Annotated in this window: 46 protein-coding genes and 1 tRNA gene (1 of these 47 running past the window's edge); 23 read left to right on the top strand and 24 right to left on the bottom strand. The window is 59.4% G+C overall.

Annotated features, from left to right (window positions below; all coding sequences use genetic code 11):
• Positions 1–727: the 5' portion of a methyl-accepting chemotaxis protein gene (locus Q2T52_RS00235; protein WP_302074678.1), read on the bottom strand. 1013 nt of this gene lie to the left of the window's left edge; the window shows 727 of its 1740 coding nt (coding positions 1–727); its start codon is at positions 725–727; its stop codon lies beyond the left edge, outside the window.
• Between the two features lie 281 nt (positions 728–1008).
• Here Q2T52_RS00235 and Q2T52_RS00230 point away from each other — a divergent pair, with 281 nt between their 5' ends.
• From Q2T52_RS00230 to Q2T52_RS00175, 12 genes are all read left to right on the top strand, one after another.
• Positions 1009–1371 (top strand): STAS domain-containing protein, encoded by a 363-nt coding sequence (locus Q2T52_RS00230; RefSeq protein ID WP_302074677.1) that lies wholly within the window; start codon positions 1009–1011, stop codon positions 1369–1371.
• A complete protein-coding gene (locus Q2T52_RS00225; RefSeq protein ID WP_302074676.1) occupies positions 1368–1736 on the top strand; it encodes a response regulator in 369 nt (122 codons plus the stop codon). Before Q2T52_RS00230 ends, Q2T52_RS00225 begins: the two co-directional genes overlap by 4 nt.
• A complete protein-coding gene (locus Q2T52_RS00220; protein ID WP_302074675.1) occupies positions 1733–3793 on the top strand; it encodes a chemotaxis protein CheA in 2061 nt (686 codons plus the stop codon). Before Q2T52_RS00225 ends, Q2T52_RS00220 begins: the two co-directional genes overlap by 4 nt.
• Positions 3790–4299, top strand: a complete 510-nt coding sequence (locus tag Q2T52_RS00215) for a chemotaxis protein CheW (protein WP_302074674.1) — start codon at positions 3790–3792, stop codon at positions 4297–4299. Before Q2T52_RS00220 ends, Q2T52_RS00215 begins: the two co-directional genes overlap by 4 nt.
• Positions 4300–4322: 23 nt before the next feature.
• Positions 4323–6017: a methyl-accepting chemotaxis protein gene (locus Q2T52_RS00210; protein WP_302074673.1), complete on the top strand. Its 1695-nt coding sequence runs from the start codon at positions 4323–4325 to the stop codon at positions 6015–6017.
• 144 nt (positions 6018–6161) lie between these two features.
• On the top strand, positions 6162–7979 hold the full coding sequence (locus Q2T52_RS00205; protein WP_302074672.1) for a methyl-accepting chemotaxis protein: 1818 nt from the start codon (positions 6162–6164) through the stop codon (positions 7977–7979).
• Between the two features lie 146 nt (positions 7980–8125).
• The gene (locus Q2T52_RS00200) at positions 8126–10168 is read left to right on the top strand and encodes a HAMP domain-containing methyl-accepting chemotaxis protein (RefSeq protein ID WP_302074671.1); all 2043 of its coding nucleotides are present in this window, start codon (positions 8126–8128) and stop codon (positions 10166–10168) included.
• A gap of 71 nt (positions 10169–10239) precedes the next feature.
• A complete protein-coding gene (locus Q2T52_RS00195; RefSeq protein WP_302074670.1) occupies positions 10240–12162 on the top strand; it encodes a methyl-accepting chemotaxis protein in 1923 nt (640 codons plus the stop codon).
• Entirely contained in the window at positions 12162–12653 is a 492-nt protein-coding gene (locus Q2T52_RS00190) for a chemotaxis protein CheW (protein ID WP_302074669.1), read from the top strand. The genes Q2T52_RS00195 and Q2T52_RS00190 overlap by 1 nt, the downstream gene beginning before the upstream one ends.
• A gap of 13 nt (positions 12654–12666) precedes the next feature.
• Positions 12667–13530 carry a CheR family methyltransferase gene (locus tag Q2T52_RS00185; RefSeq protein WP_302074668.1) on the top strand — a complete coding sequence of 288 codons (864 nt, stop codon included), beginning with the start codon at positions 12667–12669 and terminating at the stop codon, positions 13528–13530.
• A gap of 4 nt (positions 13531–13534) precedes the next feature.
• The gene (locus Q2T52_RS00180) at positions 13535–14614 is read left to right on the top strand and encodes a protein-glutamate methylesterase/protein-glutamine glutaminase (protein ID WP_302074667.1); all 1080 of its coding nucleotides are present in this window, start codon (positions 13535–13537) and stop codon (positions 14612–14614) included.
• 167 nt (positions 14615–14781) lie between these two features.
• Positions 14782–15498: an AAA family ATPase gene (locus tag Q2T52_RS00175; RefSeq protein ID WP_302074666.1), complete on the top strand. Its 717-nt coding sequence runs from the start codon at positions 14782–14784 to the stop codon at positions 15496–15498.
• Positions 15499–15556: 58 nt separating this feature from the next.
• Here the strand turns inward: Q2T52_RS00175 and ccoS are convergent, their stop codons facing one another.
• The 8 genes from ccoS to ccoN all read right to left on the bottom strand — a co-directional run bounded on the left by ccoS (position 15557) and on the right by ccoN (position 23725).
• Positions 15557–15751, bottom strand: coding sequence for a cbb3-type cytochrome oxidase assembly protein CcoS (gene ccoS, locus Q2T52_RS00170; protein ID WP_302074665.1), 195 nt, complete (start codon positions 15749–15751; stop codon positions 15557–15559).
• The gene (locus Q2T52_RS00165) at positions 15748–18051 is read right to left on the bottom strand and encodes a cation-translocating P-type ATPase (RefSeq protein WP_302074664.1); all 2304 of its coding nucleotides are present in this window, start codon (positions 18049–18051) and stop codon (positions 15748–15750) included. The genes ccoS and Q2T52_RS00165 overlap by 4 nt, the downstream gene beginning before the upstream one ends.
• On the bottom strand, positions 18048–18545 hold the full coding sequence (locus tag Q2T52_RS00160; RefSeq protein WP_302075984.1) for a FixH family protein: 498 nt from the start codon (positions 18543–18545) through the stop codon (positions 18048–18050). Before Q2T52_RS00160 ends, Q2T52_RS00165 begins: the two co-directional genes overlap by 4 nt.
• Positions 18546–18550: 5 nt before the next feature.
• Positions 18551–20116: a cytochrome c oxidase accessory protein CcoG gene (gene ccoG / locus Q2T52_RS00155; RefSeq protein ID WP_302074663.1), complete on the bottom strand. Its 1566-nt coding sequence runs from the start codon at positions 20114–20116 to the stop codon at positions 18551–18553.
• Positions 20117–20320: 204 nt separating this feature from the next.
• Positions 20321–21184 (bottom strand): cytochrome-c oxidase, cbb3-type subunit III, encoded by an 864-nt coding sequence (gene ccoP, locus Q2T52_RS00150; RefSeq protein ID WP_302074662.1) that lies wholly within the window; start codon positions 21182–21184, stop codon positions 20321–20323.
• A gap of 2 nt (positions 21185–21186) precedes the next feature.
• The gene (locus tag Q2T52_RS00145) at positions 21187–21348 is read right to left on the bottom strand and encodes a cbb3-type cytochrome c oxidase subunit 3 (protein WP_302074661.1); all 162 of its coding nucleotides are present in this window, start codon (positions 21346–21348) and stop codon (positions 21187–21189) included.
• A gap of 10 nt (positions 21349–21358) precedes the next feature.
• Positions 21359–22090: a cytochrome-c oxidase, cbb3-type subunit II gene (gene ccoO / locus Q2T52_RS00140; protein WP_302074660.1), complete on the bottom strand. Its 732-nt coding sequence runs from the start codon at positions 22088–22090 to the stop codon at positions 21359–21361.
• A 12-nt stretch (positions 22091–22102) separates the two neighbouring features.
• The gene (ccoN, locus tag Q2T52_RS00135; RefSeq protein ID WP_302074659.1) at positions 22103–23725 is read right to left on the bottom strand and encodes a cytochrome-c oxidase, cbb3-type subunit I; all 1623 of its coding nucleotides are present in this window, start codon (positions 23723–23725) and stop codon (positions 22103–22105) included.
• A 278-nt stretch (positions 23726–24003) separates the two neighbouring features.
• Between ccoN and Q2T52_RS00130 the strand changes: the two genes are divergently transcribed.
• The gene (locus Q2T52_RS00130; protein WP_302074658.1) at positions 24004–25548 is read left to right on the top strand and encodes a putative bifunctional diguanylate cyclase/phosphodiesterase; all 1545 of its coding nucleotides are present in this window, start codon (positions 24004–24006) and stop codon (positions 25546–25548) included.
• A 49-nt stretch (positions 25549–25597) separates the two neighbouring features.
• Here Q2T52_RS00130 and Q2T52_RS00125 read toward each other — a convergent pair.
• Positions 25598–25674 (bottom strand) — tRNA-Pro (locus Q2T52_RS00125).
• Positions 25675–26057: 383 nt separating this feature from the next.
• On the opposite strand from Q2T52_RS00125, the gene Q2T52_RS00120 reads away from it, so the two are divergent.
• The 3 genes from Q2T52_RS00120 to Q2T52_RS00110 all read left to right on the top strand — a co-directional run bounded on the left by Q2T52_RS00120 (position 26058) and on the right by Q2T52_RS00110 (position 30636).
• Positions 26058–27188: a PAS domain-containing protein gene (locus Q2T52_RS00120; RefSeq protein WP_302074657.1), complete on the top strand. Its 1131-nt coding sequence runs from the start codon at positions 26058–26060 to the stop codon at positions 27186–27188.
• Complete coding sequence (locus Q2T52_RS00115; RefSeq protein ID WP_302074656.1) at positions 27185–27619, top strand: response regulator; 435 nt, start codon at positions 27185–27187, stop codon at positions 27617–27619. The genes Q2T52_RS00120 and Q2T52_RS00115 overlap by 4 nt, the downstream gene beginning before the upstream one ends.
• A 95-nt stretch (positions 27620–27714) precedes the next feature.
• Positions 27715–30636, top strand: coding sequence for a PAS domain S-box protein (locus Q2T52_RS00110; RefSeq protein WP_302074655.1), 2922 nt, complete (start codon positions 27715–27717; stop codon positions 30634–30636).
• 11 nt (positions 30637–30647) lie between these two features.
• Here Q2T52_RS00110 and Q2T52_RS00105 read toward each other — a convergent pair whose 3' ends face one another.
• The gene (locus Q2T52_RS00105; RefSeq protein WP_302074654.1) at positions 30648–31964 is read right to left on the bottom strand and encodes a UDP-glucose dehydrogenase family protein; all 1317 of its coding nucleotides are present in this window, start codon (positions 31962–31964) and stop codon (positions 30648–30650) included.
• Positions 31965–32246: 282 nt separating this feature from the next.
• Between Q2T52_RS00105 and Q2T52_RS00100 the strand changes: the two genes are divergently transcribed.
• From Q2T52_RS00100 to Q2T52_RS00090, 3 genes are read left to right on the top strand one after another with little or no spacing between them, the layout of a single operon-like run.
• Positions 32247–33251, top strand: coding sequence for an HlyD family secretion protein (locus Q2T52_RS00100; protein WP_302074653.1), 1005 nt, complete (start codon positions 32247–32249; stop codon positions 33249–33251).
• A 2-nt stretch (positions 33252–33253) separates the two neighbouring features.
• On the top strand, positions 33254–35992 hold the full coding sequence (gene rbbA, locus Q2T52_RS00095; protein ID WP_367187260.1) for a ribosome-associated ATPase/putative transporter RbbA: 2739 nt from the start codon (positions 33254–33256) through the stop codon (positions 35990–35992).
• A 2-nt stretch (positions 35993–35994) separates the two neighbouring features.
• On the top strand, positions 35995–37119 hold the full coding sequence (locus Q2T52_RS00090; protein WP_302074651.1) for an ABC transporter permease: 1125 nt from the start codon (positions 35995–35997) through the stop codon (positions 37117–37119).
• 17 nt (positions 37120–37136) lie between these two features.
• Here the strand turns inward: Q2T52_RS00090 and Q2T52_RS00085 are convergent, their stop codons facing one another.
• Together Q2T52_RS00085 and Q2T52_RS00080 are read right to left on the bottom strand one after the other, a co-directional pair.
• On the bottom strand, positions 37137–38492 hold the full coding sequence (locus tag Q2T52_RS00085; RefSeq protein ID WP_302074650.1) for a sigma-54-dependent transcriptional regulator: 1356 nt from the start codon (positions 38490–38492) through the stop codon (positions 37137–37139).
• Positions 38489–40333 carry a sensor histidine kinase gene (locus Q2T52_RS00080; RefSeq protein ID WP_302074649.1) on the bottom strand — a complete coding sequence of 615 codons (1845 nt, stop codon included), beginning with the start codon at positions 40331–40333 and terminating at the stop codon, positions 38489–38491. Before Q2T52_RS00080 ends, Q2T52_RS00085 begins: the two co-directional genes overlap by 4 nt.
• A 217-nt stretch (positions 40334–40550) precedes the next feature.
• On the opposite strand from Q2T52_RS00080, the gene Q2T52_RS00075 reads away from it, so the two are divergent.
• The gene (locus Q2T52_RS00075) at positions 40551–41876 is read left to right on the top strand and encodes a dicarboxylate/amino acid:cation symporter (protein WP_302074648.1); all 1326 of its coding nucleotides are present in this window, start codon (positions 40551–40553) and stop codon (positions 41874–41876) included.
• Positions 41877–41960: 84 nt separating this feature from the next.
• Here the strand turns inward: Q2T52_RS00075 and Q2T52_RS00070 are convergent, their stop codons facing one another.
• Both Q2T52_RS00070 and putA read right to left on the bottom strand, forming a co-directional pair.
• Positions 41961–42581, bottom strand: coding sequence for a DUF922 domain-containing Zn-dependent protease (locus Q2T52_RS00070; protein ID WP_302074647.1), 621 nt, complete (start codon positions 42579–42581; stop codon positions 41961–41963).
• A 63-nt stretch (positions 42582–42644) separates the two neighbouring features.
• Positions 42645–46346 carry a trifunctional transcriptional regulator/proline dehydrogenase/L-glutamate gamma-semialdehyde dehydrogenase gene (putA, locus tag Q2T52_RS00065; protein WP_302074646.1) on the bottom strand — a complete coding sequence of 1234 codons (3702 nt, stop codon included), beginning with the start codon at positions 46344–46346 and terminating at the stop codon, positions 42645–42647.
• A gap of 127 nt (positions 46347–46473) precedes the next feature.
• Here putA and Q2T52_RS00060 point away from each other — a divergent pair, with 127 nt between their 5' ends.
• The gene (locus Q2T52_RS00060) at positions 46474–46935 is read left to right on the top strand and encodes an Lrp/AsnC family transcriptional regulator (protein WP_302074645.1); all 462 of its coding nucleotides are present in this window, start codon (positions 46474–46476) and stop codon (positions 46933–46935) included.
• A gap of 196 nt (positions 46936–47131) precedes the next feature.
• On the opposite strand, the gene Q2T52_RS00055 is transcribed toward Q2T52_RS00060, so the two are convergent.
• Positions 47132–47305, bottom strand: a complete 174-nt coding sequence (locus tag Q2T52_RS00055) for a DUF1328 domain-containing protein (RefSeq protein WP_302074644.1) — start codon at positions 47303–47305, stop codon at positions 47132–47134.
• A 228-nt stretch (positions 47306–47533) separates the two neighbouring features.
• Between Q2T52_RS00055 and Q2T52_RS00050 the strand changes: the two genes are divergently transcribed.
• Positions 47534–48391, top strand: a complete 858-nt coding sequence (locus Q2T52_RS00050) for a DMT family transporter (protein ID WP_302075983.1) — start codon at positions 47534–47536, stop codon at positions 48389–48391.
• A gap of 1 nt (position 48392) precedes the next feature.
• On the opposite strand, the gene Q2T52_RS00045 is transcribed toward Q2T52_RS00050, so the two are convergent.
• The 7 genes from Q2T52_RS00045 to Q2T52_RS00015 are packed head-to-tail and all read right to left on the bottom strand — an operon-like array spanning position 48393 to position 55568.
• Positions 48393–49547: a fumarylacetoacetate hydrolase family protein gene (locus Q2T52_RS00045; RefSeq protein WP_302074643.1), complete on the bottom strand. Its 1155-nt coding sequence runs from the start codon at positions 49545–49547 to the stop codon at positions 48393–48395.
• Positions 49548–49576: 29 nt separating this feature from the next.
• Positions 49577–49933: a monovalent cation/H(+) antiporter subunit G gene (mnhG, locus tag Q2T52_RS00040; protein WP_302074642.1), complete on the bottom strand. Its 357-nt coding sequence runs from the start codon at positions 49931–49933 to the stop codon at positions 49577–49579.
• On the bottom strand, positions 49930–50211 hold the full coding sequence (locus Q2T52_RS00035; RefSeq protein WP_302074641.1) for a K+/H+ antiporter subunit F: 282 nt from the start codon (positions 50209–50211) through the stop codon (positions 49930–49932). The genes mnhG and Q2T52_RS00035 overlap by 4 nt, the downstream gene beginning before the upstream one ends.
• Complete coding sequence (locus Q2T52_RS00030; RefSeq protein WP_302074640.1) at positions 50208–50684, bottom strand: Na+/H+ antiporter subunit E; 477 nt, start codon at positions 50682–50684, stop codon at positions 50208–50210. The genes Q2T52_RS00035 and Q2T52_RS00030 overlap by 4 nt, the downstream gene beginning before the upstream one ends.
• Positions 50684–52300 (bottom strand): monovalent cation/H+ antiporter subunit D, encoded by a 1617-nt coding sequence (locus tag Q2T52_RS00025; protein WP_302074639.1) that lies wholly within the window; start codon positions 52298–52300, stop codon positions 50684–50686. Before Q2T52_RS00025 ends, Q2T52_RS00030 begins: the two co-directional genes overlap by 1 nt.
• Positions 52297–52635, bottom strand: coding sequence for a Na+/H+ antiporter subunit C (locus tag Q2T52_RS00020; protein ID WP_302074638.1), 339 nt, complete (start codon positions 52633–52635; stop codon positions 52297–52299). Before Q2T52_RS00020 ends, Q2T52_RS00025 begins: the two co-directional genes overlap by 4 nt.
• Positions 52626–55568 (bottom strand): monovalent cation/H+ antiporter subunit A, encoded by a 2943-nt coding sequence (locus Q2T52_RS00015; protein ID WP_302075982.1) that lies wholly within the window; start codon positions 55566–55568, stop codon positions 52626–52628. The genes Q2T52_RS00020 and Q2T52_RS00015 overlap by 10 nt, the downstream gene beginning before the upstream one ends.
• 87 nt (positions 55569–55655) lie before the next feature.
• Here Q2T52_RS00015 and Q2T52_RS00010 point away from each other — a divergent pair, with 87 nt between their 5' ends.
• On the top strand, positions 55656–55940 hold the full coding sequence (locus tag Q2T52_RS00010) for a helix-turn-helix transcriptional regulator (RefSeq protein ID WP_302074637.1): 285 nt from the start codon (positions 55656–55658) through the stop codon (positions 55938–55940).
• Positions 55941–55979: 39 nt separating this feature from the next.
• Here the strand turns inward: Q2T52_RS00010 and Q2T52_RS00005 are convergent, their stop codons facing one another.
• Positions 55980–57080, bottom strand: a complete 1101-nt coding sequence (locus Q2T52_RS00005; protein WP_302074636.1) for an acyltransferase family protein — start codon at positions 57078–57080, stop codon at positions 55980–55982.
• Positions 57081–57671: the final 591 nt, after the last annotated feature.

Raw genomic sequence — 57671 nt, 5'->3', positions numbered from 1 at the left:
GCTGGCGCGTGATATCGCCGATCTGCATGGCCGATAGCGTCGAAGACAACTTGTTCTGGATGCCGCGGGCAATCGCCTTCACCTCGTCTGCGCGCTGCGCCAACTGCCGGCGCTCGCCCTTGATGCGATCGACACCGGTGGACAGATTCTGGACGATATGCGGGATGGTTTCCTTATAACGAGCAACAGTCGCCTCGCCCTTGATCATCACAGGGCCGAGATCGGTGCTCAGCTTCTTGAGCTTATCGGAAAACGCATTGACCTGGTTGGCGCCTTCCTGAATGCGCTGCAGGATCTCTTCGGCAAAACCGGCAAAGTCAGCAATGCCAGCGCCCGTAATTTTTGCGGTGACGGCGAAGGTCCGCAGGTAGCGGAGCGTCTCCTGCATGCGACCAACATTCGGGCGGACCAGCTTTTCTGTCTCGGCTACGCCGCGAAAACCCGTTTGCCGCGCCGTCTCGCGTGCAGCCAGATCGGAGAGCGCAGTGACGGTGCGGTTCAGCTCAGCCATGGTCGCTGCAGCCGTCTCTTCGTCCAGAGATTGGGTGAGCGTATCGAGGGAGCCGATCATCCGGTTCAGGATGTCCAGTACGGACAGAAGAACAGCTCCCCCATCCAGAAAGCGCTGCTCAATGCGCGAGCGAGCCTCTTCGAGACGGGCGCCTGCCTGAACGCCGCCAATCGACGCCGAGTATGCCTGACTGACCTGGGCTGATGCTAGTGCCATCCGTTCCGCTCTCGCTAAGTTTCGTAAAGGAATTCTGTCCGGAAACGAAACACATTCCCTATATCTAAAATATCGCATGAGTTGTGTGCGATGACGAGAGTTTTCGCCGAATCATCTTAAAGAGTCGCCAACAAGGCCAATGAATTCATGCGTTTTCCCACCATTGGTTAATTTTCTTTTTCGGGACTGCATTCAATTCAACCGTGATTCTTACTACATCAGAAGTAGTCTCTTTTGATTAGGTAATTGTTAATCATACCTGCCCAGAATTCCGTGCAATCATGCGGCCGACGCCATTTTGCTTGGGGGTTCCATTGCCGTCGAATACACCAGTTTCATTACCACTTTCGCTGCCCGGCCAGCTGACGATCCGGACGATCGCAGCAATTCAGGAAGAACTCCTGTCTGCCCTTGCCGGTAACGGCTCCATCATCCTTGACATCCCGGAGGATGCCCAGGCCGACCTCAGCTTCGTGCAGCTCATCGAGGCTGCACGCATCTATGCCGGCACTGCCGGCAAGCAACTCTCCCTTAAGCAACCAGCGTCCGGCCAGGTGCTTGAGGTCCTCGACCGCGGCGGCTTCCTGCAAGATATGGCCGCCGAGGACCAGAGGTTCTGGCTTCATGAAAGGACAGTTCAATGACCGCAAGCATTCTCACCGTTGACGATTCTGCCAGCATTCGTCTGACAACCCGCGTGGCGCTGTCGAACGCGGGCTACACCGTAACGGAGGCCGTGGATGGCCAGGATGGCCTGTCCAAGATCAAGAGCGGCAATTTCGATATCATCGTTACCGACCTGAACATGCCGAACATGGACGGTCTGACGATGATCCGGGAACTCCGGAAGCTGCCGGCTCATACGGGCGTTCCGGTGATCTTCCTCACGACGGAATCTGACAACGAGTTGAAGCAACAGGCAAAGGCTGCCGGTGCGACGGGGTGGCTGACCAAGCCCTTCGATCCCGAGAGCCTTGTCAAAATCGTCAAGAAGGTCCTGGGCAGATGAGCTTTCCTGATCCGATCGCAGTCTTCAGAACGGAAGCGGCAGAACTGCTGGAGCAGGTGGAAACCGGCTTGCTCGACCTCAACCACGATCTGACCGACAAGGAACAGGTCGATGCAGTTTTCCGCGGGTTGCATACTCTCAAGGGCTCCGGAGCCATGTTTGGCTTCGAGGCCCTTGCTGCTTTTACCCATCATTGTGAAACTGCGTTCGATCAGGTGCGCAAGGGCATTGTCCCGGCTACGCATGATCTTGTGACCGCAGTTCTCAGCGCCACCGACCATATGCGGGCGCTGATCGAGGTGCCCAATGGGGACCATGACGCCGTGAGCGAAACGCTGCTCGCAAAGCTTCGTGCAGCCGTTACGGCGGCAGGTGGTGGCGGTGCGGTGGCGGCTCCCGCTGCGATAGCCGCCTCTGCAGCGCCGAACACGCCCGCGGCACCGGCTGCACCTGCCACAACCACTTACAAGATGCGGTTTAGCCTGCCCGCCAATTCCATGGCGAACGGCACAAACCCCCTTGGCCTGCTGGATGAATTGCGTGATCTCGGAGAATGCCGGATCAAGGCGGACCAGTCGTCCATTCCTTCCCTCGACATGCTGATGCCGACGGATCTTTATCTAACATGGGACATCGTGCTGACGACCGAGCAGCCACGCTCGGCCATTGATGATGTCTTCATTTTCGTCATGGACGAGATGCAGCTGGACCTCGAGGTGGTAGATGTGCCCTCGGCGCCCGCCGCAGCACAGCCAGCGCCCGCCGCAGCACCTGCGACCCCGGTCGCGACGGCAGACCCCCCGGCTGCGCCTGCCGTCTCCTCGGAACATGCCCCTGCGGCGGCAAAAGCCAATCCCGTTGCCGATGCGAAGCAAGCCAAGTCTGCGGAAAACGTCCGTGTTCCCGCCGAACGTCTGGACGAGCTGATGGACCGCGTCGGCGAGCTTGTGATTGCCCAGTCGCGCCTCAGCCAGCTGGCAGGCGTTAGTGGCGATCTGCAATTGCGAGCGGTTTCCGAAGACGTGGAACGTCTGTCCGGCGAATTGCGCGATACCATGATGGTGCTTCGCATGGTGCCCGTGACGCATCTCTTCGGCCGCTTCCGTCGCCTCGTCCACGACCTTGCCATCGAGACCGGCAAATCCATCGAGCTGATTACCGAAGGTGAAACGACCGAGGTGGACAAGAGCGTGATCGAACGGCTTGCCGATCCTCTGGTGCATCTGGTTCGCAACTCTTGCGATCATGGCTTGGAATCTGCACAGGAACGCGTTGCCGCTGGCAAGTCTGAAACAGGACGGATCTATCTGACCGCTCGTCAGCAGGCCGGTGAAGTCATCATCACCATCAAGGATGACGGTCGCGGCATCAACCGCGATCGGGTGCGCGCAAAGGCGGAATCTTCCGGTCTGATCACGCCGAATGCCAACCTGACCGACCAGGAACTGCTGCAGCTGATCTTCCAGCCCGGGTTCTCCACCGCACAACAGGTCACCAATCTGTCCGGTCGCGGCGTCGGCATGGATGTGGTCAAGCGGACGATCGATGCGCTCCGCGGCACGATCAATGTTGTCAGCCATAACGGTCAGGGATCCGAGATCTCGCTGGCCATTCCGCTGACGCTCGCCATCATCGATGGGCTTCTGGTCCGCGTCGGCAACGGGCGTTACGTCATTCCGCTTTCGGCTGTCGAGGAATGCCTGGAGCTTTCCGTCGACGAAGACATGCGTTCACGCGGTCGCAGCTTCATTTCGCTGCGCGACAGTTTGGTGCCGTTCATTAGGCTCCGCGAACTTTTCCATACCGGCACTGCACCCGATCCATTCCAGAAGGTGGTTGTCATTTCCACCGGATCCGAACGTGTGGGCCTGGTTGTGGACCAGATCATCGGTGACCACCAGACGGTCATCAAGGGTATGTCGAAACTGCATCATGACGTGGCGACCTTCTCCGGCGCAACAATTCTGGGTGACGGCGGCGTCGCCCTCATTCTCGACGTCGGACATCTGGTCGCCGAAGGGCAACATCAGGAGGCGCATCTGCGGGCTGCGGGATGAGTGAAGCACTGAGAAAAATACCCGACCACCTGTGGGACGGACGCGAAGAACTGGAAGTTCTGGTTTTTGACATTGCCGGGGAGATGTTTGCCCTGGAAGCAGTCAAGGTTCAGGAAATTCTGGATCTTCTCCCAGAAACGACGGTTCCTGGCGCAAAGCGCTTCGTCGGCAGCGTCATCAACTTCCGTGGCAAAGTCATTCCGCTTGCGGATATCCGCCTCGCCTTCGGCATGCAGGCGTCGCAAGCAACAATAGACAGCCGGATCATCGTTATCGAACTCGATATCGACGGCGAACCTACCCTGACGGGCATCCGTACCGACAAGGTCTACGAAGTCACGACCCTGCTGAAGGCTGCGGGAGAACCGCCACCCAGCGTTGGCATGCAATGGCGGCCGGATTTCATCGATTGCCTCGTTCGTCGTGGTGGCGAATTCATCATCATGCCTAACCTTCACAGGATCTTCTCGGTACACCACGAACATTCAGCGACAGGATCGCAATAATTCTTCCACGAGGGAAAATATAGATGCGCGCAACGATCAAACTGAAGCTGTTTTCAGCTTTTGGATTCGTCCTTTTGATGCTTCTGGGCACGGCGGCTCTGGGAGTAATCAGCCTTGGTAGCCTCAACGCGACGCTCGAAAAGGTCGTGGAAGGTCCGGCCACCCGCCTGCGTATTGCGCAGGATATGAACAACACGCAGCTGCAGGAATTGCGGCAGCAGAAAAACCTGCTCCTGACGGACGACAAGGCCGCGATGCAGGGTTATTCCAAGAAAATCGATGACTATCGTCGCGAATACGACGCAGCGATGGCGCAGATTCTCGCCCTGGCGACAGAACAGGGCAAGGTGACGTGGAACAAGCTGGGCGTTCTCGTTGCTGATTATCGCAAGCAGGAAGATCAGATCCGTGATCTCATGCTGGCCGGTAACCGCGACCAGGCGCTGCGTATCTCCGTTACCGACAACCGTGTCACCATGACAGAGATCGACAAGCTCTTTGACGAGATTGTTGCGCTTGAAACCAAACGTCTTGCCGAAGCCAAGGCCAATGCGAGTGCCGATTACGCACAGACCAGTTCTATTTTGATGACTGTTGCTGGCGTTGCGCTTCTGGTCGCCATCATTGCCGCAGTATGGATCGCCACTTCGATCAACCGAGGCTTGCGCAATGCGGTCAATGCCGTCCAGGCCGTCTCCGAAGGTGACCTGACCCGCATGGTCGAGATCAAGACGAAGGACGAGATCGGTGATCTCCTGGGCTTCGTCAACACGATGATCGAGCGCCTGCGTGGCGTGGTTGGTGATGCGCTCTCGGCATCCGACAACGTGTCTTCGGGCAGCCAGGAACTGTCGGCAAGCTCCGAACAGCTCTCTCAGGGTGCAACCGAGCAGGCATCTGCCGCTGAAGAAGCTTCCGCTTCGATGGAAGAAATGGCGGCCAATATCAAGCAGAATGCCGATAACGCTGCTCAGACCGAAAAGATCGCCCGTCAGTCCTCTCGTGATGCGGAAGCGTCAGGCCAGGCCGTTACCCGTGCTGTCGGTGCAATGCGCACGATTGCCGAAAAGATCTCGATCGTTCAGGAAATCGCCCGCCAGACCGACCTTCTCGCTCTCAACGCGGCTGTCGAAGCAGCGCGCGCCGGCGAACACGGCAAGGGGTTCGCAGTGGTGGCGTCGGAAGTGCGCAAGCTGGCGGAACGCAGCCAGGCGGCTGCCGCCGAAATCTCCACGCTCTCAGGCGAAACCGTGCAGGTGGCAACCGACGCTGGCGAGATGCTGAACCGATTGGTACCCGACATCCAGAAGACCGCGGAACTGATTTCGGAAATCTCGGCAGCCTGCCGCGAGCAGGATATCGGGGCCTCCCAGATCAACGAGGCGATCCAGCAGCTCGACAAGGTGACCCAGCAGAATGCCGGTGCATCCGAGCAGATGTCCGCCACATCGGAAGAGCTGGCCGCTCAGGCTGAAGAACTCCAGGCCTCCATTGCCTTCTTCCGCGTCGATCGGACCGATCACCCGCAGGCCGCCCGGAGCGTGAAGAAGCAGGTCGTGCGCATGAGCCACCAGGCCCGTCCGCAGGCCGCAGCACAGGCTCCTCGCCGCCCGGAAAATTCCGTCGCTGCGCAACAGGCACGCGCCAAGGGCTTTGCTTTGGATATGTCGATGGGCGGACCGGATGCGGATGATCATGATTTCAGGCAGAGCGCCTGATTGAACAGGATCCCGACGTGACCGTCGGGATCACCCCGCTCTGATGATTAGGGCGTGTCCACCGGTGCCCGGTGCGCAGAAGATTGAATGTCATCGATCGTGTTGCGGACAGTCGAATTGCATCGTTTCAAGGGGATATCGAGGATGCGCTTTACGATCAAACTCAAACTGGCATTAGCTTTCTGCCTGATGATCGTCATGCTGGTCGGCATGGCCATCTATGCCACGGTTAGTCTTGCCACGCTCAATCAGTCTACCGGCGACATGGTCGAAGGACCCGCAAAGCGCCTAGAATATGCACTGACGATTTCCGGAAAAATGTCCGAGGCCATTCGCGCGCAGAAGAACGCTCTCCTGGAGCGCGACAACGCGCTGGCCGAGAACTACTTCAAAGGCTACGAAAAACAGATGTCCGATCTGCTGGACACAGCTAGAGCCGGGCTTGCGATCGCCAGTGCGGAAGGCAAACCCTATTGGGAGTCTGTGATTGCGACAGGAAACGCGGTCAAAGAAGCTTCTACTCCGCTATCGGCGCTGCGCTCAGGCGGTCAACTCGACGCCGCTATCACGCTCTCCAACGGTCCCATTCGGCAGCTCGCGGCCAAAATGACCGAGGATCTGGCCAAACTCGTCGACATCCAGAAAAAGGGGATGGCGAAAGCCGATGCGGCCAATGATGAACTCTACGTCACGACCCGCCTGACAATGCTTTCCGTTGCAGGGGCTGCAACTGCCATCGCCGTGGTCGCAGCGATTTGGATTGCTGTCGGCATCAGCAGAGGTCTCGGCAAGATTAGCATTGTCGCCGACGCCGTTTCGGTTGGCGACCTCGATCAGTCCGTCGAAATCAAGACCAATGACGAGATCAAGGATCTGATCGAAAAGATCAACGTCATGACCGGCAATCTCCGGGAAACCGCAAGGGTTGCGGATCAAATCGCCAATGGCGAGCTGACCGTCAACGTCAAGCCACTCTCCGACAAGGATACGCTCGGTCTCTCGCTAAAGAGCATGGTCGAACGCCTGCGCGGCGTGGTCGGCGATGCGATGGCCGCTGGCGACAACGTGTCCTCGGGTAGCCAGGAACTGTCGGCAAGCTCCGAACAGCTCTCTCAGGGTGCAACCGAGCAGGCATCTGCCGCTGAAGAAGCTTCCGCTTCGATGGAGCAGATGGCAGCCAACATCAAGCAGAATGCCGACAACGCTGCTCAGACCGAAAAGATCGCCCGTCAGTCCTCTCGTGATGCGGAAGCGTCAGGCCAGGCCGTTACCCGTGCTGTCGGTGCAATGCGCACGATTGCCGAAAAGATCTCGATCGTTCAGGAAATCGCCCGCCAGACCGACCTTCTCGCTCTCAACGCGGCTGTCGAAGCAGCGCGCGCCGGCGAGCACGGCAAGGGTTTTGCAGTGGTGGCGTCGGAAGTGCGCAAGCTGGCGGAGCGAAGCCAGGCGGCTGCCGCCGAAATCTCCACGCTGTCGGGTGAAACCGTACAGGTGGCGACGGAAGCGGGCGAAATGCTGAGCAAGCTCGTACCGGACATCCAGAAGACCGCCGAGCTGATCTCGGAAATCTCGGCAGCCTGCCGCGAGCAGGATATCGGTGCGGCCCAGATCAACGAGGCGATCCAGCAGCTCGACAAGGTGACCCAGCAAAATGCCGGTGCATCCGAGCAGATGTCTGCGACGTCAGAAGAGCTGGCAGCTCAGGCCGAAGAACTCCAGGCCTCCATCGCCTTCTTCCGTGTCGACCAGTCGGGTAGCCGCTCCGCACAGACTACAGGACGTTCGGCACAGGCACGTGCTCCGCAGCGACCCGCCGCCAAAGCAAGTACGGCGAACAAGCCAAAGCCGGCACAAGGACACTCGGTCGCTGCCCAGCAGGCGCGTGCGAAGGGCTTTGCCCTCGACATGTCCACAGGCGGCTCTGACGACGAGGATGACGATTTCCGTCACAGCGCGTGACACAACTCGGGTTCCGGCGTTTGCCGGAACCCTATACACAACCGATGAAGGTTGTGTCCAACGCCGACTATGGGGCGCGCAGAAGGGTGAATGTCATCGGTCTTCCTGCGGAAATGATTGAAAACAGTTTCTCAAGGATCACCAGGATGCGGTTCACCATCAAGGCCAAATTGGCCCTCGCTTTCACTTTGATGATTTTCATCATGATAGCATTGTCAGTCTTCAGCCTTTTCAATCTCAGCCATGTCAGCGACAAACTGACGGAGGTCATCGACGGCCCGACCAGGCAGCAGGAACTCGCTTTGACAGCATCAGGCATGATGTCTGAAGCTGTTCGCGCCCAAAAGAATGGACTGCTGGCCTCTGACGGCAACGAGGCAAAGAAGTATTTCCAGAAGGGCGACGACATCACGGATGCGCTTGTAAAGACCATAACCGATGGTCTTGCCATCAGTGGCCCGGAGGAGCGCCCATTCTGGGAGAAGGTCAAGGAGAACGTCACCAAGTTTGATCGCCTGAGCGACGAGCTGAAGGCAATCTACGCCAAGGGTGATAAGGACGGGGCCACCGCTTTCTCCAACGGCGACATGCGTGCCGTCACCGGCGAGGTAACGGTAGCCGTTGGCAAGCTTCTCGACATTCAGAAGCGCAACATGAGCGCAACACGCATGGACGCCGCGGAAATCTATGCCAGCACCCGCTTCTCGCTGATTGGTCTGGCCAGTGCGGCAATTCTGATCGGTTCTGTTACCGCAATCTGGATTGCGCTTGGCATTACCTCTGGCCTTAAGAAGATCGGGACGGTCGCCGACGCGGTTGCCATTGGTGACTTGAACCAGAATGTTGACGTCAAGACCAACGACGAGATCAAGGATCTTGTCACCACAATCAACGTCATGACCAGCAATCTGCGCAACACCGCAGCTCTGGCCGACAAGATCGCCGCCGGTGATCTCTCCGTGGAGGTCAAGCCGCTGTCGACCAAGGACGTTCTGGGCCTTTCGATGGAAGGCATGGTTGCAAATCTTCGCTTGACGGCTGAGGCCGCAAACAAGGTTGCCATCGGTGATCTTTCTACCGACGTCAATCCGCTGTCCGACAAGGACACCCTCGGTCTTGCGATGCGCAGCATGGTCATCAACCTGCGCGAGACTGCGCGCGTCGCGGATCAGATCGCTAACGGCAATCTGACGGTTACGCCAAAGCCGATGTCCGAACAGGACACGCTCGGTCTTTCGCTTCAGAGCATGGTGGAACGTCTGCGTGGCGTGGTGAGCGATGCGCTTTCTGCCGGCGACAACGTGTCGTCTGGTAGCCAGGAACTTTCGGCAAGCTCCGAACAGCTGTCACAGGGGGCAACCGAACAGGCCTCGGCTGCCGAAGAAGCCTCCGCTTCGATGGAACAAATGGCAGCCAACATCAAGCAGAACGCCGACAATGCTGCCCAGACTGAAAAGATCGCCCGTCAGTCGTCGCGCGATGCGGAAGTCTCCGGTAAAGCCGTCCTGCGTGCTGTCGGCGCGATGCGCACGATCGCCGACAAGATCTCGATCGTGCAGGAAATCGCACGCCAGACCGACCTTCTCGCTCTGAACGCTGCCGTGGAAGCAGCGCGCGCCGGCGAACATGGTAAGGGTTTTGCAGTGGTGGCGTCGGAAGTGCGCAAGCTGGCGGAACGCAGCCAGGCGGCGGCCGCCGAAATCTCCACGCTGTCTGGTGAAACGGTGCAGGTCGCAACGGAAGCGGGCGAAATGCTGAACCGCCTGGTACCCGACATTCAGAAGACCGCGGAGCTGATCTCGGAAATCTCGGCAGCCTGCCGCGAGCAGGATATCGGTGCGGCCCAGATCAACGAGGCAATCCAGCAGCTCGACAAGGTGACCCAGCAGAATGCCGGCGCCTCCGAGCAGATGTCAGCGACATCGGAAGAACTGGCCTCCCAGGCAGAAGAGCTGCAGGCGTCGATCGCATTTTTCCGTGTCGACCAGGCGGGCGTCCGCGCCAATCAGATCTCAAGACCCGCTCAAAACGTTGCACCGCAGCGTTCTGCTGCGCGGTTTTCTACTCCAGCAAAGTCCGCGCCCAATCACTCTGTTGCCACTCAGCAGGCCCGCGCAAAGGGCTTCGCTCTTAATATGTCCACTGGCGGATCCGACGAAGAAGACGATGATTTCAAGCAGATTGCATAACGGTTTCAGTAAGAAAGCATCAACCACAAAGTGCTAATTTACAAGCCAAACAACCAAAGTCGGTGATCCCTATGCGCTTTACCATAAAACTCAAGTTGGGCCTGGCTTTCGGCCTCATGATCATGATGCTGATTGGACTGACAGTTTACAGCAGTTCCAGCTTGTCGGACCTCAATGACTCGTCCAAGAGCATGGTGACAGGCCCTGTTCGACGTCTCGAATATGCGCTGACCATTTCCGGCAAAATGTCCGAGGCCATTCGCGCGCAGAAAAACGGTCTGCTTGAGCGTGATGACAAGGCCTCCGCTGCTTACTTCGCGTCTTCCGAGAAGCAGATCGACGAACTGCTCGATTTGGCACGTTCTGGCTTGGCGATCGCAAGTGTCGAAGGCAAGCCCTACTGGGAGGCGGTCATTTCCGCAGCACTTTCTGTAAAGGAGGCATCGGTTCCGCTTCCAGCCCTGAGGGCCAAAGGCGACATTGACGGCGCCGTCGCACTCTCCAACGGGGCGGTTCGGCAGCTTGCCGCCAAGGTCACGGATGCCGTTGGCAAGCTGGTCAGTATCCAGAAGAAAGGCATGGAAAATGCCGATGCGGCCAATGATGCTCTCTATCTGTCAACGCGGCAGACGATGTCCATCATATCAGGTTGTGCGACCGTTATCGCTTTGTTTGCAGCCGTTTGGATTGCTCTCGGCGTAGCGAGAGGGTTGCGTAAGGTGGCAACAGCGGCGGAAGCCGTTGCGATCGGTGACCTCAATCAATCAATCGAGGTCAAGACCAACGACGAGATCAAGGATCTCATCGAGACCGTCAATAAGATGACCGTCAACCTGCGTGCAACGGCCGCCATAGCTGATCGGATCGCGCTGGGCGATCTTGCCGAAGAACCGAAACCCCTGTCCGACAAGGACACGCTCGGCATTGCCATGCGCAGCATGGTCATCAACCTGCGCGAAACAGCAAGGGTTGCCGACGAAATTGCCAATGGCGACTTGACGGTCAATGTGAAGCCGATGTCTGACAAGGATACGCTTGGTACGGCGCTGAGGAGCATGGTCGAACGCCTGCGGGGCGTCGTGGCTGATGCCCTTTCTGCCGGCGACAACGTTTCGTCGGGTAGCCAGGAATTGTCGGCGAGCTCCGAACAGCTCTCGCAAGGCGCGACCGAGCAGGCATCTGCCGCTGAAGAAGCTTCCGCTTCGATGGAGCAGATGGCAGCCAACATCAAGCAGAACGCCGATAACGCCGCTCAGACGGAAAAGATCGCCCGCCAGTCCTCGCGCGATGCAGAAGCCTCCGGCCAGGCGGTCACGCGTGCAGTTGGCGCCATGCGCACCATTGCCGAGAAGATCTCGATCGTGCAGGAAATCGCTCGCCAAACCGACCTTCTCGCTCTCAACGCAGCCGTGGAAGCAGCGCGCGCCGGCGAACACGGCAAGGGCTTTGCGGTCGTCGCCTCTGAAGTGCGCAAGCTTGCCGAGCGAAGCCAGGCGGCCGCCGCCGAAATCTCCACACTCTCAGGCGAAACCGTACAGGTCGCCACCGAGGCTGGCGAAATGCTGAGCAAGCTCGTACCCGATATCCAGAAAACCGCGGAATTGATTTCAGAAATCTCGGCAGCCTGCCGCGAGCAGGATATCGGAGCGGCTCAAATCAACGAGGCGATCCAGCAGCTCGACAAGGTGACCCAGCAGAATGCCGGTGCGTCGGAGCAGATGTCGGCGACATCCGAAGAGCTCGCAGCACAGGCCGAAGAACTCCAGGCCTCCATCGCCTTCTTCCGCGTCGACCAGTCGGGTAGCCGTGCAAACCAGGGCCGTCCGGTTCAAAGCCGTGCTCCACAGCGCCCTGTGACCCGACCGGCTGCCCCGGCAAAGGCTACACCAAACCACCCTGTTGCAGCCCAGCAGGCCCGCGCAAGAGGTTTTGCGCTGGACATGTCGATGGGCGGACCCGACTCTGACGACCACGATTTTAGGGAGACAGCATAATGGCCACGCCATCCACCGAAGCCCAGTTTGTGACGTTCAGTCTGGGTGATGAGATCTTCGCAGTGCCTGTCGAGGTGGTCCGGGAAATCCTGGACCACGAAGAACCCTTCAAGATTCCTCATGGTCCGGATTATCTTCTGGGCCTTCGGGATGTGCGAGGCCAAGGCGTACCGGTCATCGATCTTCGCATCCGCCTTGGTATGACGCGAACAGAGAAGACCCCCCATACCCGTATTCTCGTCCTCGACGTACCCGTCGAAAGCCGGATGCTGGCGCTCGGTCTCGTTGCGGACCGTGTCTACGAGGTGGTGCCTTTCATGAAAACACAGATCGAAACCGCACCGGATATCGGTGTTCGCTGGCGTTCCGATTACATCGCGGGCGTTGTCCGCCGTGAAAGCGGATTCGTCGTCATTATCGATCTAGCCCGTCTCTTTTCGGATTCGGGGAGCGCCTTGGTCGGAGTGGGACAGGAAGCCCGCGTCGCCTAAGCAGGAGAATGCCGTGAGTTCGAGTAACGCTGCCAGCCTAACCGCACAGCCCCTGGATGATCGCTTGAGCAAGCGAAGCTTCGAGAAGCTGTCAAAGTACATCTACAATTACAGCGGCATCAAGATGCCGCACAGCAAGGTGACGATGCTGGAAGGCCGCTTGCGCCGCAGGCTGCGGGTGACCGGTATCGCTACCTTTGACGCGTATGTGGACTATCTTTTCGAGCATGACGGGCTCAAGACGGAATCGATCTACCTGATCGACGCAGTCACCACCAACAAGACCGACTTCTTTCGCGAACCGAAGCACTTCGAGTTTCTGACGGAAAAAGCCTTGCCGGACATGCTTTCCCGGAAGGACCGCACATTGCGCATCTGGAGTTCGGCCTGCTCTATCGGTGCCGAGCCCTATACGATTGCGATGGTACTGGACGAGGCGATCGGTTCACGCTCGGACGTTGAATATCGTATCCTGGCGACAGATCTTTCAACCGACGTGTTGCGCGCAGCGCGGCGCGGCATCTATCCCAACGACATGATCTCACCCGTGCCGAAGCACCTGCAACGCAAATACGTGATGCAGGCGATCGATCCGCAGAGAGGCGAAGCTCGCATTGTACCGCAGTTGCGTCAGAAGGTGGGGTTTGCCCGACTGAACCTCATGGACGACGCCTATCCGATCCGCGACCAGCAGCATATGATCTTCTGCCGAAACGTGCTGATCTACTTCGACAAGCCGACGCAGCAGCACGTCCTAACGCGGCTGTGCGACAACCTTGTTCCCGGTGGCTATCTCTTCATCGGCCATTCGGAGACGACCGGTGGGCTGGATCTTCCGATCAAGCAGGTGGCCAACACAATTTTCAAGCGGATTTAACGCCATGGCAGACAAAGTACGCGTCCTGATCGTCGACGACTCCGCCAGCATTCGCCAGACCCTGACGTCGCTTCTGAGCGCCGATCCCGAGATCGAAGTGATCGGTGCGGCATCCGATCCCTTCATGGCAGCACGCAAGATCCGCGACGAAATTCCGGACGTGATCACGCTCGATGTGGAAATGCCGCAAATGGACGGCATCACCTTTCTGCGCAAGTTGATGAGCCAGCATCCGATCCCGGTCGTGATGTGTTCTTCGCTGACGGAAGAAGGGTCGGAGACGCTGTTGCAGGCGCTGGAGGCCGGTGCTGTCGACGTCATTCTGAAACCCAAGATCGGCGCTGCAGATCATCTGGCGGAATCGGCGGAGCGGGTGCGCCATGCGGTAAAAGCTGCCGCAAAAGCACGACTTGGCAAACTCCGGCGTTTCCGACCGGGGGACCCTCCGGCTGCGAAGTTGACCGCCGATGCTGTCCTGCCGCCACCCCGGATCACCGCCATGGCCAAGACCACCGAGATGGTGGTGTGCATCGGTGCATCCACGGGCGGTACCGAAGCACTTCGTGAACTTCTGGAAGCACTTCCGGCCAATGCGCCTGGCATCGTTATCGTGCAGCACATGCCTGAAAAGTTCACGGCCGCCTTTGCCAAGCGGTTGAATGGCCTATGCGAAGTGGAGGTTAAGGAAGCAGAGGATGGCGATCCGGTTCTGCGGGGGCATGTGCTGATCGCGCCCGGCGACAAGCATATGCTGCTGGAGCGTCGCGGCGCACGCTACGAGGTTTCAATTCGTACCGGGCCTCTGGTCAGTCGCCACCGCCCATCCGTTGATGTGCTGTTCCGTTCTGCGGCTCGCTCTGCTGGCGCCAACGCCATGGGCGTCATCATGACCGGCATGGGAGATGATGGTGCGCGCGGCATGCTGGAAATGCACCAGGCCGGCGCCTTCACCGTGGCGCAGGACGAGGCCTCCTCCGTCGTGTTCGGCATGCCGAAGGAAGCGATTGCTCACGGCGGGGTCGACCGTATCGTGAGCCTGGACCAGATCGCTCGCGAGATTCTCGGCGCTGACAAGCGTCGTTGAATTCTGCAACTTTTCGGGGTGGCAATTCGCCACCCCTGATACTTACCCGTGAAAGCAAGCAGCCTTTCCTTCGATCTTTATTAACTATGTTTCGCAACAATCGATCCCGCACATGAACGTGCCGAGACGAGCGATTCTGGCTCAAGAACTTCCTGCAAGGATCGAAGATGCCCGTCATTACCTTCGCCAACACCAAAGGCGGAGCCGGCAAGACGACTGCCGTGCTGCTGCTGGCCACAGAACTCGTCCGCATGGGCAATCGCGTGACCATTCTGGATGCTGATCCGCAAAACTGGATCTCCCGATGGCACGATATCTCGGCTCCCATGGCCAACCTCAAGGTCATTTCCTACGTCACGCAAGCCTCGCTGGAGCGGCATCTGGACGATCACCGCGCGACGACCGACTATTTCGTGATTGATCTGCCGGGCGCGCGCAGCCCGCTGCTGTCAAAGGCGATCGGTCTTTCGGACCATGTGCTCATTCCTATCCAGGGATGCGCGATGGACGCCCAGGGCGGCGCCCATGTCATCGAACTGCTCCAGTATCTGGAAACGAAGGTCGGGATCAAAATCCCGCATTCTGTCGTCCTCACACGCGTCAACTCCATGGTCACGACGCGCGCGCTCCTTGCCGTCAAAGGCCTGCTGGCCCAACGCAACGTGGATGTACTGGAAACCCCGATTATCGAACGCTCTGCCTTCCGCGATCTCTTCGATTGTGGTGGCACGCTTTACACCATGGATGCAAACCGCATCAGCAACCTCGACAAGGCGCGTGAGAATGCACGCTTCTATGCGGAAGAAGTGGTGAAACGGATTGTGAAAAATCAGACTGCCTTGTCAGCTGCCCATCCTGCCGCTTCGCGGTTTGTTGCCGCCTGAGGCTGTTTCAACCGCGTGATATAAAGCCCCGGAGGTTATTCGACCTCCGGGGCTTTTCTCATTTACCGCTTTGTGGAGAATTCAAGCTTCTGGCCTCGACCGGGGCGACTGGCGTTTCGTCGTCATCGAGGACACGCCAGGCAGCGCCATCCAGATCCTCGTACTGTCCATTCTTCAGCGACCAGAGAAAGGCGCCAAGCCCGAGCCCCCCAAGCGCAAGCGCCACCGGAATGAGATAGATCAGCATGTTCATGCCAGACGCACCTCCGCTGCAGCGGGCTTGGCCTGCGGAGCGTCCTTACTCGCCGCAATCTCCGACACCTTGACGATTCGGTTAAGCCTCAACGCATTCACGACGACGATGATGGATGACGTGGACATGGCCACGGCAGCAATCAACGGGGTGGCGAAGCCTGCCAGTGCGATCGGTACGGCAATGATGTTGTAACCGATTGCCAAGGCAAAGTTCTCGCGGATCAAACGCGCTGCCCGTCGCGACACGTCAACGGCGGTCGGCACGGCAGCGAGGCTTTCATGCATGAAGACGAAATCGGCAGCCTGTCGACCGATATCGGCGGCCGACGCGGGCGCCATGGACACGTAGGCCGTGGAGAGCGCAGGCGCGTCGTTGATGCCATCCCCCACCATGAGAACCTTGTGCTCCTCACTTGCCAGAGCAGCCACCGCCTCTGCCTTTTCCTTGGGCGTCAGTTCCGCCCGCCAGCTGGCGATACCGAGCTTGCGGCCCACCGACGAGACCACGGATTCCCGGTCGCCCGAGAGAATGCCCGCAACAAGGCCCATATCATGGACCCGGTCGATGGCGGCTTCCGCGGCAGGGCGCAATTCGTCTTCGAAGAGGAAGCAAGCAAGCTCCTCCCCATCCAGCGACAGGACCACTTCTGAGACTGCGCCCGAGATGCGACTGCCGAACTGTGCAGAGCAGGCGAAGGTGCGTTTGCCGAGGCGATACTCACCCTGCGCCGTTTCCACCGAGACCCCTTCGCCAGGACGCTCCTGAACAGCATCGATGGCTGGTACAGGTCCGGCATGCGCTGCGCGAAGTGCCTCGGACAGGGGATGGCGTGAATGCGCCGCAATCGCCGCCGCCATGGCCTGATGGGCCGGCTTGCCACGAGCCTCGACCAATTGGGGACGACCGAGGGTCAGCGTGCCGGTTTTGTCGAAGACAACCGTGTCGATTTCGGCGAGACGCTCCATGGCGGATCCATCCTTGACCATGATGCCGCTGCGGAACAGCCTGCCTGCCGCCACCACCTGCACGACCGGAACCGCAAGGCCAAGCGCGCAGGGGCAGGTAATGATCAGCACGGAGATCGCGATCAGCATGGCCTGCTTCCAATCTCCCCCGAAGATACCCCAGCAGACGAAGCTGGTCAGCGCCAGCAGGTGCACAGCCGGCGAGTAGATCTGCGCCGCACGATCGGCAATGCGCCGATAGCGGGCACGACCGCCCTCAGCCGCCTCCATAAGAGAAATGATCTCGGCCAGGAAGGAATTGCGCGCGCTGGCGGTGGCTTTGAGGACCAAGGAGCCAGTAAGGTTGACGGTACCGGCCCGCACCACGCTGCCAGGCTTCACCGCCTGCGGCACGCTTTCACCATTGACGATCGAGACATCCAGCTCGCTTTCGCCGATCTCGACAATGCCGTCCACGGCAATCCGGTCGCCTGCCGCCACCGCAACGCGGTCGCCGGGCGTGATTTCCTCGACGCTTCGATATTCCCGGCTGCCATCGGCCGTCAAAAGCACGGCGCCCCTCGGCGAAAGGCGGGCCAGACCGGTGATGGCGGCGCGTGCACGGTCGCGCATCAGATGATCAAGCGTGCGGCCGATCAGCAGGAAAAACAGCAGCGATGCCGTTGCGTCGAACCAGGCGTGCTCGCCGTGATGCATAGTTTCCCAGAGCGAAACCGCATAGGAGAGCGTGATCGCCAGCGCGATCGGCACATCCATATTCGTGCGGCCCTGGCGCAGCGCGTTCCAGGCGGAGGCGTAGAAGAAGCGCCCCCCGTAAATCAGCGCTGGAGCCGCGATCATTGCCGATATCCAGTGAAAGAGATCGCGCGTGGCCGCCTCCGCACCGGACCATACCGAGACCGACAGCAGCATGATATTGGCAGCTGCAAAACCAGTGACGGCAACGCCGCGCAAAAGCTGAGTGCGCAGCCGGTCGGCGGCTTCTTCCTCATTCATGAAAAGATGCGCATCGTAGCCGCTGGCGGATTTAATCACCCGCAGCAGTTCCTGCGGATCGGTTCGGCCGGCTGCCGTTTCCTCTGCCCAGGTGATTGAGACGCGCCGCGTCGACAGGTTGACGCGCGCATGCTGCACGGAAGGTTCGGCCTGAAGTGCCTTTTCGATTGTGGTGATGCAGGTTCCGCAATGGACGCCTGGAACACTGAGATCGGTTTGCCGGACGCCTGGGGTCAGCGACCGGCTGGCCAACATCAGCTCCTCGGAAGAGGGCATGATGAGGCTCGCGCGGGAAAACTCCAGCGATCCTTCGGTTCCAGGCGCGCAGCAGCTCATTGTTGCACGCTCCCGATCACGGCAATACGCTGGGCATGATGCATGATGCGCTTGCCCTGACGAAAGGCGCTGGCCTCAATGATCCAGTGACCGGGAAGCGCATTATGGTCCGCTTCGAACAGGCCAGGTGCCACTTGGCGCGGCGTGACGGTGAAATCCTGGTGATCACCGACCGGACGTTTGAACTGCAGCTTCACCTCATCCGCCGGGATCGGCTGCCCCTGTCCGTCGGTCAGCTTGTAGCGGATGATGTTGCCGTCGATCTTGATGTCGCCTTTCACGCCCGCGTCATTCAGGGCCTTGGCCTCGGCCGTCTTGGCGTTGAACTCCTGGCTGGCGACATAGGTGTTTTCGACAACGATGCCGCTCCAGCTGTGGACAGCCTGGTAGGCCATGTAGAAATTCACCGTGATGATGGTGCCGAAGAACAGGCAGACCACGCCCAGCATGTGCCAACCGGTGAAAACGAAGGACTTCGTATTGGCGGTGTTCATGGCTTTCATTTCGCTCCGGGAGAGTTGAAGGTTGCGCGATAGACGCTGCGCTCGCCGCTGGCGCGGTCTTCCGCAATGAAGGTGAAGCCTTCCGTGGGCGCGACGATTGCGTTCTTCGGCAGGGTCACGAAGACTTTGAGAGTGGTTGCCTGGTCGGGGTCCACGGGGATGGCGAAGACGCGATCAGGCCGTTCGGACACCGGAGACACCTTCATGGAAGCTTCCGGCAGATCTTCCATCGACAGCATGATCGTGCGGCGTTCCGGGATCATGTTGAGTAGGCGAATGGTGTAGCCGTTGCGGATGGACCCGTCCGACTCCAGCACGAATTGCGGATTGCGATCATGCAGGACGTTCATTTCCAGCCGGTCGCGACCTAGAAGGGCAAACAGCAGGCCGAGCCCGACCGCGGTCCAGACGCTCATGTAGAGGATCGTGCGGGGGCGAAGAATGATCGTCCAGTCGAAGTGGCGTACCGCATCAATGAAGGAGCCATCGGCCTTACGGACCCGCGCCGGATCGATTGCCGAGCGGCCGTTGTCAGTCGCAAGTGCCATGTTGGACTGGTATTCGTTCAGTGTGCCATAGGCAATCAGGCCACGCGGCTTACCGAGCTTGTCCATCACATTGTCGCAGGCATCGATGCAGAGCGCGCAGGTGATGCAGGCCATCTGCTGCCCATCCCTGATATCGATGCCCATGGGACAGACGGCCACGCAGGCATTGCAATCGACGCAATCGCCAACACTGACCTCGGCGGCTGCCGACTTCTTGACATGCTTACCGCGCGGCTCGCCACGCCAGTCGTTGTAGGTGACGACGAGCGAATTGTCGTCCAGCATGGCGCCTTGGATACGCGGCCACGGGCACATGTAGATGCAGACCTGCTCGCGCATTAGCCCGCCTAACACGTAGGTTGTGGCAGTCAGGGTCGCGACGGTCGAATAGGCCACGTAATTGGCCTGCCCCGTCACGAAATCGAAGGCAAGCGAGGGCGCATCCGCGAAATAGAAGATCCAGGCGCCGCCCGTCGCCACGGCAATGGCCAGCCATGTCGCGTGCTTGGAAACCCGTTTCCAGACCTTCTCTCCGCTCCAGGGGGCGGCATCGAGCTTCATCTGCGCATTGCGATCGCCCTCGATGAAGCGCTCGACGGCCATGAAGAGATCGACCCACACCGTCTGGGGACAGGTATAGCCGCACCAGGCGCGCCCCACGGCTGAGGTCACCAGAAACAGGCCGAAGCCCGCCATGACCAGAAGACCGGCGACGAAGAAGAATTCCTGCGGCCAGATTTCGATGAAGAAGAAATAAAAGCGGCGATGCGCCAGATCGATCAGCACCGCCTGATCCGGCGCGAAGGGGCCGCGATCCCAGCGAATCCAGGGTGTCAGATAATAGATCGCCAAAGTCACGGCCATCACCAGCCACTTGAAGCGACGAAACCTGCCCTCCACCCGTTTCGGGAAGATCTTCTTACGCGCCGAATACAGCGGTTCCGGCGGCGGGGCTGCCGGAGCAGGTTCCTTTGCAGGCTCGTTTCCGATGCCCTTTGCAGTGTAGAGGTTCATGGCAGGGGTCCACTTCAGTTGCCCTCCCTTTTCCCACTGATACGGTCAACTCTCCTTGACATAGGTCAAGAAAGGACGACCCGCGCCCGCATGTCGCAGGAACGTAAAAAGCCACGCCCGGAAGTCGAACGACTCCAAGGGCGTGGCTGGCAAAAGGGAGCGGATGGACCGGCGAACCGAAGGGCAGGTTCGCCGATCTTCTTGTTATTCGCCCCCGCCGAGCGAGTGGACGTAAACAGCCAGTTCCTTGACTGTCGTTTCGCCCAGACGCGCCTGCCATGCAGGCATCACACCGTGTTTGGGTGCCTGCACCTGCTTGGCAATCTCGTCTTCGCCGTGCACGCGAAGCCAGATCGCATCTGCCAGGTTGGGTGCACCAAATTCGCGGTTGCCCTGGGCATTTTCGCCATGGCAGGATGCGCAATTGTCAGCAAAGACCTGCTTGCCTGGCTCCACCAGAGCCGGATTGTGCGGCTTGTCGGTAAGGCTGATGACATAGGCGGCAACCTGACGGATCTGGTCCGGCTTCAGGATTTCCGCAAATGCCGGCATTTCCGACAGCCGAGTTTCCGGGTCATCGCTTGAGCGAATGCCGTGGGCAATCGTCTGGTGGATGGCTTCGGCACTGCCACCCCACAGCCAGTCATTGTCGTTGAGGTTCGGGTAACCCGCACCGCCAGCGGCGCCGGAACCATGGCATGGCACACAGTTGACCTTGAAGGCTGCGGCACCAGCCGCGGTGGCAAACTGGGTCAGCTGCGGATCAGCTAGGATCTGATCCATGGACGAGGCTGCAATCTTCTGCGCGAGGGCCCCTTGCGCGGCCTTTGCGCTTGCAACTTCCTTGGTCAATTCAGCGCGGCTGGAATAGTTTATCACGCCGCGCGTGGCATCCTTCAGCATGGGGATCGCCGGATAGACAATCACGTAGCCGATGGCCCAGACGATCGTGGCATAGAAGGTCCAAAGCCACCAGCGCGGCAGCGGGTTGTTCAGTTCGCGAATACCATCCCACTCATGGCCCGTGGTTTCGACGCCACTGATGTCATCGATATGTTTGTCCGCCATGATCAATCCTCCTTCAGAGGGATTAGCTTGGCTTCGTTTGCGGAAGCCTTTGCGCCGGGACGCAAGGTGAAGAGCAGCGCGCCGACAAAGAACAGCGTCATCGCCAGGAGGCCCCAGCTATCGGCGAAGTGGCGCATTGCGGTGTAGATCTCGGTTTCGTCCATCACACCCTCCTCAGCGATAACCGGTGGCGTCGTCATATGTCGAGAAATCGACCAGCGTGCCGAGCATCTGCAGATAGGCGATGAGAGCGTCCATCTCGGTCAGCTTGGTCGGATCGCCGTCGAAATCGCCCACCTTTGCCTTGGGGTAGCGAGCCAGAAGCCCCTTCGTGTCGGCGTTCGGATCAGCCTGGGCGGCAAGGTCGGCCTTTGCGTTGGCGATCATGTCATCCGTGTAGGGAACGCCAACCGCGCGGTTGGCCTTCAGGTCCATGGAGACATCGGTCACCTTCAGCGGCGTTTCCTTGAGGAAGGCGTAGCTCGGCATGATGGATTCCGGCACCACGTCGCGCGGGCGTGTTAGGTGCTGGACGTGCCATTCGTTGGAATAGCGATCACCCACACGGGCAAGGTCCGGTCCGGTACGCTTGGAACCCCACTGGAAGGGGTGGTCGTACATGCTTTCCGCTGCCAGCGAGTAGTGACCGTAGCGCTCCACCTCATCGCGGAACGGACGGATCATCTGGCTATGGCAGAGATAGCAGCCTTCCCGGATGTAGATGTTGCGGCCCGCCAGCTCCAGCGGCGAGTAGGGTCGCATGCCTTCAACCTTTTCGATGGTGTTCTCGAGGTAGAAGAGCGGTGCGATTTCCACGATGCCGCCGATGGAGACCACCAGAAGCGAGCCGACCAGAAGCAACGTGGCATTACGTTCGATGAACTGATGTTTTTCGAGAAGTGACATGGTGCCCGCTCCTTATTCTGCCGGCTGCAGGGCGGCAGGTGCAGATCCCGGGAGGGTTTCCTGACGCTCATAGCCAAGGATGGTCATGGTGATGTTGTAGGCCATGATCAGCGAGCCCAGCAGGTACATGCCACCGCCGACGGCGCGCAGTACGTAGTAGGGGAACATGGCAGCCACGGCTTCGGCGAAGGAGTAGACGAGGAAGCCCTGGTTATCGTATTCGCGCCACATCAGGCCCTGCTGGATACCGGCAACCCACATGACGGCCGCGTAGACGACGATGCCGAGCGTTGCGAGCCAGAAGTGCCAGTTGACCATGGCGAGGCTGTAGAGGCGGTTGCGGTGCCACAGCTTGGGAACCAGGAAGTAGACGGCGCCGAAGGAAATCATGCCGACCCAGCCAAGCGCACCGGAATGCACGTGACCAATGGTCCAGTCCGTGTAGTGGCTGAGCGAGTTGACGGCCTTGACCGACATCATCGGGCCTTCGAAGGTCGACATGCCGTAGAAGGCAATCGCAATCACCATCATGCGAATGATCGGATCGGTGCGGATTTTGTCCCAGGCGCCCGAGAGCGTCATCAGGCCGTTGATCATGCCGCCCCAGGAAGGCATCCACAGCATGACCGAGAAGACCATGCCGAGCGTCTGCGCCCAATCCGGCAGAGCCGTGTAATGCAGGTGGTGGGGACCCGCCCAGATATACATGAAGATCAGCGCCCAGAAGTGGATGATCGACAGGCGATAGGAATAGACCGGGCGACCGGCCTGCTTGGGCACGAAGTAGTACATCATGCCGAGGAAGCCTGCGGTGAGGAAGAAGCCCACGGCATTATGGCCATACCACCACTGGGTCAGTGCATCCTGCACGCCGGAGAAGGCAGAGTAGCTCTTGACGCCAAGGAAGGAGACCGGAACCGCCAGGTTGTTGACGATATGCAGCATGGCAATCGTCACGATGAAGGCCAGATAGAACCAGTTCGCCACATAAATATGCGGCTCCTTGCGGATCAGGATCGTGCCGAGGAAGACGATGAGGTAGGCGACCCAGACGACTGTCAGCCACAGGTCGACATACCATTCCGGCTCCGCATATTCCTTGCCCTGCGTGATGCCGAGCAGATAGCCTGTGGCAGCGAGGATAATGAAGAGCTGGTAGCCCCAGAAAACGAACCAGGCGAGGTCACCGCCAAACAGGCGGGCGCGACAGGTTCTCTGCACCACGTAAAAGGACGTGCAAAGCAGGGCATTGCCGCCGAACGCGAAGATGACGGCGGAGGTGTGCAGCGGACGCATGCGGCCGAAGTTGAACCACGGACCGAAGTTCAAATCCGGAAAGGCGAGCTGAAGCGCGATGACGACGCCGACCAGAAAGCCCACGACACCCCAGAAGGTCGTCGCAACTGTTCCATATTTGATGACTTCATCGAAATATTCGGAAGCAGCGGCATTTGCCTTGGCCTTGGAAGCCGGCGCAAATTTGAGTTGGCGCAGCAGCACGATCGTGCCTGCGGCCAGCGAGAAGAACAGCACCCACATGTGGGCTGCAAAGAGATTGTCGTAGGCAAAACCTGCGCCGAGAAGCGCTAGGAACGCGCCCACGGTCAGCGCCACGATCGGCACGGCATTGTTCATTTTGAACATCCCCCTGAGGCGAAAAGTCAAAGGGGTTCATCGGCCAAGACCGACCTACCCCATCGCTGGGAGAGATTGCATTCCCTTGACCAGAGGGCCTTGATCTGAATCAACAGTTCGTCATCCAGGGACGCCAGAAAATCATCGATAAAGATGCGCAGGCCTCATTAGCATCACCTTAATTAATTTGCGCAACCTTGGGTCTATCTTTGCGAACATCAGGTTCGCCATGCGTCGCCATGAAGGCCAGCCTCCACCAGCCTCTAACGGAGTGCATTATGGCGTCTTTTCGGGGCAACCTGCGCCTTTATGGCCTGATGTTCGTCATCATCATCGCTGCCGTCCTGTCATTCTTAAATAATATTGAGCTCGACAAGGAAGCTGCTGAACCGGCGTTCGATTCGCTAACGAGCCACTACCTATTTCATGCGCTGGATCTTGCCGTTGATTCCGTGGGCATACTTTGCATGCTCTATGCCGCCTTCCGTTTGTGGAATGTGCGAAAGGAGCGTGAGCGCCGAGAGAGTGCTGAGACCAGAGCGGACTGGATGGCACTGCATGACCGGCTGACGGGATTGCACAATCGACACAGCCTGGAAGAAAGACTTGATGCACTCGGCAAGCAAAGTGGTTTGCGCAGCTCCTTTTCAATTCTGGTCATTGATCTCGACGGGTTCAAGAAAATCAATGACATGATGGGACATCACGCGGGTGACAGCGTTTTGCGGACGGTAGCGGATCGCATCCGGGAAGAAATCGCAGAAGAGCATGTCTTCCGCTCGGGCGGCGACGAGTTTGTTCTTTACGTCGAGCCCTCAGCGGACGCACCACAGATTGCCAAGCAACTGCTGCAGGCATTAAACAAGCCGGTGCTTTTAAACGGAACGCCGCTCGACATCGGCGCCAGTATCGGCATGGCGACCTGTCCAGAGGATGCAACGGCTGCACGTGACTGCCTGCGCTGCGCCGATGCGGCCATGTATGCGGCCAAGGCTGCCGGACGTGGCTCCCTGCGGGCTTTCGACAAAACCATGCAGGAACGTATGCTGGCGCGTGATCGGGCTGAGCGCAATCTGCGCGACGCCATCCGGGCTGGCGGCATTCAGCCCTATTACCAGCCTATCGTCGATCTCCAGAAATCGCGAATTATCGGCTTCGAAGCATTGGCGCGATGGCAGATGGGTGGTGAATTCATTTCGCCTATGGATTTCATTCCGCTGGCGGAAGAAACGGGTCTGATAATGGAATTGACCGAAAGCCTGTTGCGCCGTGCCTGCGAGGACGCGATGAACTGGCCGCCGGAGGTCATACTGTCTTTCAACATCTCTCCGATCCAGTTGCAGGACAAGTTGCTCGGTCTGCGCATCCTTAAGATCCTTTCGCAGACGGGCTTTCAGCCGAAGCGCCTGGAAATTGAAATCACGGAAACGGCGCTTATCCAGGATGTAAACACCGCAGCGGTCGTTTTGAGCGATCTGAGAACCGCTGGTATCTCGGTTGCGCTAGACGATTTCGGCACTGGCTACTCCAGCTTGGCGCAGCTGTCGAACTTCAGCTTCGACAAGATCAAGATCGACCGAAGCTTCGTCGCGTCCTTCCAGGATCAGGAAAAGCAGGAAAAGATCGTCAAGGCGATCGTCGGTCTCGGCATCGGCCTGGAAGTTCCCACCACGGCCGAAGGCATCGAAACCCCAGACCAGCTGACATCGCTAATCGATATGGGCTGCACCTACGGCCAAGGCTACTTCTTCGGCAAGGCCGTGCCGGCAACGGAAGCCTTGAACATGCTGGCGGAGCCACCCCTCAAGGCGCTGAGAGCATAGGGCAACGCATCTAGGCAGGAACAGATGAGGACGATTGGGAAAGTTAAACTGGTCGGAGTGGAGTGATTCGAACACTCGACCCCCACGTCCCGAACGTGGTGCGCTACCAGACTGCGCTACACTCCGAAACCAGTGGCGCCGATATAGACGAGCCCGATTTATTACACAAGCACCACATTGCATTTTTTTGACGGATCCAAGCCAATTCATGTAAATGGTTAGCGGCACCGGATGCGTCGCCTCTGATCATAGAAGGTGCAAAGTCGTACAAGCATCCATCCCAATAGCCTTATCAATGGGATAAGTCTTTCCTGCATCGATTCAACAAGGGTGGTCGCGCTGTTTCCGGAGGCTAACCGGCTGATAGACGGCGCGCATAAACCTTCAACCAACCAAGGGCGAATCCTGAGTTTTGCAATTTTAGGCTGATACGATATTCTCAGGAACCTTTTGCTAGTTAGTGCGTTTGACGTCTCCATGCCCGGCCTTCAAAGATATGCCACCTCCTGATGACAGAGACAGAAAGTTCACGACAGGACGCGCGAGACGCAGGTGATCGCCTGCTTGCGGAACACGTGTCCGAAGACCCCTTCGCGGCAGCCTTCAAGGCGACGCGCATGCCGATGATCATCACCGATCCGCACCAACCAGATAATCCGATCATCTTCTCCAATCGCGCCTTTTCCGAATTGACTGGCTACTCCCAAGAGGAGCTGGTGGGACGAAATTGCAGGCTCCTGCAGGGGCCAGGCAGTGAGCCGCAGGTCATCCAGCGTATTCGCCAAGCCATCCAGAATGAGGAAAGCATCGCCTGCGACGTTTTGAACTATCGCAAGGATGGTAGCCCGTTCTGGAATGCGCTCTTCATCAGCCCTGTTCGCGACAGCGGGGGAACCGTTCGCTATTTCTTTGCCTCGCAACTGGACTTCACCGACGTCAAAGACAAGCAGATGGAACTGGCAAAGGCGCGCAGTTCTGCAGAAGATGAAGTCGCGCGGCGTACGCGCGATCTGAGCGAGGCGCTGGAAGCACGCACGCTGCTGGTCCACGAGGTGGATCACCGGGTCAAGAACAACCTGCTGACGATCGCATCCATCCTGAAGCTGCAGGCACGCATCACGGGGGACCCGACGGTGCGCCGAACGCTGATGACCGTTCTGGAGCGCGTGGAAGCCCTATCCATCGTGCAGCGCAAGCTCTTCACGACGGACGATGTCACGCGCTTTGACATTGCCGACTTCGCTACGGAATTAGTGACGGATATGGTTGGCGCGCTCGGACGCGAGGATATTCATCTGACTTTTGATGTCTCGCCGGTTCTGGTGCCCGCGATCAAAGCCTCACCCTTTGCGCTTATCATCAACGAACTGGTTGGCGATGCAGTCCGCCGTGGTCTGAAGGATGGCGGCGGAACCATCAGGATCGAGGTCAAGCGCCTGAACGGGCACTTCCTACTATGCGTCGCGGATAGCATGGAGCCAATGCCCGTGAATCAGGAAGAGCAGGAATTTAGCCGGCTTATTCTGGATGCTTGCGCGCGCCAGGTAAAAGCAACAATTGAGCGGTCGCAAGAGGGCAGCGATACGGTGGTCAGGGTCACGGCGCCGGTCGAGGTTTACGACGAAGGAGAACACCATTGAACATTCTGATCGTCGAAGACGAAGCATTGCTGGCACTTGAACTGGAAAGCGAGCTTGAGACGGCCGGTCATACGATTGTCGGCCAAGCCATGTCGAGCGCACAGGCAAAGAAGCTTGCCGACCAGAGCCGTCCGGAATTCGCCTTCGTGGATATCCATCTGCTGGATGGTCCAAGCGGCATCGATGTCGGGCGACACCTTGCCGGACTTGGGATTCCATATGTATTTGTGACCGGTAATCTGAAACGTATCCCGGAAGATTTCGCCGGCGCTCTTGGAGCCATCGAAAAACCCTATACAATGAATGGGCTGCAACATGCGCTCGGTTTCATTGAGCGCTTTGTCAGCGGCGCAAAATCGGATCCCATTCCTCCCAGCCTCGTACCGGCTCCCCGTATCAAAAACGAAACACGCGTGTCATGCGCGGGGTAATCGTGCGTGCGATGGCATCTGCCCCGATGATCCACTCCAGTCAACAACCGAAGGATTGCCAGAGGCAATAACCCTATGCGGCAAAGGCGCCGATCATGACAGAGCATATAAGGATCAGCAGCCCCGAGGTACCCTTTCCCGTCGGTGGCGGGCAGATGGGAGAACTTATCCGCGCCTTTGACTGGTCCAAGACTAGCCTTGGGCCTTTGTATCAATGGCCGCAAAGCCTGAAATCCGTCACAGGCATGCTGTTGCTGTCACCGGTGCCGATCGTGCTGCTTTGGGGCGAAGACGGTATCATGATCTACAATGATGCTTATTCGGAATTTGCAGGCGCGCGGCATCCTGAGCTTCTGGGTTCGAAGGTCAGGGAAGGCTGGGCGGAGGTTGCAGACTTCAACGACAATGTCATGCGCGTCGGACTTTCGGGTCGTACGCTCGCCTACAAGGACCAGGAACTGACCCTGTTTCGCAGCGGCAAGCCGGAACAGGTCTGGATGAACCTGGACTATTCTCCGGTTCTTGACGAGTCGGGAAAACCGGCGGGCGTCATCGCGATCGTTGTAGAAACAACTCAGAACGTCCTGGGGCAACGCCGTGTTCGTGAAAGTGAAGAACGCTTCCGGGCGCTGACGCTTTCTACTTCGGATGCGGTCTACCGCGTCAGCGCGGACTGGTCTCTTCTCCATTGGCTGGACGGACGCGGCTTCATTGCAGATGCGGAAGCAACCACCAGTACCTGGGTGGACGATTATATCCCAAAGGATGATCAGCCACACCTGAAGGCTGCTATCACGGAAGCTATCGGCAAGGAACGTGCCTTTCAGCTCGAACATCAGGTCAAGCAGGTGGACGGGTCGATCGGCTGGGTGTTTTCACGCGCGGTGCCTGTCCGCGATGAAAACGGCAGCATCACCGAATGGTTCGGTTCTGCCAGCGATGTGACGGCCCGCAAACGCTCCGAACGACGCCGCGACGCCCTGGTGGGTCTGACCAGCGACATTCAAAGCCTTTCCACGGCGGAAGATATTGCATTTGCGGCCTCTCGCATCGTCGGTGAGGTACTTGAGGTCAGCCGGGTCGGCTGCGGATCCGTCGATGACCATGGTGCCTACTTTTCCATCTTGCGTGCCTGGAACGCGCCCCGCTTGCCTGCCATTGACGGCAAGCTCGATCTTACCGGGCTCGACGGTCTGACGCGCGATATCCTGGCTCATGAGGTGGTGGCGATTTCCGATGTCACCGCCGATCCCCGTACATCCGCAGTTGCCCAGAACTTGCTGAAGCGACATGCACGCTCATTCGTGAATGTTGGCATTGTCGAGAAGGGCGCTATCGTTGCAGTGTTCTTCGTCAATTGCGATCACGTGCGCGAATGGTGCTCTGAGGATACCGCCTTCATCAAAGAGGTGGCTTCACGGGCACATGTGGCCATGGAACGCATCCGGGCGGAACAGGCACTGCAGACGCTTGCGAATTCCCTTGAACTCGAGGTGGAGCAACGCACGCGGGAGAGAGATCGGGTATGGCGCAACACCCAGGATCTGAACGTGGTGATCGACCATGGGGGCCTCTTCCGCGCGGTCAATCCTGCCGTGACGAAGACTCTCGGCTGGCATGAGGAGGAGTTGCTGGGACGGCCAGTACTCGACTTCATTCGTGAAGAAGATCACGACATGACGCGATCGGTTCTACACAACGATATTCAGGGAGAGATTCCTACCTACGAGAACAGATATCGTCATAAGGAGGGTGGTTTTCGCTGGATTTCCTGGGTCAGTGCCATCGAAGGGGATCTCGTTTACGGCAGCGGTCGCGACGTCACGGCCGAGAAGGAGGCAGCAGCCGCGCTGGCGGTGTCCGAGGAGGCGCTGCGCCATGCCCAGAAGATGGAAGCGGTGGGACAGCTGACCGGTGGCCTTGCGCACGACTTCAACAATATTCTGGCGGGTATCAGTGGCAGCCTGGAACTCATCAATCTGCGGCTTGGTCAGGGGCGTATTCCGGATGCCCTGAAATATGCAAGCGCGGCCCAGGGCGCAACGCGGAGGGCAACCGGGCTCACCCATCGGCTGCTTGCCTTTTCAAGGCGCCAGACGCTGGACCCGCGCCCGACCGATATCAATGCCCTCGCTGACGGCATGGAAGAACTTGTCCGTCGCTCCGTCGGCCCGGAGATCACGATCGAGGCGGTACTCATCGATAGTCCCTGGAACTCGCTTGTGGATCCGGGACAGCTTGAAAATGCGCTGCTCAATCTTTGCATCAACGCGCGTGACGCAATGCCCAATGGCGGACGCTTGACCATCCGCACAGACAAGGTGACGCTTGAAGGAAACCAGGCACGGGAGCGCAATCTGCAGCCGGGTGACTACATGATCTTGTCCGTCCGCGACACTGGAACGGGTATGAGCCCGGAAGTCGCGGCGCGCGCCTTCGACCCGTTTTTCACCACCAAGCCGCTCGGCCAGGGAACCGGACTTGGTCTTTCCATGATCTACGGCTTTGCCCGCCAGTCCGGTGGGCAGGCAAGGATCGAAACGGAACCGGGCAAGGGAACGGAAGTCTTCATCTATCTTCCGCGACATAATGGCAACTTGCAGACCACAGCGATCGAAGAGGTGCAAGCTGCAAGCCTTCAGACGGGCGATGGCGAAACCGTTCTGGTGGTCGACGATGAACCGCTGGTGCGTGTGCTGATCGTGGAAGTGCTGGAGGAACTGGGGTATCGCGCTATCGAGGCAGATGATGCCGCGTCTGCCCTGCCCTTCCTGGAATCAAGTGACCGGATCGACCTGTTGGTGACGGATGTTGGCCTGCCGAATGGCATGAATGGCCGGCAACTGGCAGATGCGGCCCGGGATCATCGACCGGGCCTCAGGGTGCTCTTCATTACAGGTTATGCGGAAAATGCCATTCTGGACCAGACAAGCCTGGAACCCGGCATGCACATCATGACGAAACCCTTTGCCATGGATGCCCTGGCGGCCAAAATCAAGAACCTCATCGCCGCCTGACGGGGAGAGCCTCAAGCAGAAATTTCGCGGCGACCAATGCCGTGATAGACAAAGCCGTGGCGGCGCACCTCATCCGGCGGATAGACGTTGCGCAGATCCACCAGGACCGGTTGGGCCATCAGGGGCTTCAGCCGGCGCAGGTCGAGGGCGCGGAAGGCATCCCATTCCGTCACCAGCACTAGAACATCGGCACCCTCGGCGATGCTGTACGCATCCGCACCGAAGGTGACATCTGGCATCATGTCCTTGGCAACGTCCATGCCTTCCGGATCATACGCATGGATGTTGGCGCCATTATCCTGAAGGGCCTGCACGATGGAGAGCGACGGCGCATCGCGCATATCATCCGTATTGGGCTTGAAGGTGAGGCCCAGCAGGGCGATCTTCTTATCGCGCACCGAGCCGCCGCAGGCCGCTATGACCTTACGTGCCATGGCGCGCTTGCGGGTGTCGTTGACGGCGACCGTGGTTTCGATGAGACGGATGGGGCTGTCGTGGTCCTGCGCTGTCTTGACCAGTGCCATCGTATCCTTGGGGAAGCAGGAGCCGCCATAGCCGGGACCGGCATGCAGGAACTTGTCGCCGATGCGCTTGTCCATGCCGATGCCCTTGGCAACCTTCTGGACATCTGCTCCGACCTTTTCGCAGAGATCCGCCATTTCGTTGATGAAGGTAATCTTCATCGCCAGAAACGCGTTGCCGGCATACTTGATGAGTTCCGACGTGCGACGGTCGCAGAAGAACAACGGGGCGGCGTTGAGATAGAGCGGGCGGTAGACCTCGCGCATCACTTCGCTCGCACGCTCGTCTTGAGAACCGATGACGATACGATCCGGTCGTTTGAAGTCGGCGATGGCTGCCCCTTCCCGCAGGAATTCGGGATTGGACACCACAGCGAAATCAGCGTCCGGTCGCTCCTCGCGGATAATGCGCTCGACTTCATCGCCGGTACCGACCGGCACCGTCGACTTGGTGACGACAACCGTAAAGCCTGTCATGGCCTTGGCAATGTCGCGTGCGGCGGCATAAACGTAAGACAGGTCCGCGTGGCCATCGCCGCGGCGGGAGGGTGTGCCAACCGCAATGAACACCACATCCGCATTGGAGACGGCACCGGCGAGATCGGTGGTGAAATGCAGGCGTCCCCCCTTTCGATTGGCGCGAACCAGATCTTCAAGACCCGGCTCGAAGATCGGAATCACACCCTGGCGCAGGGATTCCACCTTGCTTTCGATATTATCGACACAGGTCACATCATGGCCGAAGTCCGCAAAGCAAACGCCCGACACCAGACCCACATAGCCGGCACCGATCATCGTGATACGCATCTGTCTCTCTCGCAAAGGCCCTGACCGAGAACCGGCGGGCACGTCTCTGATGGGAAAAGGGATATAGGCTCGCCATGCGATATTCAAACGACAGTGCGCAGTTTTTGACCGTCTCGCCGACAGGTCTGACATGCAAAAAGTGACGATCATGCCGAATTCGTCACCAATTTGCGGAGAGGTTGATCTACGTCAAGGTTGCGGCATCACTGGCCGATAGCCTCCCCTCATTCGTTGCCTCGCCACCCGTATTGCCGGCGACAGCACCCGATTGCGGAGAGCCAGATGAAAGCTTCACGGACAATACCCATCATTCTCATTGCCTTGGCCGGTGCGGCAGGTGGCGGATGGTATTACTGGAACGCCCAACGCAACGCCTTGCCTGCCGAGCTTTACGTGGGCAATGGACGGGTGGAATCGGATCAGGTGGATATTGCCGCCAAGACAGCGGGACGGCTAAGCGCCGTTCTTGTGCGCGAAGGCGACATGGTGCAGCCCGGCCAAGTCATCGCACGCATCGATTCCTCGGAGTTGGAAGCGCAGCGCGCCAAATATGCTGCCGACGTGGCCTATGCGGAAGCTGCCAAGATCGAGGCGGATGCCACCGTTGAGCAGCGCACGGCGGAACTACGGTTCAAGGAAGATGATCTGGCCCGCAAGACGAGGCTCGCCAATACCGGGGTTACCTCGCAGGAAGCGCTGAGCGAAAGCCTCAGCGCCCGCGATGCGGCCCGCGCCATCCTGCAGGCGGCACGCCAGCATGTCACCGCTGCCGAACGGTCAGTCGAAGCGGCGCGGGCCCTGGTTGCGCTGACCGAAGCGCAGATTGCAGACAACATTCTGAAATCGCCGGTCAAGGGCCGCATTCTCTACAAGCTTGCCAATCCCGGCGAGGTGGTTGCGAGCGGTGGCAAGGTGCTCACCATTGTCGATCTGACACAGGTCTATTTCGAACTGTTCATACCTTCCGAAAAGGCGATCCGCCTTGCCATTGGGGCACCTGCCCGCATCGTGCCCGACGGAGCCAATGTGGCCATCCCGGCGCGGGTCAGCTTCGTCTCTCCCGACGCGCAATTCACGCCGAAGCAGGTGGAAACCCGCAGCGAACGCGACAAGCTGATGTTTCGCGTGCGGTTGCGCACATCCCAGAGCCTGATCGAGCGGCATATCGACCTGGTGAAGACCGGCGCACGCGGGCTTGGCTATGTGTGGACCGGAACGACCCCGCCCGCCTGGCCAGACGCCGTGCAGCAACGCCTTCCCGGTGACCCGATCGACGTGGAGCAATGACGATGGAGACCGGGGATAGCTGCCTCGCCCGCATTGAAGGTGTCTCCCACCACTACGGAAAGGTAACTGCTCTTCACGATGTCACGATAGACTTGCCGACTGGCCGGATGATCGGGCTGATCGGCCCTGACGGTGCCGGCAAATCCACCCTGCTCGGTCTTCTCTCCGGCGTGCGCAAGGGGCAGGCGGGAACAGTGGAGGTGTTTGGTGGCGACATGCGCCGGGCTGGACACCGCAATCGCATCTGCAGCCGCATTGCCTATATGCCGCAGGGGCTCGGCAAGAATCTCTACCAGGAAATCAGCGTCCGGGATAACCTGCATTTCTTCGGCAAGCTGTTTGGCCAGTCGCAAATCGAGCGCGAGGAGCGCATCGAGCGCCTTGCCCGCGCCACCGGATTGCTACCCTTTCTCGATCGACCCGCCGGCAAGCTTTCCGGCGGCATGAAGCAGAAGCTCGGCCTGTGCTGCGCGCTTATCCATGATCCCGATCTGTTGATCCTGGACGAGCCCACGACCGGCGTCGATCCCTTGTCGAGGCGCCAATTCTGGACGCTGATCGATGACCTGCGCGCCGAGCGCCCGCAGATGAGCGTGCTCTTCTCCACCGCCTATATGGACGAGGCCTCCCGCAGCGACTGGCTGGTGGCGATGGATCGAGGCGGCATTCTTGCCACGAGCACTGTCGATGAACTGCGGCAACGAACCGGCAGACAAGCGTTGGAGGATGTTTTCAGCGCGCTCCAGGCACCGGACGGAAAAAGCGACCAGGAGAGCCTGGAAATTCCTTCTCGGGCGGCAAGCGGCGACGAACCCATCATCCGCGCCCATAATCTCGTCTGCCGCTTCGGCGACTTTACCGCTGTGCGCAATGTCAGCTTCGATATCGAGGCGGGCGAAATCTTCGGCTTTCTCGGCTCCAATGGCTGCGGCAAGACCACCACCATGCGCATGCTGACCGGACTTCTCTCGCCAACCGAGGGGACGGCGGAACTTTATGGCAAGGCTGTCGATGCCAATGATCTGGAAACCCGCCGCCATGTCGGCTTCATGTCGCAGGCCTTCTCGCTCTATTCGGAACTCAGCGTCCGACAGAACCTCATTCTGCACGCGCGCCTCTACCGGATCGAGGAGGAAAAGGCGAAGGCGCGGACGGAGAACCTGATTGCCCAGTTTGGCCTTTCCGACCATGCAGATGCGGAAGCCGGGTCGCTGCCGCTGGGCTTGCGGCAACGACTGTCTCTCGCTGTCGCCATTGTTCACGAGCCGGAACTGTTGATCCTGGATGAGCCAACCTCCGGTGTCGATCCACAGGCACGGGATGGTTTCTGGCGCATCCTGATCGACCTGTCGCGCCAGAAGAAGGTCACCATCTTCATCTCCACCCACTTCATGAACGAGGCCATGCGATGCGACCGCATCTCGCTGATGCATTCGGGCGAAGTTCTGATTTCCGGTCGTCCGCAGGACATTCTGGACGCAAAGCAGACGGACGATCTCGAAACGGCCTTCGTCTCCTTCATCGAAGAGGCTTTGGAGAAAAGCGGCACGCACGCAATCGAGACGGCTTCCCCGTCGGAAGAAAGCGCAATCCCAGCGAAAGTCGCGCAGCAGCCATCGAAGACAAGGGCAGCGTTCCGGCGTATTCTTGCCTACAGTCATTGTGAAACTTTGTCTCTGTCACGCGACCCAATCCGGCTAGCCTTTGCCTTTCTGGGCACGCTCGCTTTGCTTCTGATCTTCAGCTACGGCATTTCGAGCGACGTGACCAATATGAGCATGGCGGTGCTGGACTACGATCAGTCGCCGGAAAGCCGCGACTATCTGAGCGCTTTCCAGGGCTCCCGCTACTTCTCTGAAAAGGCGCCGCTGCGTTCGCAGGCGGAAGCGGAAGAGCGGCTGAAATCCGGCAAACTGACGCTGGCGCTGGAAATACCCGCAGGCTTCGGAAAGGATCTCCGCAAAGGTGGCGACTGGCAGATTTCCGCCTGGATCGATGGCGCCAACACCATGCGGGCCTCCACGATCGAAGGCTACGTTGCCCAGGCGCATGCCACCTGGCTTGCCAGCCGTCCCCAGTCTGCGGCGCAATCGACGGCTCCGATGCTTGTTGCCCGCTATCGATACAACCCAACCTCTGAGAGCATTTATGCAATGGGACCATCGATTCCCGCGCTTCTTCTGATGCTCTTCCTCGCCATCCTGATGGCGGTCAGCATTACGCGCGAGAAGGAAATCGGAACCATCACCAATTTCTACGTCACGCCGACGCGGCGAAGCGAATATCTCATCGGCAAGATGCTGCCCTATCTGTTCATCGGAATGGTGAACTTCGCCATCATGGCGGCAACGGTCGTCTTCCTGTTCGGTGTGCCCCTCAAGGGTAGCGGACTGGCGCTGACACTGGCCGCTTTTCTCTACACCTTCGCCACACTGGGCTACGGCCTTCTGATCGCAGCCTTCACCTCCAACCAGGTGTCGGCGGTGTTTGCGGCAGCCGTTCTTTCGATCGTCCCGACCATCCAGTTCTCCGGCATGCTGCAGCCGGTTTCCGCCCTGGAGGGGGCTGCCCGCTTCATCGGCAACATCTGGCCAACCACCTACTACATGCATATGAGCGTCGGCGCCTTCACCAAGGGCCTTTCCTTCTCCAGCATGGCTGGCGATCTTCTCGTCATGTCGATCTTCGGACCGCTGTTCCTGCTCACCACAGCGTTCTTCCTCAAGAAGCAGGAGGCATGAGGATGGACCGTCTTCGCAACATCTTCTGGCTCGGCATCAAGGAGCTGCAGGCGCTGGCCAAGGAAACCATCCTGATCATCTTCATCATCTGGTCCTTCGGCTTCAGCATCTATTCGCAGGCAACGGGTCTGGGCGAAAACATCAACAATGCCGCAATCGCCATCGTGGATGAAGATCACTCCGTGCTGTCGCGCAATATCGGCAGCCTGTTCTATCCGCCCTATTTCAAGCGAGCGGAAGAGATTGGTCCCGGCGACATCGATGCCCGGATGGACCGCGGCGACTTCACCTTCGTTCTGGTCATCCCCCCGCAATTCGAACAGGACATACGAACGGGGAGAACCACATCGATCCAGCTGAATGTCGATGCCACCGCCGTCCAGCAGGCAACGGTCGGCGCCGGCTACATTCAGAACATGGTAGAAGGCGAAGTCGCCCGCTATGCGGAGCGCTTCAACCAGCCCCGCGGACTGACGCAAGGCCTCGTGCTGCGCCGCGCCTTCAACCCCAATGGAAAGGAAAGCTGGTTCCGTGCGATCGTCGCGCTCGGCGACCAATTGTCATTGCTGACGATCGTGCTGACAGGCGCTGCCCTGCTGCGGGAGCGCGAGCACGGCACCCTCGAGCACCTGATGGTCATGCCGCTGACAGCCTTTGAAATTGCGCTCTCCAAGGTCTGGTCAAACGGGCTGGTGATCTTCGTATCCTTCGTCCTGTCGCTCACCTTCGTGGTTCAAGGCATCCTGCAGGTGCCTGTCGCCGGATCGAGGATTCTGCTGCTCGGCGGCACCAGTCTTTATCTGTTTGCGGCAGCGGCCATCGGCATCTTTCTCGGCACGATTGCCCGCACCATGGCGCAGTTCGCCCTGCTGATGCTTCTGACCGTTCTGCCGATGATGATCCTGTCCGGCGGCATGACACCTGTCGAGAGCCAGCCGGACTGGCTGCAGGCCATCACATGGCTACTGCCATCGCGGCATTATATCACCATCATGCAGGCGATCGTCTATCGCGGTGCCGGTCTCGACATTGTCGGGAGCGAATTGTTGACGATTGCCGGCATGGGGCTGGTCTTCCTGCTTGCCAGCATCTCGCTATTTCGGCGATCGGTGATGACGATGAAGTGAGTTCGCGCAACGGGGGGCTATAGCGGCTTCCCGGCAAATTCCCCGCGCACGATACCGTGCCGCTGAAGCTTGTCGTAAAAGGTCTTGCGCGGAATGCCGAGTTCTTCAATCGTTTGCCGCACGTCGCCGCCATGGCGGCTCAAGGTCTCGCGGATGATCTCGGCCTCAAGCTTTGCCAATCGGTCCGGCAAACTGCCTGCCGCATCCGCAAGGAGAACACGAGGCGGTGCCTGTGGTTCAGGCTGCCCCTCCAGTCCCAGCACGAAGCGCTCGGCAAAATGCGAAAGTTCACGCACATTGCCCGGCCAATCATGCTCCGCCAGATGCCGCGTGACCGAGGGGGACAGATCCGGGATTTCACGACCAAAGCGCTGACCGGCGCGGTGGCAGAAATGTGCGAACAGAACCGAGACATCCTCACGCCGTTCCCTGAGCGGCGGGATCGACAGCGCCACGACATTCAGGCGGTAATAGAGATCCTCGCGAAAATCCCTGCGCTGGGCGGGATCACCAAGATCCACCTTGGCAGCCGCCACGACACGCAGATCGACAGGGCGCACCTCGTTCGTGCCGAGCGGCGTCACCTCGCGCATTTCCAGCACGCGCAGCATCTGCACCTGTGTGGAAGCCGGCATGCTTTCGATCTCATCGAGAAACAGCGTGCCGCCACTGGAGTATTCGATCCGCCCGATGCGCTTCTTCTGCGCGCCGGTGAACGCCCCCGTCTCATGCCCGAACAGCTCGCTCTCCATGATCTGTTCAGGAAGCGCTCCGCAGTTCAGCGCGACGAAATTGCCCTTGGCGCGCCGGCTCCAGCGGTGCAGCAGGCTTGCCACCACTTCCTTGCCGCTGCCGGTCTCGCCGGTCAGCAGAACATCCACATTGGTATCGGCAATTTGCCGTATCGTATTGCGCAGCCGCTCCATAACCGGTGTCTGGCCGATCAGCGGCAGCGTGTCGTCGAAACTGGCTTCCTTCAGCCGGCGGTTTTCCAGAACGAGCCGGCGTTTCTCCAGCGCACGCCTCGCGCTTTCCAGCATGCGCTCCGCCGGGAAAGGCTTTGCAATGAAGTCATAGGCGCCGCGGCGAAGCGCCTCCACGGCCATGGGAATATCGCCATGGCCGGTAATCAGGATGACCGGAAGATCAGGATCGATCGCCCGCACGTGGTCGAACAATTCCAGCCCCGTCATGCCGGGCATCAGAACATCGGTGATGAGGATTCCATCAAGATCGGCATTCACTTGCGCCAGCGCCTGAGCTGCCGACGGGAAGTTGACGACCGTCAGCCCGCCCAGTTCCAGCGTCTGGCACATGGCCTTGCGCAAGGCGGAATCATCATCGACCAGAAATACGGTTCCCGACAGGTTCATGCGATGGATGCCTTCTTCAAATAAACTATGAAAGCAGTACCTTCCGGCCCGCTCTCCACTTCGATGCGTCCGCCATAATCCGAGGCGATTTCCCGCGAGATCACCAGGCCCAGACCAAGACCGCCCTCCTTGGAGGTGTTGAAGGGCGTAAAGAGCGATTCGAGAATATGGGGCGCAATACCGGGGCCGTTATCGGCCACCCTTATGATCACATCGTCTCCGTCAACGCGTGCGTTGAGCTTTACCTTCTGGCTCTCGCGGCCTGCTATGGCTTCCAATGCATTCTGCAACAGGTTGATGAGGATCTGTTCGAGGCGAATGGGACTGCCCAGCACGTACAAATCGTCTGGCGGAAAAGTAACATCCAGCGCCTCCAGATGACCGGCAAAGCGCGTGCGCAGCAAAAGCACCGCCCCTTCGATGACCGACTTGACGCCAACAGGCTGAGGAACGCCGCGTCCCTTGCGCGCGAGGATCTTCAGATCGTCGGTGATGAGACCGATCCGTTCCGTCAGCCCCGCAATGTCTTTGAGGTTCTCGTCCGCCTCGGTGAAACGCTTTCGCTCCAGAAAGGTGCGGGCATTGTCGGCAAAGGCGCGGATGGTGGCGACCGGCTGGTTGATCTCATGCGCCACGCCCGCCGCCACCTGCCCGAGGATCGCCAACCTGTTCGCCTGGACGAGTTCCTGCTGCACGCCCTGAAGCCGCTCTTCCGTGGCGCGGTGACCGGAAATTTCCGCCTCCAGCCGGTCGCGCGCGCGGCTGAGATCTTCCGTGCGTTCGGCGACCCGCCTCTCCAGTTCCTCGCGGGCGGCATGTTCGGCAGCAAAGCGGGCAAGCGCCGATTGACGGCGCCAGATCACCACACCGGCAATGACGGCAAGCGGCAGCAGCGTGGCAAGCGCCGTCAACTGTGCTTCCCGAACGGCCGCTGACTGTGTCGGTTCGAGCGGCAACAGATAGCGCAGGCGCCAGGGCGTGGATGGCACCGGCGCGGAAACCTCGATGAACTTAGACTGCCTGGAGCCGGGCAACACCGTCTCGATGAGTGCCGTCTCATCGGTCAATCTCTCCCGATAGGAGATGGGCAACGGCAGAAGCGGCGCCTCGCCAAATTGCAGGCTGCGGCGCACCTCGGAAAGGCGGTCAGTCGAACTGCCGGGCAGCGTCATGAAGCGCCATGAGGCAATGCTGGTAATGAGGACGATGCCATCCTGATCCACCACATAGGTCGGTCTTTGACTGTCGCGCCAGTCGCTTTCCAACTGGTCGAACTCGGCTTTTACCACAACGACGCCAAGCGCATCGTCCTCGCCGCCGACCCGGTGGGAGATGTAAAGGCCCGGACGACGGCTGACATTGCCGAGCGCAAAATGCTCCGCCGTGCCATTGGCCATGGCCTGGGAAAAGTAGGCGCGAAAGGCATAATCGCTGCCGACGAAACTGGAGGGTTCGCGCCAATTGCTGGACGAGAGTGCGACGCCGCGATGATCGATGACATAGAGCACCGAAGCGCTGGTACCCGCGACCAGATCCTCAAGCTTGCGGCTGAGATCCGCGAGGCGACCGGGAACCGGCAGGCGAAGCGCATCCTCCACCTCTCGGTCCCGCGAAAGCAGAAAGGGCAAGGCCCGGGGACGCTCCAGAACGGCGCGCAAAAGAGCGACCTTCAGACCCGCGTCCAGCCTACCCTGCCGCTCCAGCGTATGGATGGCCTTCGACTGGCCGTATAGCCCAGCGAGGTGCACCACCAGCGCCGCAATCACCAGAACCGTGAGGCCGAACACAATCCAGACGTCGCGTGCGTGTGAGGAAGCGGCAGAGGGTTGGTGTGAGCTCATGCCTTAAATGTGCAGATTTTCGCCCAAAATACAACATTGATGTGCGGATTTTCGCACATCCATTCCAGACTTTTGACGCCTTTTTGACAAAATAATTGCTATTTCAGTGACTTACATCATGTTCGCCTGAGTGGCATGGCAATTGCTTGAGTATGCGTATCGTCAAATACCGCCCCGGGAGAGCCATCAGGTTGGGGCGCGATGGAGGATAGACCTTATGCATGCACCTATTGAAGCCGCGGCACCGCGCGGCAAAGTTCCGCTGTACCGCCAGCTTTACGTTCAGGTTCTTGTCGCGATCGCCGCCGGCATTGCGCTTGGCCACTATTACCCGGACGTCGGCGCTTCCCTGAAGCCACTCGGCGACGCCTTCATCCGCCTCGTGAAGATGATCATCGCACCTGTGATCTTTCTGACCGTTGCGACTGGCATCGCCGGCATGACAGACCTGAAGAAGGTTGGACGCGTGGCCGGCAAGGCCATGATCTACTTCCTGGTATTCTCCACGCTCGCGCTCGTGGTCGGCATGATTGTCGCCAACGTCGTGCAGCCGGGTACCGGCATGCACATCAACCCGGCGACGCTCGATGCCAAGGCCGTGACCTCCTATGCCACCAAGGCGCATGAGACGACGGTCACAGGCTTCCTGATGAACATTATCCCGGAAACCATTGTCGGCGCCTTTGCGCAGGGCGATATCCTGCAGGTTCTGTTCTTCTCGGTTCTGTTCGGCATCTCGCTCGCCATGGTTGGCGATCGCGGCAAGCCCGTGACCGATTTCCTCAACGCCGTTACCGCGCCGGTCTTCAAGCTGGTCGCCATCCTCATGAAGGCTGCCCCGATCGGTGCCTTCGGCGCCATGGCCTTCACCATCGGCAAGTACGGCATTGGCTCGATCGCGAACCTGGCGATGTTGCTCGCCACCTTCTACATCACGGCACTGCTCTTCGTGATCGTCGTCCTGGGCGCGGTTGCCCGTTACAACGGCTTCTCCATCTTCTCGTTGATCCGCTACATCAAGGAAGAGCTGCTGCTGGTTCTCGGTACCTCTTCCTCAGAAGCAGCGCTTCCGGGCCTGATGCAGAAGATGGAACGCGCCGGCTGCAAGCGCTCGGTCGTCGGCCTCGTCATTCCGACCGGCTACTCCTTCAACCTTGATGGCACCAACATCTACATGACGCTGGCTGCCCTCTTCATCGCGCAGGCCACCGATATCCAGCTGTCGATCGGTGACCAGATCCTGCTTCTGCTGGTTGCCATGTTGAGCTCCAAGGGTGCAGCCGGCATCACCGGCGCCGGCTTCATCACGCTCGCTGCCACGCTTTCGGTCGTTCCGTCCGTTCCGGTTGCCGGCATGGCGCTGATCCTCGGCATCGACCGCTTCATGTCGGAATGCCGCGCGCTCACCAACTTCGTCGGCAATGCGGTTGCCACGATCGTGGTGGCACGCTGGGAAGGCGAACTGGATCAGGCCCAGCTTGCCCAGGCTCTTTCCGGCCAAGTCGTGCCGGAAGCAGCACCGGCGCTTCAGGCCGCTGAATAAGTTTCCTCCCAAGGGAAAGGGGCCGCCTGCGGTCTCGTCAGAAGGCCCGCCGCATCCGCGGCGGGCCTTCTGCATTTCAAGAGGTTACGGTCCGTTGACGAGCGCCAGGATCAGCTGATGGATATTGCCGCCATCGGACATCTCCACCCGGTCGAAATCCGCATTCTTCTGGCGTTCTGCGCGGGATAGTGCTCCGAGCTTCTCCGTCAGCTGCGCCCTTATCTTCTGGCAGGAGGGATCGTTGGGCGCCGTCATGCCCAAGCTCACCGCCTCGATCTGATGCACCAGATCCTTGATATAGCCGCCATGCACCCGTTCATGTGCTTCCACGCCCTTGATGAAACGGGACCAGCTGGCAGCCAGTGCCGGCGGCAGCTTCGAGGAAGGCTTTGGCAGCGTATAGGTGATGATCAGCTTCGGTCTGGCGACTGTGATCGTGCAGGCGCCATCCTTCGGTTCGTACTTCCGAGTCCAGGTCAGCTTGAAGGTGGTATGGGCAATAGCGCGACTGCCACCCGCCAGAACCGGACCGCGATCGCCCATGGATGCGTAGAGCTGGGCGCCGGTCTGGCCGTCGATCGCATAGGTTTTAATTTCTTCCGTCGGTTGCCAGGACCCCAGAGGGGACTGTGCCAAGGCGCTCAACGGTACAGACACCACGAGGAAAACGAACGCACTCCGTTTGAGTGTTTTATAGCTTGGCAATCCGCTTCTCCGCTCTTCCCGAATGTTTCGCGAAGAGCGTTGAAGCAGATTGTGCGAGCTATCTCAACCGATCGTCATGAGGCTGGCATTGCCGCCAGCCGCCGCCGTGTTGATGGAGGTGGAGACTTCCTCCAGCAGCCAGTTCAGGCAATAGGCATCAGGATCGGAAGCCCTGTCGGGTGAGGCTGTCTGCGAGAGCACGAGCGGGCCGGGCAATTCCGCAATGCTTTCCAGCACGAGTTTCGTTCTTGCAGAATGGCCTTCGATCAGAGCGCCCGCGAAGGGACCGTCCGCCGCCCATTCCTTCGACACGACCAAGCGTCCAGCAACGGAAGCGGGTAGACCGGCAAGCTCCTGCTGTAGCCCCGAGCCCGCATCCAGCACCGCCGTGTTGCCGGTGGCCAGCACAGCTGCGAGCTGGTTGATCAGGCCGTCAAAGGTTTGCGGCGCCAGCAGGATCCGGCCCCGGCCATGCAGAGCATAGACATTGCGTTCGCCAACCGAGCCGGGCAGCAAGAGTTCAAGGCCGAGAGCCGATTGCCCCCCCAGCGTGCGGGCAAGCTCCGCAGCAGCAATCCGTCCGCGATCCTCCAGCCAACGGGCAAAGTCGATCAGTGCCGGGTCCACATGCACGGAGCTGTGACGCGGCGGCACCGGCGGCGTTTCCACAAGCCGGCCGATATAGAGCGGGCCACCCGCCTTCGGTCCAGTGCCGGAAAGACCGCGCCCGCCAAAGGGTTGAACGCCGACGACAGCCCCAATGATGTTGCGGTTCACGTAACGATTGCCGGTGCGGACACGCCCCAACACATGCGCAATGGTTTCATCGAGACGCGTATGCAAGCCGAACGTCAAGCCATAGCCGGTCGCGTTGATGGCGTCGATCAACCGGTCCAGATCATTGCGGCGATAGCGGATGACATGCAGGACAGGACCGAAGACTTCGCGCTTCAGCTCATCAAGCGACGGCAGCTCGATAACGGCAGGCGCGACGAAGGTGCCCTTCTCGCATTCCGCCGGAAGCGCGGGCTGATGGATGGCGTAACCCAGGCCTCGCATCCGCTCGATATGCGCCTCGATGCCCGCCTTCGCTTCTGCCGTGATGACCGGGCCGATATCGGTTGCCAACCGGTCCGGGCGCCCGATCGACAACTCGGCGAGCGCGCCCTTCAGCATGGCCAGCACGCGATCGGCCACATCTTCCTGCAGGCAGAGAATGCGCAAGGCTGAGCATCGCTGGCCGGCGCTGTCGAAGGCAGACGCAATCACATCGCCCACAACCTGTTCGGCAAGCGCGGAGGAATCGACGATCATGGCATTCTGTCCGCCGGTCTCGGCAATCAACGGCACCGGCTTGCCCGAAGGCAGCAGTCGGCCGGAGAGCTGCTTCTGGATAAGACGTGCCACTTCTGTCGAACCTGTGAACATAACGGCATTGACCTGCGGCTCCGCCACCAGGACTGCCCCAATGCGGCCATCGCCCGGCAGCAATTGCAGGGCTTCTCGCGGCACTCCGGCTTCATGCAGAATGCGAACACCTTCGGCGGCAATCAGCGGCGTTTCCTCGGCAGGCTTGGCCAGAACCGGATTGCCGGCTACCAACGCCGCCGCAATCTGGCCCGTGAAGATGGCGAGCGGAAAATTCCACGGGCTGATGCAGACCACAGGCCCGAGCGGACGATGCCCAAGCCCCAACGTCCGGCGCGCCTGTTCCGCGTAATAGCGCAGGAAGTCGACCGCCTCGCGCACTTCCGCAATGGCGTTCTGGGTGGATTTGCCGGCCTCACGGATGATGAGCGCCAGGAGTTGCGGCATGCGTGCTTCCATGAGATCGGCGGCACGCTCCAGGCAGGCAGCGCGCTCCGATGGCGGCACGGAGCCCCAGGCCTTGCCCTGTTCAGCGGCAATCGCAACGGCACGCCGCGCATCGCCTTCCGATGCTGGAACGACCTGACCTACCACATCCCCATGATCGGCAGGGTTCAGCACGCTCAGCGCCGGCTCGCCGGACGCCTCAAAAGCGGTCAGCGGTGCTGCCACTGTCGGCGTCAGGCTGCTCTCAGAAAATACCTCGCTCAATTGCGCCAAAAGCGTTTCACTGGAGAGATCGAGGCCCGCGGAATTGGGGCGCGCTTTCCCAAAGAGATCCCGCGGCAGCGCGATCTTGTCGTGCTTTGCGCCCGGCACCGGCATTACCCGAACCACTGCAGCCGGATCAGCCACCAGATCGTCTACCGATACCTCCGCATCGCCGATGCGATTGACGAAGGAGGAGTTCGCACCGTTTTCCAGCAGGCGGCGCACCAGATAGGCCAGTAGCGTCTCATGGGTCCCCACCGGCGCATAAATGCGGGCGGGACGAGCAAGCTTGGCCTTATCCACCACCTCTTCGTAAAGTGGCTCGCCCATGCCGTGCAGGCACTGGAACTCGTAGCGGCCAATCGCAAAATCCGGTCCGGCCAGATGATAGATCGTGGCCAATGTCTGCGCATTATGGGTCGCGAATTGCGGAAAGACTTCCCTTTCTGCCGCCAGCAGCTTCTTCGCACAGGCGATATAGGAAACGTCCGTGTGGACCTTGCGCGTATAGACCGGGAAATCCTCCAGCCCATCCACCTGGGCGCGCTTGATTTCCGCATCCCAATAGGCGCCCTTCACCAGGCGCACCATGATGCGATGGCCGGAGCGGCGGGCGAGGTCGATAATGTAGTCGATCACGAAGGGGCAGCGCTTGCCATAGGCCTGCACCACAAAGCCCATGCCGTTCCAGCCAGCGAGATCGGGATCAACGCAAAGCTCTTCCAGCAAATCAAGTGACAGTTCAAGCCGGTCGGCTTCCTCCGCATCGATGTTGAGGCCGATGTCGTAGGTCTTTGCCAACAGCGCCAGCGCCTTCACACGCGGCAGAAGCTCGCGCATCACCCGCTCTGCCTGCGCGCGTGCATAGCGGGGATGCAGCGCCGAAAGCTTGATGGAAATGCCGGGACCGCCATAGACGCCGCGTCCATTCGAGGCGTGGCCGATGGCGTGGATTGCCGCCTCGTAATCGCGATAGTAGCGCTCGGCGTCGGCCTTTGTGGTGGCCGCCTCGCCCAGCATGTCGTAGGAGTATTGGAAACCCTTTTCCTCCATCACCTTGGCACGATCGAGCGCCTCATCGATGGTTTCGCCGGTCACGAACTGCTCGCCCATCATGCGCATGGCCATATCGACGCCGCGGCGGATGACCGGCTCACCACAGCGGGCAATCAGGCGCGTCAAGGCAGCAGACAGGCTGCGGTCATTGACCGTACCGGTCAGCTTGCCGGTCACCACCAGGCCCCAGGTGGCGGCATTGACGAAGAGGGAACGACTGCCACCCAGATGCGCCTTCCAGTCGCCGGTTGCGATCTTGTCGCGAATCAGCGCGTCACGCGTCGCCATGTCGGGAATGCGCAAAAGTGCTTCCGCCAGGCACATCAATGCAACGCCTTCCTGACTGGAAAGCGCATATTCATGTACCAGCCCCTCGACACCCGAACCACGCGGCTTGGAGCGCAAAGCCAAAACCAGCGCCGTCGCCGTCTGGCGGACGGCGCGAGCCGTGGTTTCCGGCAGCGTTGCCTCCGCCAGAAGCGGTCTCAATGCCTCGGGTTCCGGTCTGCGATAGGCAGCGGTGATGGCCTGCCGCAAGGGGGACTGTGCACGCACGGGTAGCGCAAAGCGCGAGAATGGCAGTGGCGATGCGTCATCAAGAGCGGCAGAGGGGATGATTGGCGTGTTCATGGGCGCGATCCGGGCTGGCGTGGAATGCCGATATCATACGCTCGATCGACCGAAAGTGCTGGACTATTTCAGGTGTCGCTTCTAGACGGAAGGAACAATCATTTGCGCATCTATAGGATATTTGACCATGAATGAGGTTCCTTCAGATCTTCTTGACTCCTACGACCTGAAAATCCTGGAGGAAGTGTCCAAGGACGGGCGCATTTCCGTGACCGACCTCGCCAACCGCATCGGGCTTTCCAAGACGCCCTGCAACATCAGGCTGAAACGCCTGATCGATGAGGGCTTCATTCTTGGCTTCCGCGCTGTCATCAACCCGCAGAAGATGGGGCTGGATCACATTGCCTTTGCGGAGGTGAAACTATCGGACACACGCGAACAGGCGCTGGCGGAATTCAACCAGGCGGTCCGCAAAATTCGAGAAGTTGAGGAATGCCACATGATCGCCGGGCGATTCGATTATCTGCTGAAGGTCAGGACGCAGAACATACGCCGCTATCGGGAGGTGCTGGGAGAGAAGATCTCCAGCTTGCCTTACGTATCGAGCACATCGACGTCAGTCGCCATGCAGGCCGTGAAGGAGACGTGAAAAGCGCGCGGTCTTCATAGTTCAATCCATGTCGCTTTTTTGCCGGATCGTACCGCTTTTGGGCAAACTGGCCTCGCCGACAGCGGGGAACTCTGTCTTCAATAGCACGCTCCCGCCGAAAGGGGTGAGCTTTCCCCCAGACTGCCCTGCCACAAGGCGGGGCTTTTTTGTTTCGGCGGGAGACATGAGGCCTGCCTTAGAGAACCGCGCTGCCGGCCATGAAGGCGAGTACCAGGAAGACCAGGAAGACGATCAGGGCGATAAAGAAAAGCACGCGCGCAATCGTGGCCGTTGCTGCCGATACGCCGGAAAAACCGAGAAAGCCGGAAATCAGGGAAATGACGAAAAAGATCAGCGCCCATTTCAACATGGCAGACACTCCAAAAATTTGCCTGTCGCTTCAACGTGCTAGCCAGGATCAAGTTCCATCAAGTCTCTCCAGACATGCTTTCGCGCTATATGTGAACGTGCTAATCGGCGTGCGGAGCCGCTTCAGGATCGACGACGCGGCGATTCGATAAACCCAGGTCTTCTCTTCGTGACATCCCCCCAGATCGCCTCCGGCAAGCCCGGTTTTCTCTCCGCCGGCCCCGCTATCATGCTGGCAGGCATGCTGATGTTCGCTGTCAATGACGCGATCGGTAAATGGCTGGTGGCGAATTACGGGTTGGGCCAGGTGATCCTGGTGCGCAGCGCCGCAGCACTTCTTGTGCTTGCACCCTTCTTGTGGCGAACGGGGCTGAAACCGATCCTGGCGGTCGAGCGGCCCTGGCTGCAGTTTGCGCGCGTCGCCTTCTCCACGCTGGAAATCTTCTGCTTCTACTATGCGGTCATGTACATGCCGCTCGCCGACGTCATGACTTATTGGCTGGCGGCCCCCATCTATGTGGCGGCGGCATCTCCGCTCCTCCTTGGAGAGCATGTCGGCTGGCGGCGCTGGAGCGCGATCGCCATCGGTTTCGTCGGCGTGCTGATCACACTGAAGCCGTCCTCGGCCATGTTCACGTTTCCCGCACTGATCTCGATCATCGGAACAGGCGCCTTTGCCTTCATGCTGCTCTCCGGTCGGCGTCTGCGCGGCACGCCGGATATCCTGCTGGTCTTCTTCCAGCTGGCTGCCTCAGGCCTTGTGGGCATCATCATTGCGCCATTCGATTGGGTACCGTTGCGTTCCGGTCTGGAAGGACTGCTTCTCTGCCTGCTGGGCGTTGTCGCCATGGGCGCGCATATCCTGGTCAACCGTGCCCTGAAGATATCGGACGCGGCCGCCGTCGCGCCCCTTCAATATACGCTTCTGTTCTGGGCCGTGGTGTTCGGCTGGGTCTTCTTCGGCGAAGTGCCGGAGTGGACGATGGTGGTCGGAGCGGCCCTCATCATCGGCTCAGGTCTCTTCATCTTCTTCCGCGAGCAGCAGTTGAAGAAGAAGGACCTGGTTCTGCCGAGTGTGCCCGAGTAGGTTATAGAAGCCCGCGATTGGCGAGATTGCGCATCAGCGCCTGTGAGCCGAAAGTCCAAGGCGGGCAGGCATCGCTGCGATCCACCCAGTTGACGAGCCGGCCAAGCGCCGGTGTCGCGATCTCCACGCGATCACCGATCTCATGCGTAAAGCCTTGGCCAGCACCGCGCCTATCCTTGACGGGGGCAAACATGGTGCCCAGGAAAAGTACCGCACCGTCAGGGTATTGGTGATTGGGGTTCAGCAACTGGCCCACAAGCTGGGACGGCTTGCGACTGATCGCGGACATCAGGCTTTCGCCGGTCATGGTGAAACCATCCTGACCCTCGACCTTCAGCGACACCTTGGCATTTTCCAGATCGCTCAGCGTGAAGCCATCGTCGAACAGACGGATGAACGGGCCGATGGCGCAAGAAGCGTTGTTGTCCTTGGCCTTGCCCAGCAGCAGGGCGGATCGACCCTCCACATCGCGCAGGTTCACGTCGTTGCCAAGCGCCGCACCCACAATCACGCCATCGGAGCGTACCGCCAGCACCACTTCCGGCTCAGGATTATTCCATTCCGAAATCGGGTGAATGCCGACCTTGGCACCGCATCCAACAGACGACATGGGCTGGGCCTTGGTGAAGATTTCCGCATCCGGCCCGATGCCGACTTCCAGATATTGCGACCACAGGCCGAGTTCCTGCAGAAGCTTCTTCACCTCTGCGGCCTTTTCCGACCCTGCCACGACGCCGCGCAGATTGTCGCCGATGACAGGCGCCAGCTTCTTGCGGATCTCCTCCGCTCGAGTGGCGTCACCCCGCGCCTGTTCCTCGATCACCCGTTCCAGCATGCTGTCGGCAAAGGTGACGCCGGCCGCCTTGACCGCCTGCAGATCAACAGGCGCCAGAAGCTCGCCCGCATCGCCGCTCAGAAACGCATCCAGCGAACCCAGAACCGGATAGGAGTCGAAACGACTCAACACACCCACGAGATCTGGTCGCTCCAGAAGCTCCGAAACCGTCGGCGCCAGGCCTGACAGGTCGTGAACCTGCCCTTCATGAACCAGAACCGGGCAGGGTCCTCCTTCCCGCTTGGACCATACGCGACCGATCAGTACCGCGCGATTATTGTCCGGCAGGATGTCTCCCGCCGCCAGACGTTCCATTGTCATGCAAAACTCCTCCTCAGTCTCCCAGAACGTCAGATCTCGCGCTTCCGCTCCGGCACATTCCCATTTCTCTCCGCCCGGTCGCGATGCAGAGCTGCACGCGCCAGAAGCATCAGCGTGACTGGCGTGGTGACGGTCACGAAGATGCCAATCAGAATTTCATGCACCGCCAGCCGCGAGGAAGATAGCGAAAAATAGAGGATGGACGCCAGAACGATGCCGCCCACGCCCCAACTGGTGCCAAGCGTCGGCGCATGAATGCGTTCATAGAAAGTGGGAAGCCTGAGGAAGCCGATCGCGCCAATCAAGGCGAGGCCTGAGCCAATAAGGAGAAAGAAGGCGACCAGGCAGGCGGCCCACACCGGCAGGTCGATAGCAGACTGGATCATTCGATCACCTCCCCGCGCATCAGGAACTTGGCGAGCGCGACGGTGGATATGAAGCCCAACATACCGATCACCAGCGCCGCTTCGAAATAGATGACGCGGCCGGTACCGATACCGAAGGTCACCAGCAGAAGCATGGCATTGATATAGAGCGAATCGAGGCCGATGATGCGATCCTGCGCGCGCGGCCCACAAAACATGCGGATTGCTGCAAGCGCCATGGCGCCCGCCAGCATGAATTGCGCGAGGGAGACGGCGGTGAAGAGAATGATGGTGCTCATTCGAAAATCTCCATCAGCAGTTTCTCGTAGCGGTTCTTGACCATATCGACCCATGTCTCCTCATCGATGAGGTCCAGCACATGCAGAAGGACGTGGCGTTCAGAAGCGTCATATTCCAGCCAGGCGGAGCCCGGCACGCTGGTGAGGATGACCGCCAGGATCGCAAGGGCCGTGCGATCCTGCAGTTCCAGCGGCATGGTCAGAAAGCCTGCCGTGTGCCCTCTCGGCCTGCCCCGCAGGATGACAAGCGCCACCGCCAGATTGGAACGGATGACATCCACAAACACCAGCCAGAAGAGCTTTGGCAGCAGGTACCATTTCCTCAGTCTTGGCTTTTCCGGGCGCAAGGCCGCCATGCCCCAGCTGGCAAAGATCGCCACGAAACTGCCGAGCAGAAGATGCCCGAAACTGAAACCATTGAGCAGCAGCCACATCAAGACGAGGCTCAATGTCAGAAGCGGATAGGGAAGCATCAATGCGCCCCCCCTTGGCCCGAACTGCCAATCACGACGGCCTGGCGGACCGCATCGATATAGACCTCAGGGTTGGACAACGCGCGGATGGTCGTTTCCATGTATTGCATCGCCGGGCCCGCCTGGATCGTGAGAACAAGTGTCAGCGCGAGCAGGAACAGGACAGGCACAATCTCTATGACGAGAACGCGCGGCACCACGCCTTCCAGCGAGGTCCAGAAGGTGTAGATGCCGACGCGGCTCATGGCGATCAGCGAGGCGACGCCGGACAGAATGACCAGGGCTGCCAGCGTCCACACCGCTGCCGTCGGCGGAATGCCGATCGTGCCCGTTCCCATCATGGCGGACAGCATGGCGAACTTGGCGATAAAGCCGGAGAGAGGTGGAAGACCCGCCACCAGGATGGCGCAGGCGGCAAAGCAGATGCCCAACAGCGCCATGGTGCCAGGCATGGCAACACCTTCCGCCTGTTCCAGTTCGCTCTCCTCCCCTTCCCCATAGGCTTCCATGGTGACCGCCAGCACGGCTGCCCCGGCATCCTGCCCGCGCTCAACCAGTTCGATCAGCATGAAAAAGGCGGCGAGCGTCAGCGTCGAACTGACCATGTAGAGAAGCGCGCCGGAGGAGACGGCACCATCATTGATGCCGAGCACCATCAGCATAGTACCGGAGGAGACCAGCACCGAATATCCCGCCAGTCGCCCCAGCGCCTGGGATGAAAGCACGCCGATAATGCCGAACACCAAGGTTGCGGTACCGCCATAGAGCAGGAAGCCGGAGCCGAAGCCCGCCAGTGGCCCATCTCCGAACAGCAGCATGGTCAGCCGCAGGATCACATAGATGCCGAGCTTACTGAGGATGGCAAAGAGCCCGGCAACGGGTGCTGCCGCCGCGCTATAAGCCGAAGGGAGCCAGAAGCAGAGCGGCCACATGCCAGCCTTGATGAGGAAGGCGATGCCGAGCACGCCGGCGCCTGCCTGCAGCAACAGGCGACGATCCGGCTCGATTTCCGGAATACGCGCGGCGAGATCCGCCATGTTGAGGGTGCCCGACGTGCCATAGATCAGGCTGACGCCGATGAGAAACAGCAGGGCCGCCACGAGGTTGATGGCAATATAATGCATGCCGGCCTTGACGCGCATGGGGCCGGAGCCATGCAGCATCAGCCCATAGGAGGCGGCCAGCATGACCTCGAAGAACACGAAGAGATTGAAGAGATCACCGGTCAGGAAGGCGCCGTTCACGCCCATCAGCAGCAATTGGAACATGCTGTGGAAATGTGCGCCGATCGCGTGCCAGCGCGCCAGTGAAAAGACGAGCGTCGCAAGTCCCAACAATGCTGCAAGCAGCAGCATGAGCGCAGACAGGCCATCCAGCACCAACACGATGCCGAAGGGTGCGGCCCAGTTGCCGAGCAGATAGACGCCTTGAAAGCCATCCAAACCCGTTTCCGCCCGGAAAAGGACAATCGCGACGAAGCCCATCAGGACGGTCGCCGCAAGGCTGATCATGGCTTTGGCGACGCGCCGGCGCTCATCGAAGAACAACAGCAAGGCCGCCGCGGCAAGCGGGATCAGGATGGGCGCGATGATGAGGTGCTGTGTCCAGCCGGTCATTTGCCTTCGTTCCTCCCGTCCACATGGTCATTGCCGGTCAACCCGCGCGAGGCGAGCAACACAACAAGAAAGAGGGCCGTGGTGGCAAAGCCGATCACGATTGCGGTCAGCACAAGCGCCTGCGGAACCGGGTCCGTCAGCATGCGGGCTGGTACGCCCTGTTCCAGAATGGGGGGCAGATTGCTCTTCACGCCACCGACGCCGAAGATGAAGAGATTGACGGCATAGGACAGAAGCGAAAGGCCGATGATGACCTGAAAGGTACGCGGGCGCAGAATGAGCCATACGCCACAGGTCGTCATGATGCCGATGGCAATCGAGAGGATCACTTCCATGCCGTGGCCTCCTCCTGTGCAGCCTCGCTCTTGGACAATTCGATCGCACGCAGGCGGTTGATGCGAATCGACTGGTGGGCAAGGGCAACGAGGATCAGCGCGGTCGAGCCAACGACCAGCAGAAAGACGCCGAGATCGAACAGCAGGGCGCTTGCGGCGGGAACCTTGCCGATGAAGGGCACCTCCAGATACTGGAAATGCGAGGTGAGAAAGGGATAGCCAAACGCCCAGGCTCCCATGCCGGTGGCTGAGGCAATGAGAAGGCCGCCGCCCATCCACCGGAGCGGCTGGATGCGGATGCGGTCTTCCGCCCAGCGCGTGCCGCCCGCCAGATATTGAAGCAGGAAGGCGATGGAAAGCGTGAGGCCTGCGGAAAAGCCGCCACCCGGCAGGTCATGTCCACGCATGAAGATATAGACGGCCAGCGTGATGATGAACGGGAACATCCACTGCATGATGACCGATGGCACGAGCAGATATTCGCGCACTGTATCCCCCAGATCGCGATCAGAACGTTCCGCATCGAAACGGTTCTGGATCTGCTGCTGTTCGGGCAGGTCCATGCTGTCGGCCGCCGGTCGGAAGCGGCGAAGAAGCGCATAGACGGTGAGCGCCACAACACCCAGGACAGCGATTTCGCCGAGTGTGTCGAAACCGCGGAAATCCACCAGAATGACGTTTACGACATTGCGTCCGCCACCCATCGAATAGGCATTGTCGAGGAAATAGTTGGCGATGGCATCCGGCACGGGCATGGTCATGACCGCGAAGGCGACAAAGGACATGCCCACACCACAGGTGATGGCGAGCAAGAGATCGCGCAGGCGGCGAGCGCGGGCGCGAAGGCTTAAATGCTCCTCGATCTCGGGATTGCGTTTCGGCAGCCACCGCAGGCCGAGAAGAATGAGAACGGTCGTGACGATTTCCACGAGAAGCTGCGTAACGGCCAGATCCGGGGCCGAGAGCCACACAAAGGTCGTGCAGACGATCAGCCCAACCCCACCCAGCATGACCAAGGCAGCCAGACGATGATACTTCGCAAGATAGGCCGTTCCGAGCGCAAGCCCGATGCCGATGACCCAAAGCGCGGCGAAGGCGGGATCGGCTCCCTTCCAAACGAACGGGCGCACTTCGAAGCCTGACAGATACAGAGGCAATAAGCCGGCTATGAGACCTGTGAAGACCACCCAGCGCAGTTGCGGCTGGAGATTGCGAGTGCCGAGCCTCTGCTCGGCAAAGCGCGCCCAGCGCCAGGATACGGTCACCAGCACACGCTCGAATACGCGCTGACCTTTTAGACCGCGCAGGATCGGAGGACCATCGTCGCAGCTCGCCAGATAGCCCTTCAGCAGGGCGTAGATCGTCGCGCCACCGACAAGAGCAATCAGACTCATGATCAGCGGCGTGTTGACACCATGCCAGATAGCCAGGCTGTAATCGGGCGTCTGCTTGTCGAGAACGCTCGTCACTGCCGTCTGAAGAAACGGACCGATGGAATAGGCGGGGAAGATGCCGACTACCAGGCAGACCAGCACCAGGAACTCTATGGGAAAGCGCATCCAGTGCGGCGGCTCATGCGGTTCTTTCTTGGGAAGCTGTGTCGCCTTAGGGCCAAAAAAAACGGCGTGGATGAAGCGGATCGAATAGGCCACACTGAAGGCGCCCGCCAGCGTCGCGACATAAGGCAGCATGGTATCGAAGATCGAATTCTCATGCGTTTCCACCGCCTCCGCGAAAAACATTTCCTTCGAAAGAAACCCGTTCAGCAGCGGCACACCCGCCATGGAGGCGCTTGCCACCATGGCGAGCGTTCCTGTGATCGGTAGGCAGCGAATGAGGCCGCTCAGTTTTCGCATGTCGCGCGTGCCGGTCTCGTGATCGATGATGCCGGCCGCCATGAACAGCGATGCCTTGAAAGTGGCGTGGTTCAGCATGTGGAAGATGGCAGCCACCGTGGCAAGCGGGCTGCCAAGGCTGAGCAGGGTGGTGATGAGGCCGAGATGACTGATGGTCGAATAGGCGAGCAGTCCTTTCAGATCCTGCTGAAACATGGCGAAATAGGCTCCCAGCAGAAGTGTCAGCATGCCGGCCAGGCCCACCAGCAGGAACCATTCATAAGTGCCTGAAAGCGCTGGCCAGAACCGTGCCAGCAGGAAGACCCCGGCCTTCACCATGGTTGCCGAATGCAGGAAGGCCGACACCGGCGTGGGTGCTGCCATGGCATTCGGCAGCCAGAAATGGAAAGGAAACTGCGCGCTTTTCGTCAGCGCTCCCAACAGGATGAAGACCAGCATCGGCAGATAAAGCGGATGCGCCCGGATCATGTCGCCCGAGGCCAGAACCTTGTCCAGATCATAGCTGCCGACGATGTTGCCAAGCAGCAGAAAGCCGATCAGCAGGCAGAAACCTCCAATGCCCGTGATGGTGAGCGCCATGCGCGCGCCATCACGGGCATTGGCATTGCCATGCCAATAGCTGATGAGCAGGAAGGAAAAGATGCTGGTGAGTTCCCAGAACACCGACAGAAGGATGATGTTGCCGGATAAAACGATACCCAGCATCGCGCCCATGAAGGCCAGAAGGAACGAGAAGAACCGCGGGATCGGATCCTCATCCGACATGTAATAGCGGGCATAGAGGATCACCAGAAGGCCGATCGACAGGATCAGAACGGTGAAGATCCAGGCAAAGCCATCCATGCGCAGGGAAAAGTTGAGGCCGAACTGCGGAAGCCAAGCGAATTGATAACGGAGAATCTCACCGCCTGCGATGGCCGGATAGCAAGAGATGCTGGCCCCAAGCGCGACAGCGGCCACGGCTGCAGAGATAACGACAGGGAGATTGCGCGACGTGGTGTTGAGGATGAAGGCCGCGGCAAAGCTGCCCAAAAAAGGCAGCAGTAGAAGAACTACCAGCCACACGTTCTGATCAATCACCCCAAGCCATGCACTCCTTTTGATCGAGAAGGCGTTTCCGGCACAGGTGCCAGAGCACTGGTCAAGCCATCCAAATCGCCTTATATGATTAGTTTCAATCAATATGGGCAACGCGACTGCATGGGTCAACCGGACGCTCGAAAAATTCTGACACCTGCTCTGTGTCGCGCGGCACGGGGATTTCTGGATTGGACCCAAACCGACCTTGCCGACCGTTCCGGTGTTTCACGCAGTACGATTCGGGATTACGAGGGCAATCGCCATGATACGCACCGGGCCACTGAAGCGCAGCTTCGGCTGGCCTTCGAGGCGGCGGGCTTGCGCTTCGTCGACACTGGCGGCGGTCCGAGCGGCTTCACGACGGAATAGCAATCCCTGAGAAAAGTCCGCCAATCCGCAAGGGGTGCATCAGGCGATGCCTCTCACCATCTGACGCCGTGGCGTCAGCTTGACGGCAAGCGCCATCATCGGCGCTTCAACGAAGCGATAGGTGATCGCTGACAGGGCAATCGTCGCGGCAAAGGACGCAAAAAGGTAGACGGAGATGTGTAGTTGCCGCAGCCAATGCGCGTCACCTGTGCGAGCGACCAACCAGTACAGCGTATAAAATGCGATTGGATGCATCAGATAGAGCGAGTAGCTGATTTTACCCAGCCAGGACAGAAGTCTTGACTTGAGATTGAGCTTCAAAGCAATCGCAAAGACGCCAACAGCAAGCGCGTACGAACCTAGGATCTTTACGATATCTGGATGCACAGTGTCACGCGTTGCATAGACATAAGCGAGTAGGCATGGGAACCCTGCGCAATAAAACAGAACGATCGCCGCTAGAACGAATTGTCCGGCACGGGACAATCTTCCATCGACATATCGACGAGACAGGCTGCCTAAAAACATAATGCTGATAAAAGCAGCATCCTGTGTCCAGATAGATAGTCCGATACGGTCTCCATTCGCCAGATGGATCAAAGCCAGCGTGGGAACGATCACGACTCCAGCAATAACAAGCGTAATTTCCCGATCCAGGCATCGAAGCAAAAACAGACCGAGACATATGGCGTAGAAGTAGAGCTCGACTCTTAATGTCCAGTAGAGGCCCGATATATCTGGCTCACAGAACACGGCCTGAAGCATGGTCAGGTTGACCATGAGAGTGGCGGATTCTACCGAGCGATCAAAAGGCCACCACATCGTGAGAATGCTGAGCGGGATCGATATCCAGTACAGCGGATAGAGACGGAAGAAACGCCGTATCAAAAAGATCCGTGCCGTCGGAGCGGTTTCGCCTCGCAAGCCGGCAGGAATTACGAAACCGCTGACCAGAAAGAAGATCAAGACACCGATTCTTCCAGTATCAAAGCGCTCAGGTAACGAATAGAGCAGGCTTGTCGACGCGCGTGCGGGCGTCGTCACGGTGGAGAAGACTTCGCTCACATGTAACCATATGACAAGAAATGCGGCCACAGCACGCAACGCATCGACGCTATCGAAACGGCCCGTCTTCTCCAAGATTGCCACTCCCCCAAAAGAGCCCGCCATGGGTGCGAACCAGGCTAGATCACAATAACGCGGCTTTATACCCCTGCCCGTCACTTGTGGGGGAAGGCAAAAACTATTGTTTTACAAGCGATAGGCAATTATTGCGCATGCGTTTTTTGCTGTACGTACGGAAGCGGCGCCACCAGCGCTATTCTTCCGGTGACTTGAGACAATAGTGGTGCGTTGGGGGATGCAGGTCGGCGATTAATCGAGGTTGTTGAGAAGGTAAAGGAAGGCTTTGCCAGGTGATGGCTAAAGCCTTGTGGCGCGGGAGGGGATATATTTCTGCTGGTCAGCGCGCTTAGAGCACTTCCAGCAAACTCCGGGTCAGTTCTGTTTCACGATTGGCGCGTACGATCCGGTGGTGAAACGGGTGAAGTTCAATGCTCCTGCATCGGGCGAGACCGGTTCGCCATCTGGTGTCCGCCAATCGGAACCCGAAGGGACGGGCGCTTTTGCACCGATATCAGCGCCGCGCCACTCGACCGTATCAAGGGATATGCCCTTCGTGTCTCGGCTTGATCTCGTCACAAAATCGCTCTGTCAGAATGATCCCGAGTT

Source organism: Rhizobium oryzicola (assembly GCF_030504645.1).
Lineage (GTDB): Bacteria > Pseudomonadota > Alphaproteobacteria > Rhizobiales > Rhizobiaceae > Neorhizobium > Neorhizobium oryzicola.
The sequence above is the reverse complement of the archived record's forward strand: the minus strand, read 5'-3'. Positions and strand labels throughout refer to the sequence as shown.

Coding starts and splice junctions, on each gene's coding strand:
- Q2T52_RS00230 (WP_302074677.1), top strand. CDS start 1,009: ATGCGGCCGACGCCATTTTGCTTGGGGGTTCCATTGCCGTCGAATACA.
- Q2T52_RS00225 (WP_302074676.1), top strand. CDS start 1,368: ATGACCGCAAGCATTCTCACCGTTGACGATTCTGCCAGCATTCGTCTG.
- Q2T52_RS00220 (WP_302074675.1), top strand. CDS start 1,733: ATGAGCTTTCCTGATCCGATCGCAGTCTTCAGAACGGAAGCGGCAGAA.
- Q2T52_RS00215 (WP_302074674.1), top strand. CDS start 3,790: ATGAGTGAAGCACTGAGAAAAATACCCGACCACCTGTGGGACGGACGC.
- Q2T52_RS00210 (WP_302074673.1), top strand. CDS start 4,323: ATGCGCGCAACGATCAAACTGAAGCTGTTTTCAGCTTTTGGATTCGTC.
- Q2T52_RS00205 (WP_302074672.1), top strand. CDS start 6,162: ATGCGCTTTACGATCAAACTCAAACTGGCATTAGCTTTCTGCCTGATG.
- Q2T52_RS00200 (WP_302074671.1), top strand. CDS start 8,126: ATGCGGTTCACCATCAAGGCCAAATTGGCCCTCGCTTTCACTTTGATG.
- Q2T52_RS00195 (WP_302074670.1), top strand. CDS start 10,240: ATGCGCTTTACCATAAAACTCAAGTTGGGCCTGGCTTTCGGCCTCATG.
- Q2T52_RS00190 (WP_302074669.1), top strand. CDS start 12,162: ATGGCCACGCCATCCACCGAAGCCCAGTTTGTGACGTTCAGTCTGGGT.
- Q2T52_RS00180 (WP_302074667.1), top strand. CDS start 13,535: ATGGCAGACAAAGTACGCGTCCTGATCGTCGACGACTCCGCCAGCATT.
- Q2T52_RS00175 (WP_302074666.1), top strand. CDS start 14,782: ATGCCCGTCATTACCTTCGCCAACACCAAAGGCGGAGCCGGCAAGACG.
- ccoS (WP_302074665.1), bottom strand. CDS start 15,751: ATGAACATGCTGATCTATCTCATTCCGGTGGCGCTTGCGCTTGGGGGG.
- Q2T52_RS00165 (WP_302074664.1), bottom strand. CDS start 18,051: ATGAGCTGCTGCGCGCCTGGAACCGAAGGATCGCTGGAGTTTTCCCGC.
- Q2T52_RS00160 (WP_302075984.1), bottom strand. CDS start 18,545: ATGAACACCGCCAATACGAAGTCCTTCGTTTTCACCGGTTGGCACATG.
- ccoG (WP_302074663.1), bottom strand. CDS start 20,116: ATGAACCTCTACACTGCAAAGGGCATCGGAAACGAGCCTGCAAAGGAA.
- ccoP (WP_302074662.1), bottom strand. CDS start 21,184: ATGGCGGACAAACATATCGATGACATCAGTGGCGTCGAAACCACGGGC.
- Q2T52_RS00145 (WP_302074661.1), bottom strand. CDS start 21,348: ATGGACGAAACCGAGATCTACACCGCAATGCGCCACTTCGCCGATAGC.
- ccoO (WP_302074660.1), bottom strand. CDS start 22,090: ATGTCACTTCTCGAAAAACATCAGTTCATCGAACGTAATGCCACGTTG.
- ccoN (WP_302074659.1), bottom strand. CDS start 23,725: ATGAACAATGCCGTGCCGATCGTGGCGCTGACCGTGGGCGCGTTCCTA.
- Q2T52_RS00130 (WP_302074658.1), top strand. CDS start 24,004: ATGGCGTCTTTTCGGGGCAACCTGCGCCTTTATGGCCTGATGTTCGTC.
- Q2T52_RS00120 (WP_302074657.1), top strand. CDS start 26,058: ATGACAGAGACAGAAAGTTCACGACAGGACGCGCGAGACGCAGGTGAT.
- Q2T52_RS00110 (WP_302074655.1), top strand. CDS start 27,715: ATGACAGAGCATATAAGGATCAGCAGCCCCGAGGTACCCTTTCCCGTC.
- Q2T52_RS00105 (WP_302074654.1), bottom strand. CDS start 31,964: ATGCGTATCACGATGATCGGTGCCGGCTATGTGGGTCTGGTGTCGGGC.
- Q2T52_RS00100 (WP_302074653.1), top strand. CDS start 32,247: ATGAAAGCTTCACGGACAATACCCATCATTCTCATTGCCTTGGCCGGT.
- rbbA (WP_367187260.1), top strand. CDS start 33,254: ATGGAGACCGGGGATAGCTGCCTCGCCCGCATTGAAGGTGTCTCCCAC.
- Q2T52_RS00090 (WP_302074651.1), top strand. CDS start 35,995: ATGGACCGTCTTCGCAACATCTTCTGGCTCGGCATCAAGGAGCTGCAG.
- Q2T52_RS00085 (WP_302074650.1), bottom strand. CDS start 38,492: ATGAACCTGTCGGGAACCGTATTTCTGGTCGATGATGATTCCGCCTTG.
- Q2T52_RS00080 (WP_302074649.1), bottom strand. CDS start 40,333: ATGAGCTCACACCAACCCTCTGCCGCTTCCTCACACGCACGCGACGTC.
- Q2T52_RS00075 (WP_302074648.1), top strand. CDS start 40,551: ATGCATGCACCTATTGAAGCCGCGGCACCGCGCGGCAAAGTTCCGCTG.
- putA (WP_302074646.1), bottom strand. CDS start 46,346: ATGAACACGCCAATCATCCCCTCTGCCGCTCTTGATGACGCATCGCCA.
- Q2T52_RS00060 (WP_302074645.1), top strand. CDS start 46,474: ATGAATGAGGTTCCTTCAGATCTTCTTGACTCCTACGACCTGAAAATC.
- Q2T52_RS00055 (WP_302074644.1), bottom strand. CDS start 47,305: ATGTTGAAATGGGCGCTGATCTTTTTCGTCATTTCCCTGATTTCCGGC.
- Q2T52_RS00050 (WP_302075983.1), top strand. CDS start 47,534: ATGCTGGCAGGCATGCTGATGTTCGCTGTCAATGACGCGATCGGTAAA.
- Q2T52_RS00045 (WP_302074643.1), bottom strand. CDS start 49,547: ATGACAATGGAACGTCTGGCGGCGGGAGACATCCTGCCGGACAATAAT.
- mnhG (WP_302074642.1), bottom strand. CDS start 49,933: ATGATCCAGTCTGCTATCGACCTGCCGGTGTGGGCCGCCTGCCTGGTC.
- Q2T52_RS00035 (WP_302074641.1), bottom strand. CDS start 50,211: ATGAGCACCATCATTCTCTTCACCGCCGTCTCCCTCGCGCAATTCATG.
- Q2T52_RS00030 (WP_302074640.1), bottom strand. CDS start 50,684: ATGCTTCCCTATCCGCTTCTGACATTGAGCCTCGTCTTGATGTGGCTG.
- Q2T52_RS00025 (WP_302074639.1), bottom strand. CDS start 52,300: ATGACCGGCTGGACACAGCACCTCATCATCGCGCCCATCCTGATCCCG.
- Q2T52_RS00020 (WP_302074638.1), bottom strand. CDS start 52,635: ATGGAAGTGATCCTCTCGATTGCCATCGGCATCATGACGACCTGTGGC.
- Q2T52_RS00010 (WP_302074637.1), top strand. CDS start 55,656: ATGATTAGTTTCAATCAATATGGGCAACGCGACTGCATGGGTCAACCG.